Source organism: Nonomuraea sp. NPDC005730 (assembly GCF_040630865.1).
Taxonomy (GTDB): Bacteria; Actinomycetota; Actinomycetes; order Streptosporangiales; family Streptosporangiaceae; genus Nonomuraea.
In genome coordinates this window covers 1-55726 of record NZ_JBEXYK010000008.1, presented here as the reverse complement: position 1 = coordinate 55726, position 55726 = coordinate 1, and the positions used below count along the sequence as shown (strand labels likewise).

Sequence of the window (55726 nt, the reverse complement as noted above, 5' to 3'; positions counted from 1 at the left end):
CGGCGCCTGGAGCTCGCCGGAGGCCACCATGTCGTTGAACCGCTCGCCCGCGACGTTGCGCTCGCCGTAGCCGAGCCAGCAGATGCGCGCGGGCAGCCCCTGGAAGTGCACCTTCTCGCCGGCCTGCGCGATCCACCTGGCCAGCGGCTCGTTGTCGGGGAACAGCTCCAGGATCGCGCGGTCGGTCGCGGCGATGTCGGCCGGGTCGCCGCTCAGCGCGGCCCACCGGAACGGCCCCTTGCCCTCGCAGAACAGCGGCCTGATGTACGCCGGCACGAACCCGGGGAAGTCGAAGGCCCGCGTGTACCCGGCGAGCTGGGCCTCACCGCGGATGGAGTTGCCGTAGTCGAACACCTCGGACCCGGCGTCCTTGAAGCCGACCATGGCCTCGACGTGCCGGGCCATCGACGTGCGCGCCCGCTCGGTGAAGCCGGCCGGGTCCTTGTCGCGTTCGGCGCCCATGTCCTCGAAGGCGACGCCGACCGGCAGGTACATCAGCGGGTCGTGCGCGGAGGTCTGGTCGGTGACGATGTCGATCTCGGCGCCCCCGGCCAGCAGCTCGGGCAGGGCCTCGGCGGCGTTGGCCACGACGCCGATGGACAGCGGGCGGCGCGCGTCGCGGGCCTCGTAGGCCAGCCGCAGCGCCTCCTCCAGGGAGGCCGCCTGCACGTCGAGGTAGCGGTGCTCGATGCGGCGGGTGACCGAGCGGGGGTCGCAGTCGATGCAGATCGCGACGCCGCCGTTCATGGTGACGGCCAGCGGCTGGGCGCCGCCCATGCCGCCGAGGCCGGCCGTGAGGGTGATCGTGCCGGCCAGCGTGCCGCCGAACCGCTTCGCGGCCACCGCGGCGAACGTCTCGTACGTGCCCTGGAGGATGCCCTGGGTGCCGATGTAGATCCACGAACCGGCGGTCATCTGGCCGTACATGGTGAGGCCGGCCGCCTCCAGACGGCGGAACTCCTCCCAGTTGGCCCAGTCGGGGACCAGGTTGGAGTTGGCGATGAGCACCCGGGGGGCCCATTCGTGGGTGCGGAAGACGCCCACCGGGCGGCCCGACTGGACCAGCAGCGTCTCGTCGCCCTCCAGGGTGGTCAGGGTCCTGACCATGGCGTCGAAGGAGGGCCAGTCGCGGGCGGCCCTGCCGGAGCCGCCGTAGACGACCAGTTGCTCGGGGTGCTCGGCGACCTCGGGGTCCAGGTTGTTCTGGAGCATGCGGAGCGCCGCCTCCTGCGGCCACCCCTTCGCGGTGATCGTGGTGCCTCGCGGTGCGCGCACGCTGCGGCTCATGGTGACCCTCCTGAATGAACACATTCACCTTTGTCACCCGAAGACTACGGTGGACCGCGTCCAGCGGTCCACCGCAGGCAGCAGGCGAAGCCTGCGCCTACGGTCCCCGAGACGTCCAGCGGTCCACCGCAGGCAGCAGGCGAAGCCTGCGGCCAGCGGTCCACCTTGCGGCCTTCAGCTCACCAGGAACTGGGTGGCGGCCAGTTCGCGGTAGAGGTCGTCGCCCGCGACGAGTTCGGCGTGGGTGCCGACCGCCCGTACGCCGCCCGCCTCCATCACCACGATGCGGTCGGCGTTCGTCACGGTGGACAGCCGGTGGGCGATGACCAGCACCGTCGTCTCGGCCGCCACCTCGGCGATGACCTCGCGCAGCCGCAGCTCGTTGACCGCGTCGAGCTGGGACGTGGCCTCATCCAGCAGCAGCAGCCTGGGCCTGCGCAGCAGCGCCCTGGCGATGGCGACCCGCTGCCGCTCGCCGCCGGACAGCAGCACGCCGCGGTGCCCCACCGCCGTGTCGAGCCCTTCGGGCAGCCGGGCGACCAGGTCGTCGAGCCGGGTGCGGGTGACGGCACGGCGCAGCTCGTCCTCGGTGGCGTCCTGGGCGGCGAAGAGCAGGTTCTCGCGCAGCGTGCCGGCCAGGACGGGGGCGTCCTGCTCGACGTAGCCGAGCGCGCCCCGCAGCTCGCCGAGCGGCCAGTCGCGGATGTCCCGCCCGCCGATGGAGATCAGGCCGTCCTGATGCTCGTAGAAGCGTTCGAGCAGGGCGAACACCGTGGACTTGCCCGCGCCCGACGGCCCGACCAGCGCCGTGAGCCCGCCCGCGGGCACCTCGAAGGTGACGCCGTCGTGCACGGTGGGACGGTCGTCGCCGTACCGGAAGACGACGTCCTCGAACCGCAGGCCCACCGGCGTGCTCCCGGCCGGGACGGCGGCGCTGACCGGCTCGGCGGGCAGGTCCTCGATCTCCTTGATGCGCCGCATCGCGGCCAGCCCGTTCTGGAGCTGGACGGCGCCCTGGACGAGCTGCCCGATCGGCGGCACCAGGTAGAACAGGTAGAGCAGGAACGCGATCAGGGACGAGACCTCCAGCACGCCCGACGCGACCCGCGACCCGCCGACGGCCAGCACGCACAGGAAGGCGATCTGCACGGCCATCCACGTCGCCACGCCGGCCAGCGACGTCCAGCCGGCCACCTGCAGCCCGCGGTCGCGGGCGCGCTCGGCCGCCTCCCCGACGACCGCGATCTCCCGTTCCTCCGCGCCGCTGGCCTTGACCGTCCGGTACGCCTGCAGCGCCCGGTCCAGCACCGCCCCCATCTCGCCGACGGCCTCCTGGGCCTGCGTCTGCGCCCGCTGGATCCGCGGCATGATGAGCGCGACCAGGCCGCCGATCACCACCACCACGAGCAGCGTGACCAGCAGCAGCACGCCGTCCATGGTGGCCATCATGACGATCGCGCCGACCAGCATGAAGACCGCGCTGACCGACTCCACGATCCCGTTGGTCAGCACCGCGCGCAGCAGCGTCGTGTCGCTCGTCACCCGCGACATCAGGTCGCCGGGCTTGAGCCGGTCGACGTCGGCGACCCTGAGCCGGAGCATCCGGTCGACGAGCCTGCGCCGGGCGCCCAGCACGACGCCCTCGCCGGTGCGTTCCATCAGGTAGTTGCCCCCGGCCGAGACGACGGCTCCGACGAGCACCGCCACGGTCAGACCTAACAGCGGCGCGGCCAGCGACTGGTCCTCGCCGAAGGCGTCCACCACGTACTTGGCCAGCAGGGGCATCGCGAGCCCCGCCACCGAGCCGATCAACCCGAGCAGACCGCCCGCGATCAGGACCTTCCGGTGCGGCCGGATGTAGGCCAGCAGCTCTTTGAGCACCCCAACTCCCCTCACGACATTTCTCGAAATTTCCCAACGAACGGCGCAGCGCGATCCGCACCGCCGCGCCAGGGTCAACTTAGATTGACGACCAAAGTATGTCAACTTTCGTTGACGCCTCCTCCTTGAGAAGGAGGCGGACGGGCGATCGCCCCCTCTGGCACCGGGATCGGCGGCGGCCCTATAGTCATGTCCATGAGTAGTCATGTTCTTGAGCATCACTGATGGCGCTGCGGCATGCCGTGCTGGCGGCGCTGCTCGACGGCGAGTACAGCGGCTACCAGCTCACCAAGATCTTCGACGTGGGCGTCTCCAACTTCTGGTACGCCGCCCCCCAGCAGCTCTACGCCGAGCTGGCCAGGCTGGAGGCCGACGGCCTGGTCAGCGGCCGGGAGGTGGTCCAGCACGGCCGTCCGAACAAACGCCTGTTCTCGGTCACCCCGGCCGGCCTGGACGAGCTGGCCGCCTTCGCCGCGGCCCCGGCCAAACCGTTGCTGCTCCGCGACGACCTGGCCGTGAAGGTCCACGCCGCCGACCGGCTCGACCCGGCGCCGCTGATCGCCCAGCTCCTCGACCGCGCCGGGGAGGCCGCCGCCAAGCTCGCGTTCTTCGAGAAGACCCTGCTGCGCCTGCGCGGCGACCGTGACGAGGAGTCGTTCCTGCGCGAGGGCGAGCGGGTCGGCCCGTACCTGTCCTGCCTGGCGGGCCGCCGCCTGGAACGGGAGATGCGCGACTGGTGCCTGAGCACCGCCCGGACGCTCGGTGAGCGCGCCGCCCGTACCCCGCAGGAGAAGCCGTGACCTACACCCGTTACGTCGCGCTCGGCGACAGCCAGACCGAGGGCCTCGGCGACGGCGACGACGTCCTCGGCCACCGCGGCTGGGCCGACCGGCTCGCCGAGCACCTGGCCGGCGGCAATCCCGGGCTGCTCTACGCCAACCTCGCGGTGCGCGGCCGGGTGGCCGCCCAGATCCGCGCCGAGCAGCTTCCCGTCGCGCTGGAGCTCCGTCCCGACCTGGCCACGGTCATGGCGGGCATGAACGACGTCATCCGTCCCGGTTTCGACGCCGCCGCCGTCGCGGCCGACCTGGAGCACATGTTCGCGGCGCTGACCGGGGCGGGCGCGCGGGTGGTGACGGTCACGTTCCCCGACATCGGCAGGATCGCGCCGCTGGCCAGGCCGCTGCTGCCGCGCGTGCTCGACCTCAACGCCCGCGTCCGCGAGGCCGCCGCCCGGCACGGCGTGACGCTGGTGGACACCTTCCCCGACACGGCGGTGACGGACGCGCGGATGTGGAGCCCGGACCGGCTGCACGCCAGCCCGGCGGGGCACGCCAGGTTCGCCGCGTCGGTGGCGTACGCGCTGGAGCTGCCCGGCAGCGACGACAGCTGGACCCTGCCGCTCCCCGTGCTGCCCCCGCCCGGCCGCCTGCGTACGGCGGCGGCGGAGGCGCGCTGGCTGGGCTCGTTCGCCGGGCCGTGGATCGCCCGGCGCCTGCGGGGCCGCTCGTCGGGCGACGGCCGGGTGTGCAAGCGCCCGGCGCTCGCGCCGGTACCGGATCAGTCGACCTCGGGCAGGTCGGGGTCGTCGTAGTCGGCGTCGCCGTCGTCGGCCCTGCGCAGCTTGATGTCCTCGGTCCACTCCCGGGCGAAGGCGCGGATGTCCGCGATGTGCCGTTCGTCCAGGCCGTGGGCCTCGAAGCGTTCGTCGCTCATGAGCTCGACGAACTCCAGCCGCATGAGCAGCTCCTGCGGCGAGAAGTCGTCGAGGTGGACGGCGGCGAGGCGTTCGAGGTCGCGGAAGGAGAACGCGTGCGCCGCCGAGGCCGCGTCGGCCACGTCGGCGGGCAGACCTCTCTCGTGCAGGTCGCGCACCCGCAGCCCGATCACGTCCGCCGGGGCCGCCACCGGCAGGCCGTCGCACACGACCGGGGGCTCGCGCAGCGCCTCGCGGGTGAGGGCGATCTCGGCGTCGCGCCCGGTGGACGGGTCCGTGACGGTCAGGCGAGCCGCCCACGCGGTGCTCTCGGCGACCTCCGCGACCAGCCCGCCGGCGCGCAACGCGGCCACGACGTCGCCGGCGGCGGACGGCAGCGGCCGTTCGGCGGCGGTCACCAGGTCGAGGCCCTCGACCAGGCGGTCGGTGAAGCCGTGGACCCGCAGGGCGTGACCGCCCGCCAGCAGCAGCCCGTGCCGCTCGCCGGTCGGCGACAGGGCCCGCAGCAGGCGCTCGGGGAACGGCGGTAAGCGCATCAGAGCGCGGCGGGGGGCGCGAGCGGTGTCATGGGTCAAGTATGCCGACGGCCGCGCCGGCTGGAGGGCAGGTCGTGCCGCCCCGACAGGAACTCCTGGAACGCGATCTTGGCCCTGATGACCGGCCGCCGCCAGCGTTCCTCACGGTGGACGGCGGTGGCCAGCTTGCGGGGCGAGCGTCCGCCGCGGAAGAACCAGCGGGCCCACGGCGAGCCGGGACGGGCCAGGCGCACGGCGCCCACCAGGAGCAGTAAAGGCAGGAACAGCCCCGCCATCCCGGTCCAGATCTTGCCCTTGAGCAGCGTGATCACCGCCAGCGCGAGGTTGGCCACGATCAGCGCCGCCGGGTTGACGGGCGTGCCGTAGTCCCAGGTCAGGGGGCGCAGGCCGATGAGGAGCAGGCCGGTCACGGCGACGGCGATGAAGACCGCGTCCACCGAGGTGCGCCCCTCCTCCTCCCAGTAGACGTCGTGCAGGTGCAGGATCAGCGCGAACTCGTCCAGCACGAGCGCGGAGCCGACGCCGAACACGCAGGCGGCGACCACCTGCCCGGCCTGCCCGGCGCCGTTGACGATGAGCCCGGTCACGCCTCCGATGAGCATGAGCACGACGCCGAACACCACGTGGTGGATGTGCATCTCGCCCACGTTCACGTTGCGGAACCAGCCGACCTTGGCCCTGATCAGGCGGACGTTGATGCGGGTGGCGATGAACGCCACGATGAGCGTGACGAAGTAACAGAACAGCGGCAGCCGTCCCGTGGTGACGATGTTGCTCTGGAACCAGTTCCCCATGACCTTAGAAGTCGATGGTACGAGCCGGAACAGCCTTGTATGTCCGCCGTGGAAGCGCTCATGAGGCGGCTCTCGCCTGGAGGGCCCGTTCGTAGCCCTCGATGACGAGCTGCCGCCTGAGGTTGTCGCGTACCTGGTCGAAGGGGGGCGCGCCGGGGGCCGCGGTGCGGGCGTACCGGTCGCGCAGGCGGCGTTCGGACAGGTCGAGGGTGGCCGCGTGCAGCTTGCCGAGCGCCGAGTCCAGCTCGGCGGCCCGCACCTGCGCGTAGGTGTACTGGTCGTAGGAGGGCACGCCCGGGATCGGGCGGCCGGAGCGTGCGGCCTGCGCGCGGCGGGCGTTCTCGGCGGCCAGCTCGCGCTGGAACCCCTGCTCGCTGACGTCGGCGAGCAGGCCCGCCTCGCGGGCCCAGATCCGCCGCGCCTTGTCCAGCACGGCGGCCCGGACCGCCCGCTCCCTGAGCCGCCGCGCCGGGGTGACGCCGTCGCGGGGACGGTCCCAGAAACCCGGGCCGAGCCCCTGGGCGGCGAACTCGGAGATCACCTCGGCGCGCACGGTCTCGGCCGCCCTGAGCACCTCGGCCCCGCTCACCGGCTCCCCCTCGAACGTGACGACCGTGTCCCCGGGACGCATCCCGAGCACCTCCGCCACGCCCGCGGACGCCGCCCGCGCGGGAACGCCGGGCCCGGCCTCCTCCCCGGCCTCCACGATGCCGATGACGAGCACTCCGACAAGCACCCCGGCCAGCGCGAGAGCCACCCGAAGGACCCGCCCGCGCGCCGGGAACCTCGGACGCGGGCCAGGCGCCCGGCGCGGCCGGCCGGTGCCCGGGGTGCTCGTCATGGCGTCAGCTCGCGATCTTCATGTCGAAGACGTGGAACCCCGCGTTCGCCAGCGGGCTGCCCGCCGGGAAGGTCACCGTGGCGACCGTCCTGGACGCGTCGAGCGGCACCGCGTAGCCGAACACCGACACGCCCGACTCGCGCGTCTGCCCGGTGGCCGGGTTCTTGTAGCTGGTCTGGGTCATGTTGTGGTAGTCGGCGCGGGCCACGAGCACGCCCCCGGCGGGCGCGGTCGCGTCCCACTGGTCGCCGAACCTGACGGTCCTGTCCTCGGTCGTCCCGTCGGTGTAGGTGACCTTGAACACGCCCTCGCGCGCCTTCAGCCCACCGGCTCCGAGCAGGACCAGCCTGGCGCCCTGCCCGGACAGCGCGACCGTCTGCCCGGCGGCCTTGACGTTGTCCGTCGTGCCGTACGGGCGCGGGTGCCAGACGAAGTCGGCGCCGAGCACGTTCACGGTCCGGCCCGGCGTCAGGCCCGCCTTCTCCAGCGCCTGGCCGGAGTAGCTGCGGCCGCTGGTGGAGAAGCCGCCGACGTTGGGGTTGAGGTCGGAGCTGACCGCGACGTTGTTGTACGCCTCCTCGACCGAGCCGGACACGACCGGCGCGGTGGCGGGCCCGTTGTAGGCCCCGCGCGAGACCGTGCCGGCGACCTGGTTGCCGAAGTAGTCGCGGTCGCCGAGGCCGTCCACGACCGCGCCGGACGCGACTGCGGGCGAGCCTTCGAGCAGCTTGTAGCCGTCCACGTCGGCGGCGCCGTCGGCGGTGCCGGGGGCGGCGAGCCCGGGGTCGGCCGTCACCGCGCGGGCGTCGGCCGCCGGTACGGCCACGCCGCCGTGGTAGACGTTGGAGTCGTAGCCGATGCCCGGGGCCGAGGGCAGCGTGCCGGACGGCGCGTAGAAGATGTTGTTGACGATCTTCGAGTTTCCGGTGGGCACGGCCACGTCGAGCTTCTGCGACGGGCAGAAGAACGTGTTGTTGTACAGCCACAGCGGGCTCGTGTTGTCGCCGGAGGCGTTGCCCGCGATGCGGCAGTCGTCCTGGGCGATGTTGAACCGCAGGATGGCGGTGGCCTTGTAGTTGGGGAACTCGGTGCAGCTCTGGCAGCCGAGGTAGAAGCCGCCGGCGTTGTCGTGCGAGTAGTTGTACTGGTAGACGCACGAGCCCTTGATGCCGCCGTCGCAGTCCCAGGCGGTGGAGTCGAAGATGGTGGGCCGCTGCCGGGTCACCTCGTTGAACTGAAATACCGGGTCAACAGAGTTGATCGGCCACATTCCCGCGAAATTTCCGTCTACGTACGGGTATTTCCCGGCGCCGCCCTCGTCGAACAGGTTCTGCTCCACCAGCGGCCGGTCCGAGGCGTGCACCACGATGCCGTCGCCGCCGACGGCGCGGATGGTGTTGCGGGCGATGAGCACGTTCCGGTGGTAGTCGGTGCCCTTGCGGCTGATCTTGATGCCGCCGCCGCCGGTGTCGTGCACGTAGTTGCCGGTGATCGTGATGCCGTCGAGGTAGCCGACCCGGCCCTCGGGCAGCGCCTGGATGCTGATGCCCGCCGAGTAGGAGAACCAGGAGCCGTTGGCCCCGGTCTTGTTGCCCCAGCCGGCGACGTCGGAGATCTCCAGGTCCCGCAGGACCAGCCCGGCCTTCGGCTCGGGGGTGGTGGAGTTGTACTGCACGCCGGTCCGCTTGGCCGTGGTGGCCGCCGGGTTGGTGATGTGCAGCTTCTCCAGCGTCACGTAACTGTTGTCCACCAGGTGAACGGCCCACTCGCCGCCGTCGCCCTGGATGATCGGCTTGGGGCCCTCGCCGTAGGAGGTGAAGACGACGGGGTGCGCGGCCGTGCCGGAGCCGACGGGTTCGAGCCGGCCGGCGCAGACGGTCCCCGCCCTGAACTTGATCGTGTCCTTCTCGCGGAAGGTGACGGCGTTGACGGCGTCCAGGCTGTTCAGCGGCCCGGCGGCGGTACGCCCCGAGCCGCCGTCCGGCGCCTGGCAGTCGACGAAGAAGTTCCTGGCGGCGGCCGCTTCCGCGGGGGTGGCGACCAGTCCGGCCGCCACGACCAGGGCCGCGACTAACTGAAGGCGCATGTTTCCTCTCCGGGGGTGTTTCAGGCGAACTCTGAGCAGTTCAGAGCGGTTCAGAGGGGTTCAGGCGGACCGGGACAGCGTGGCGGGCTCGATCCCGTGCTCGAAGGGCAGCCCCCGGGCGTGCCGGGCCAGCTCGTCGAGCGCGAGGTCGGCCATCCTGGCCAGCTCGCCGCCCAGCGAGCCGGCGACGTGCGGCGTGACGAGCGCGTTCGGCAGGTCGTAGAGGGGGGACTCGGCGGGCAGGAACTCCGGCTCGGTGTGGTCGAGCACCGCGTACAGCCGTCCCGAGGTCAGCTCGGCGACGAGCGCGTCCTGGTCGACCAGGGCGGCCCTGGCCGTGTTGATCAGCGTGGCGCCGTCGCGCATGGCGGCCAGCCGGCCCGCGTCGATCAGGTGGCGGGTCTCGGGCAGGTCGGGCGCGTGCAGGCTGACCACGTCGGAGCGGGCGACCAGCTCCTCCAGCCCGACCCGGCGCGCCCCCAGGTCCTCCGCCAGGTACGGATCGCTGACCAGCACCTCGAAGTCGAACGGCCGCAGCAGCTCGATCACCCGCCGCCCGATCCTGGAGGCCCCCACGATGCCGACCACCCGCCGGTAGTTGCCGAAGCCGGGGAAGCGGGCGTCCCAGTCGTCGTTGGCCCGCCGCGCCCGGTAGGCGCGGGCGATGTCGATCACCCGCTTGTTCGCGAACAGGATCGCCGCGAGCGTGAACTCGGCCACCGGCTCGGCGTTGGCCGAAGCGGCCGAGGAGACCACGATGCCGCGCTCCCAGCAGGCGTCGGTGACGTGGTGCTTGACCGAGCCGGCCGCGTGCACGATCGCCCGCAGTCGGGGCGCGCGGGCCAGCACCTCGGCGGTCACCGGCGGGCACCCCCACGAGGTGAACAGCACCTCGGCCTGCGACAGGTCGGCGCCGTCGAACGCGGCGACCTCGGCCCGGACGTCGGCCACCCGGGCCAGCCGGGCCCGCACCTCGCCGGTGAGCATGCGCTCGGCGACCCCCGCGGCCATGGCGACGACCGTCACCGGCTTGTTCATGTTCTCCCCCGAGAGCTCGTTCACTTGACGCTGCCCGCCGTCATCCCGGCCTTCCAGAACCGCTGCAGGGACACGAACACCAGCAGCAGGGGCACCACGGACAGCAGGGACCCGGTGATCACCAGGCTGTGGAACTCGGGGAAGGCGTTGCCCTGTTTCTCCCAGCCGTACAGGCCGAGGCTGAGCGGGTAGAGCTGCTGGTCGCTCAGCATGACCAGGGGCAGGAAGAAGTTGTTCCAGATGGCGGTGAACTGGAACAGGAAGATCGTCACGTACGCGGGCAGCAGCATGGGCAGCGCCACGGACACGAACGTGCGCAGCTCGCCGGCCCCGTCGGACCTGGCCGCCTCCAGCACCTCGCCGGGCACGTACCCGGACGAGAGCACCCGCGCCAGGTAGACGCCGAACGGATGGACCAGCACCGGCACGAACACCGACCAGAACGTGTTCACCACGCCGACCTTGGAGGCCAGCAGGTACAGCGGCACGGCGGTGGCGGTAGTCGGCACCAGCACGCCGAGCAGCACCAGCCCGAACATCTTTTCCTTGGCGAACCAGGAGTACTTGTCGAAGGCGTAGCCGCACATCACGGTGACGAACGAGCTGACCGCCGCGCCGACGCCGGCGTACAGGACACTGTTGAGGTACCAGCGGAAGAAGACGCCGTCGCCCTCCCGCGCGACCGCCCTGATGTTCTCGAACAGGTTGAAGCCGGCGAAGGAGAAGCCGGGCGTCGAGTACAGGTCGGACAGCGACTTGGTGGAGGCGAACAGCAGCCACGTCAGCGGCAGCAGCGTGTAGAGCGCGGAGATGATCAGCAGCACGTTGACCGTGGCGCGGGACATCCACTTCACCGGCGGTTCCCCCACTTCGTGACGGCGTAGGACAGCACGGCGGCGAGCAGCGCGAGCAGGATGGAGGCCGCGCCGGCCTGGCCGTAGTCGTTGTTGCCGAACGCCTCGTTGTAGGCGTACATGTTGGGCGTCCAGGTGCTGACCACGCCGTCGCTGACGTTGTCGAGCACCATCGGCTCGGTGAACAGCTGCAGCGAGCCGATGATCGTGAACAGCACGGTGGTGACCACGGCGCCGCGGATCAGCGGCACCTTGACCTGGAGGGCGACGCGCAGCGGGCCCGCGCCGTCCATCCTGGCCGCCTCGACGACCTCGGCCGGGATGGCCTGGAGCGCCGCGAAGTAGATGATCATGTTGTAGCCCACCCACTCCCACAGCGCGATGTTGACCACCGAGCCGAGCACGTGGTCGCCGCCGAGGAAGTCGACGTCGCCGAGCAGGTCCACGATGGGGCTGATGCCGGGCAGGTACAGGTAGAGCCAGATCAGGCCGGCGATCACGCCCGGCACGATGTGCGGCATGAACAGCGCGAGCTGGAAGAACTTGCCCAGCCTGGCCAGCCCGGAGTCCAGCAGCAGCGCCAGCGTGAGCGCGCCGCCGATCATCAGCGGGATGTACAGCACGCAGTAGCCGAGGATGACCAGGAAACCGTCGGTGAAGGCGGAGTCCTTCAGCGTGTCCAGGTAGTTGCCGAGCCCGACGAACACAGTCTCCGCGCCGCCGAAGCCGAGCCCCGACGACTTCTCGCTGAACAGGCTGAGGTAGACCGCGTAGGCCAGCGGGGCCACGATCACGGCCGCGAACAGGGCGAAGAACGGCCCGACGAACAGCAGGATCGCCCCCCGCCGCCGCCACCCCTCGCCGCCGCGACCGCTTCCTACTGGAGGAGTCACAAGCTGCCTTTCGGTGGGTCGCGGCGGAGCCGGCGCTCCGCCGCGCGCGTCGTGCTACTGCTGGGCGACGTTGAGGCCGCGGCTCTTGATCTCGCCGACGGTGGCCGTCTGAGCGGTGTCCAGCACGCCGGGGATGGTGGTGCCGCCGCTGGACACCTTGCCGAGCGCGTCCTTGAACGTGGTCAGCGTCTGCACCATGCTCGGGCCCCACGTCCAGCCGGGCTGGACCGTCTTGTACGACTCCGCGAACAGCGCGTAGATGTCCTGGCCGCCGTAGAAGGAGGCGTCGAAGCTCTTGGCCGCGACCGGCACGAGGTCGGCGATGGCCGGGAAGCCGCTGGAGGTGCCCGAGGACAGGCGGGCGGTCCACGCCTCCTCCGAGCCGGTCAGCCACTTGACGACCTCGACGGCGGCCTTGGCGTTCTTCGACCCCTTGCTCACGCCGAACGTGGTGCCGCCGAGCATGCCGCTGGCCGGGGTGCCCCAGTTCGGGATCGGCGCGATGGCCCACTTGCCGGACTGGCCGGCGTGGTTGCCCTTCATGACGCCCGCACCCCAGTTGGCGCCGACGTAGCCCCAGAGGGTGTCGTCCTCGAAGGCGGCGTTCCACTCCTGGCTGAAGGACGGCTGGACCTTCAGCAGGTCGTCCTTGACCAGGCCCTGCCAGTACTCGGCGACCTTCTTGCTGGGCTCGTCGTTGATCGTCACCTTCCAGGCGTCGCCCTCGGTGCCGAACCACTTGCCGCCCGCCTGCCACGACAGCGCGGCCAGCACGCTCGGGTCGTCGGGGAAGAAGGTCGCGATGCGGGACCTGCCGTCGGCCTTCTTGACCTTCTCGGCGGCGGCGCGGAAGTCGTCCCAGGTCTTGGGGACCTCGATCTTGTTCTTCTCGAACAGGTCCTTGCGGTAGAAGAACACCTGCGGCGCGGCGTCCATGGGCAGCGCCCACGCCTTGCCGCCCAGCTCGACCAGACTGAAGACCTCGGCCGGGTACTTGGACTTGACGTCGGCCACGTCGGCCGAGATGTCCTGGAGGGCGCCCTGGTTCACGAAGTCGGGGAGCTGCGGGTACTCCACGGACATGACGTCGGGGGCGTTGCCGGCCTTGACGGCGTTGGAGAACTTGGCGTAGCCGCCCGCGTTGCCCGAGGGGATCTCCTCGTACTTGATCTGGACGTCCTTGTGTGACTTGTTGAAGGCGTCCACGACCTGCTGGGTGCCCTTCGCCCAACCCCAGAACGTCACCTGGGTGGGCTTGCCCGCCTCACCCGCGGGCTGCGCCGGCTCCGTGCTGCCGCACGCGGCGGCGAGCAGGCTCATACCGGCCAGCAGTCCGGCAATGCCGGCGCTCTTGCGTCCCATCGATGGCTCCTCATCGCTTTCGATCGATAAGGCATCATTCGCTCATACTCGATCGGTTGTCTAGAGAGAGGCCACAAATCGATCAATAACGAAATGGATGCGTAACTTCACGGACGCGGCGCGACCGTGGATTCCCGGACCCTCAGCTCGGGCAGCAGCGCCACGTGCTGGGCAGGGCGCCGCGGGCCCTCCTGGATCCGGCTCACCAGCAGGTCGACGGCACAGCGGCCGACCGCGGCCTTGGGGGGCGCGACGGCCGTGAGCGGGGGGTCGCTGAGCGCCGCCACCTCGTCATCGTAGGCGACCAGCGACACCTCTTCGGGAATGCGCACCCCGGCCGCCCGCAGGTGCTGGACCAGCAGCAACGCGTCCTCGTCGTTGTGCACGAGCATGGCCGTGACCCCGCCCCTGATCGCCGCGACCACGCCGGCCACCTGCTCGCGCGAGGGCCCCTCCTGCGCCACGTCGAGGTGGACGGGCTCGGCCAGCCCCAGGTCGCGGACGGCGGCGAGGAACCCGTGCCGCACCCGGGGGGCCGTCGGACTGTCCCGCGAGACCATGGCCAGGCGCCGGTGCCCGAGCTCGGCCAGGTGCCGCGCGCCCAGGAAGGCCCCGTGCGCGTGGTGGGAGGCCGCCGCGTCCAGCAGCGAGGCGGGCCCGCCCAGCTCGGCCCGCCGTTCGACGAGCACCGCCGGCACGCCCAGCTCGGCCAGCCAGCCCTCGTGCGAGGCGTCCGGCTGCCTGCTCGGGGTGAGCAGGAGGCCCTCGATGCCGCCGTCCACGAGCTGCCTGACCTGGGTGCGGTCCTCCTCGTCGTCGTAGCGCGAGACGCCGAGGACGAGCCGCGCGCCCAGCCGTTCGGCCTGCTCGCGGGCGCCCCTGATGACCGCCGGGTAGTAGTAGGTGGCCGAGGGCACCAGCATGCCGAGGGTCAGGGAGCGCTCCCTGGTGGGGGCGGGCACGGACTCGGGCCGGGTGATGCCGCCGTGCACGCGGTTGACCAGGCCCTGGCCGGCCAGGTGCTCGACGTCCCTGCGCAGGGTGACCATCGAGACGTTGAGCCGGTCGACCAGCTCGGCCAGGCGTACGGAACCGCGCTCGCGCACCTCGCGCAGGATCAGTTCATGACGTTGTTCGGCGAACACCGCGACTCCTTCTGACTCGACCCTACGATCCTAGCGGGAAGTGCTTTCGTTTTTGAACGGATGCTTTCGTTCGATCAGGATGCTAAGGTCCCGCCCGAGACCGGACGTCCCCTTGGAGTGCCGCATGTTCCCGCTTCCCCCGGAGGATCGAACGCTCAGCCCGTACACCGGCTGGACCCGCGCCCATTGGGAGGCGGTGGCCGACGGGCTGCTGGCCGCGGTGGAACCGTACCGCTCCGCGGACGGCGCCGTGATCACGCTGCCGGGACGCGAGAGCTGGTCGCGCTGCGACGGCCTGGAGGGGTACGCGCGCACCTTCCTGCTGGCCGCCTTCCGCGTGGCCGGTGGCGGCCCCGAGGAGCTGCTGGCCCCGTACGCGCGCGGCCTGGAGTCCGGCCCCGGCGTCTGGCAGCCGATCGAGGACCGCACCCAGCCCATGGTCGAGGCGGCCTCGATCGCCCTGTCACTCTGGCTGACCCGCGAGCGCCTGTGGGACCGCCTGTCCCCCGCCACCCGCGAACGCGTCGCCGCCTACCTGGCCGCGGCCCTGCGGCACGAGCCGGTGGACAACAACTGGTGGTTGTTCCCCGCCATGGTGGGCGGTTTCCTGTCGGCCGTCGGCCTGCACGCCGAGGAGGCCGGCGCGGCGGTGGCGCGCGGCCTGGCCCGCATCGAGCCCTGGTACGCCGGCGACGGCTGGTACGCCGACGGCGACAACCGCTCCTTCGACCACTACAACGGCTGGGCCATGCACCTCTACCCGGCCCTGCTGGCCCACCTTTCGGGCCAGGGCTCTCCCGGGCCCCGCCTGCGCCGCTTCCTGGAGAGCTACGCGCTCACCTTCGACCAGGACGGCCGCATGCTCCACCAGGGCCGCTCCCTCACCTACCGCTTCGCCTCGGCGACCTCGCTCTTCGCCGGAGCCCTGCTGGACGCCACCCCGCTCTCCCCCGGCCAGACCCGCCGCATCGCCTCCGGTGTCCTGCGCCGTTTCCTCGACGAGGGCGCGCTCTCCCCCGAGGGGCTGCTCACGCTGGGCTGGCACGGCCCCCACGAGCCCTCGTTGCAGTCCTACTCCGGCTCGGCGTCCCCGTACTGGGCGTCGAAGGCGTTCCTCGGGCTGCTGCTGCCGGCCGGCCACCCGGTGTGGACGGCGCCCGAGGAGCCCGGCCCCACCGGGCTCGCCGCGCTGCCCGGCCCCGGACTGGTCGTCCAGCACACCGGCGACGTCGCCCGCCTGCTCAACCACGGCAGCCAGCACCACCCCGGCGACCCCCTGTACGACCGCTACGCCTACTCCACCCGCACCGCGCCGACCACGGGCGTCCCCGACAACCACTTCGGCGTGGTCGGCCCGGACGGCACGGTCGCCGGGCGCGGCACGATCACCCCTCGGGGGACGGGCTCGGCGGGCGACCTGGCGTGGGCCGCGTCGGCGAGTGCCGGCGTGGAGAGCCTGAGCGTGGTCAGGGGGGCCGTCGAGGTGCGCGTCCATCGGGTCGCCCCCGGCTCGGCGGTCCGGCAGAGCGGCTGGGCGCTCGTCGCGGCCGCGGACCCGGCCGGCGGGCCCGGCGCCCGGGTCCGGGACGGCGACGGGCTGGTCTCCGAGCTGGTCGCGGTGCGCGGCTACAGCCGGGCGTACGTCGCCGACGACCCCGGGGGCAGCGCCTTCGGAGCTCCGGCGGCCGTGCCCGTGCTGGAGGGGGTGGCGGCGGACGGCTGGGCGGTCAGCGCGGCCGTCCTGGGCGGCGACCCCGCCGAGGTGCCGGCGGCGGCGGTGACGGCCGACGAGATCACGCTGACCTGGCCCGACGGCACCCGCCACACCTTCCGGGTCCGCGCCCCGGGCGGCGCCGCCGCCTGACGGCCCGCCCACGCGGCCTTCGCTTCAGGACGGTCCCACCCTCAGGACTGCTCTCCCGCGAAGGCGCTCAGGCCAGGAAGGCGCGCAGGAGGGCCGCCGTGCCCTCCAGGTGCTCGGCCATCGCCCGGCGCGCCGCGTCCGGGTCGCCGGCCAGGATGGCGTCCACGATGGCCCGGTGCTGGGCGGCCGCGTGCTCGATGTTCACCTGGAGCATCGGGATCGCGTTCAGCAGGTCGCTCACCCGGGAGCGGGCGTCGGCGCACGTCGCCGCGAGCAGCGTCGAGCCGGTCAGCTCGGCGATCGACAGGTGGAAGGCCGTGTCGAGGCGCCGGTAGTCCTCCAGGGGCGCCGCGTCCAGCTCGGCCAGCCGGCGCAGCAGCACCTCCCGCTGACCGGCGGCCAGGTCGGCCGCGGCCAGCACCTGCGCCGCCCCGCACTCGACCGCCAGCCGGAACGTCAGCGCGTCCGACAGCTCGGCCATGCCCATGTCGGCCACCGCCTGCCGCAGGTCGCCCGCGTCGGGCCGCGGCGGGACGTAGGTGACGAACGCGCCGCCGTACCGGCCGCGCCGCACGTCGAGGTAGCCCGCGTCCTGGAGGGCGCGGATCGCCTCGCGCAGGGTGACCCTGCTGATGCCCAGCCGCACGGCGAGCTCGCGCTCGGGCGGCAGCTTGTCGCCGTACGCCACCACGCCCAGTTTGATCGCCTGGAGCAGCCGTTCCACGGTCTCCTCGAAGGCGTTTCCCGCCTTCACCGGCCGCAGCACTGTCATCAAACGCGCCGAATCGTCCAAGGTGTCCTCAGGTCTTGACAAGCGATCCCGGCATGCACATCAATGGTCTGAGACTAGCCCAATCAACGGGAAAGCGCTTCAGAGCAGATCGGAGCGACCTAGGGTGAGCGAACCAGCGGGCAACGGATTCCTGTCCGTCGAGGAACTGCGGGGCGAGGTCGCGTCCGGCCGGATCGACACGGTGCTGCTCGCCGTCGCCGACATGCAGGGCAGGTTGCAGGGCAAACGGCTCTCCGCCCGCTACTTCCTGGACGAGGTGCTGCACCACGGCTCCGAGGGGTGCAACTACCTGCTCGCGGTCGACGTGGACATGAACACCGTCGCCGGCTACGACATGTCCTCCTGGGACCGGGGCTACGGCGACTTCGCGATGAAGCCCGACCTGTCCACCCTGCGCCGGGTCCCCTGGCAGGACGGCACCGCCCTGGTCATGGCCGACCTGGCCTGGGAGGAGGGCGGCGAGGTCACCGCCTCGCCGCGGCAGATCCTGCGCCGCCAGCTCGCCCGCCTGGCCGACCGGGGCCTGGCCGCGTACGTGGGCACCGAGCTGGAGTTCGTCGTCTACGACGACAGCTACGAGGACGCCTGGCGGCGCGCCTACCGCGACCTGACCCCCGCCAACCTCTACAACGTCGACTACTCCCTCCTCGGCACCGCCCGCGTCGAGCCGCTGCTCCGGCGCATCAGGCGCGACATGGAGGGCGCCGGCATGTACGTCGAGTCGGCCAAGGGCGAGTGCAACCTCGGCCAGCACGAGATCGCCTTCCGCTACGACGAGGCCCTGCGCACCTGCGACAACCACTCGATCTACAAGAACGGCGCCAAGGAGATCGCCGCCCAGGAGGGCCGCTCGATCACCTTCATGGCCAAGCCGAACCAGCGCGAGGGCAACTCCTGCCACATCCACATCTCGCTGCGCGGCCTCGACGGCGGGCTGGTGATGGCGGGCAAGGGACCGTACGGGCTCTCGCCGCTCGGCGCGCGGTTCATCGCCGGGCAGCTCGCCCGCATGCGCGAGCTCACCCTGCTGTACGCGCCCAACGTCAACTCCTACAAGCGTTACGTGCCCGGCAGCTTCGCGCCCACCGCCGTCAAGTGGGGCGTCGACAACCGCACCTGCTCCCTGCGGCTGGTGGGCCACGGCCCCTCGCTGCGGGTGGAGAACCGGGTGCCGGGCGGGGACGTCAACCCCTACCTGGCGGTGTCGGCGCTGATCGCGGCCGGGCTGGACGGCATCGACCGGGAGCTGCCGCTGGAGGACGCCTTCGGGGGCAACGCCTACGACTCCGGCGCCGAGACCGTGCCCCACACGCTGCGGGACGCGCTCGCCCTGTTCGAGGGGTCGAAGCTGGCCAGGGAGTCGTTCGGCGACGACGTGGTCGAGCACTACGCGAACAACGCGCGCGTGGAGCTGGCCGCCTTCGACGCGGCGGTGACGGACTGGGAGCTGTTCCGTGGTTTCGAGCGAATGTGACGGTAGGCATGAGGATCGTTAATCCGGCGACGGAAGAGGTCGTCGCCGAGGTCGAGATGGCCGACGCGGCCGAGGTCGACCGGGCGGTGGAGCGGGCCGCGAAGGCGTACCGGAGCTGGCGGGAGGTGGCGCCGGGCGACCGGGCGCGGCTGCTGCGCCGCTTCGCCGACCTGGTGGACGCCCACGGCGAGGAGCTGGCCCGGCTGGAGCTGGACAACGCCGGGCACCCGATCGGCAACGCGCGCTGGGCGGCCGGGGCCGTCCGCGACGTGCTGCACTTCTACGCCGCCGCCCCCGAGCGCAACCACGGCAAGCAGATCCCGGTGCCCGGCGGCGTGGACATCACGTTCCAGGAGCCGCTGGGCGTGGTCGGCGTCATCGTGCCGTGGAACTTCCCGATGCTGATCATGTCGTGGGGCGTCGCCCCGGCGCTGGCGGCGGGCAACACGGTGATCGTCAAGCCGGCGGAATGGACTCCGCTCACGGCGCTGAGGCTGGCCGAGCTGGCCCTGGCGGCGGGTCTCCCCGAGGGGGTGCTCCAGGTGCTGCCCGGGGCAGGGGAGGTCGCGGGGGCCCGGCTGGTCGAGCATCCCGGTGTGGCCAAGATCGTGTTCACCGGTTCGACCGAGGTGGGCAAGGAGATCGCCGCGAAGGCGGCGGCGCAGGTCAAGCGGGTGACGCTGGAGCTGGGCGGCAAGTCCGCGAACATCGTCTTCGCCGACTCGGATCTCGAAAAAGCGGCAAAAACCGCCCCTTATGCGGTCTTCGACAACTCCGGCCAGGACTGCTGTGCCCGCTCGCGCATCCTCGTCCAGGCCGAGGTGTACGACGAGTTCCTGGAGCGCCTGTCGGCGGCGGTGCGCGGCGTCAAGGTCGGCGACCCGCTCGACGAGTCCACCGAGATGGGCCCGCTGATCAGCGCCGAGCACCTGGAACGCGTCCGCGGCTTCGTCGAGGGCACGCCCTACCTCCAGGGCGACTGCCCCCAGGGCAAGGGCTACTGGTTCCCGCCAACCGTGCTCACCTCGAAGGTCACCGACCGCGCCTTCACCGAGGAGATCTTCGGCCCGGTCGTGTCGGTGGTGCCGTTCACCGACGAGGCCGAGGCCGTGCGCATCGCCAACGACACCCCGTACGGGCTGAGCGGGTCCATCTGGACGCGCGACGTCGGGCGGGCGCTGCGGGTGGCCCGCGCGGTGGAGTCGGGCGCCCTGTCGGTGAACTCGCACTCCTCGGTGCGCCACTGGACCCCGTTCGGCGGCTTCAAGCAGTCCGGCCTCGGCCGGGAGCTCGGCCCCGACGCCCTGACTGCCTTCACCGAGACCAAGAACGTCTTCATATCCTGGGAGTAGGGACAACAGTGCAGCGATTGCAGGACCGGGTGGCCGTGATCACGGGCGCGGGCAGCGGCATCGGGCTGGCCACGGCGCGCAGGTTCGCGCAGGAGGGCGCGAAGGTCGTCTGCGTCGACATCGACGAGGACGCCGGGGCCAAGGCCGCGGGCGAGGTCGGCGGCCTCTTCGTCAAGGCCGACGTGACCAGCGAGGACGACGTCGTCCGGATGTTCGCCACGGCCCACGAGACCTACGGCGGCGTGGACATCGCCTTCAACAACGCCGGCATCTCGCCGCCCGACGACGACTCGATCCTGGAGACCGGCCTCGACGCCTGGCGCCGCGTCCAGGAGGTGAACCTGACCAGCGTGTACCTGTGCTGCAAGCACGCCATCCCGTACATGCGGCGGCAGGGCAAGGGGTCGATCATCAACACCGCGTCGTTCGTGGCGGTGATGGGGTCGGCCACGTCGCAGATCTCGTACACGGCCTCCAAGGGCGGCGTGCTGGCGATGTCGCGCGAGCTGGGCGTGCAGTTCGCCCGCGAGGGCATCCGGGTCAACGCGCTGTGCCCGGGGCCGGTGAACACGCCGCTGCTGCAGGAGCTGTTCGCCAAGGACCCCGAGCGGGCCCAGCGGCGCCTGGTGCACATCCCGGTGGGCCGCTTCGCCGAGGCGTCGGAGATCGCCGCCGCCGTGGCGTTCCTGGCCAGCGACGACGCCTCCTTCATCACGGGGGCCGAGTTCCTGGTGGACGGCGGCATCTCCGGCGCGTACGTGACGCCGCTGTGACCCGTCCGGTCATCGGCGTCACGACGTACGTCGAGCCCGCCCGGTTCACCGTGTGGGACCTGCCCGTCGCGCTGCTGCCGTACATGTACGTCGAGAAGATCGTCCAGGCCGGCGGGCAGCCCGTGCTGCTGCCGCCGGCCGGCGATCCCGCCCAGGTCGTGGGGCGGCTCGACGGTCTCGTCCTGGCCGGCGGCGGCGACGTCGACCCGGCCAGGTACGGCCGGGCGGCGCACGAGCGCACCGGTTACGTCCGGGAGTTCCGGGACGAGGCCGAGTTCGCCCTGCTGGCGGCGGCCCTGGCGGCCGGGCTGCCGTTCCTGGGCATCTGCCGAGGGCTCCAGGTGCTCAACGTGCTGCTCGGCGGCACCCTGCACCAGCACCTGCCCGATGTGACCGGGCACACCGGCCACTCCCCCGCGCCCGGCGAGTTCGGCCACCTGCCGGTCACGCCCGTCCCCGGCAGCCGCCTGGCCAAGGCGCTCGGCACGCAACCGGTGGCGGTCCCGCACTACCACCACCAGGCCGTCGACCGGCTCGCCCCCGGCCTCACGGTCACCGCCACGGCAGGCGACGGGACGATCGAGGCGGTGGAGCTCGACTCCGGCGGGTTCGCGGTGGCGGTCCAGTGGCACCCGGAGGCGGGCGACGGACCGGCGCTCTTCGAGGCGTTCACGGCGGCCTGCTGAGACCGTTACTGGAAAGCTTCTTTACCTTTTCTGCGCCCTAAAATCGCGCGAAATCCCAGCTCAAAGGGCCATACCACCACGTTATAGGAAACTTGTTGGGTACCGGGTCGCGCCATCCCGGTGTCACCCTGTGTTCATCCCCAGCCGGCCGGGGCTCTTCCACTCCACACCCCCCTGAGGAGCCAGAGAGTGAACCCCAAACTCAGGTTGGGGGCTGCCGCAATGCTCGCGCTAGCCCTGACCACCAGCTCGCTGGTGGGCGCCACGAGCGCCACAGCCCAAGCGTCGCAGGTGGCCGATCCTCCCAGCCCCGACGAGCGCAGGAACGCGATCGCCACCGCACACAACGCGATCCTGGCCGACTCGGCGGCATTGCTGGCATCCGAGCAGGACACGTTCACGCTGACGTCGACCGTCGAAGGCGTCCGCGGCCTGCAGTACCTGACCTACGCCCGTAACCACGCGGGCCTGCCCGTCTACGGCGGCGACGTGGTCGTCGCCACGGACGCCTCCGGCGCGGTGGTCGACACGGTCGCCACCGGGCAGCGCACGAAGATCGGGATCGGCACGAAGGCGAAGGTGACCGCGGCCCAGGCCGCCGTGACGGCCAGGGCCAAGGTGGCCAGGGTCGAGACCGTCGCCACGCCCGTGCTGTCCGTGCACGCCGCCACGAAGACCCCGCGGCTGGCCTACGAGGTCCTGGTCACCGGCGCCAACGCCACCGGTCACGAGACCAAGCTCCATGTCTACGTGGACGCCCTCACCGGCAAGGTCATCGACGAGTGGGACGAGGTGCGCGACGGCACCGGCAACAGCTACTACGTCGGCACCGTCACCATCGACACCAGCCCCTCGTACACGATGCGCGACCCCCGCAGGAGCGGTGTCGCGTGCGGCGGCCAGAACGGCTCGCCGTACACGAAGACCACCGACACCTGGGGCAACGGCTCGGGCACGAACCTGGAGACCGCCTGCGTCGACGCGCTCTACGCCGCGCAGCGGGAATGGGACATGCTGAGCGCCTGGCTCGGCCGCAGCGGCATCAACGGCCAGGGCGGCGGCTACCCGGCCCGCGTCGGCCTGGCCGACGTCAACGCCTACTGGAACGGCCAGTACGGCTCCTTCGGCCACAACTCCGCCAACTCCCAGCAGCTCACGTCGATGGACGTGGTCGGCCACGAGTTCGGCCACGGCATCTTCCAGTTCACCAGCGGCGGCTCGGGCAGCGGCAACGAGGCCGGCGGCATGAACGAGTCCACCGGCGACATCTTCGGCGCGCTCACCGAGGCGTACGCCAACAACCCGAACGACCCGCCGGACTACCTGGTCGGCGAGGAGGTCAACCTCTCCGGGGCCGGGCCGATCCGCAACATGTACAACCCGTCGGCCCTCAGCCACCCGAGCTGCTACAGCGCCTCCATCCCGAACACCGAGGTGCACGCGGCGGCCGGCCCGCAGAACCACTGGTTCTACCTCGTGGCCGAGGGCACCAACCCCTCGGGCAAGCCCGCGAGCAGCCGCTGCGACAACGGCGCCGCGATCACCGGCATCGGCATCCGCAAGGCCGGTGAGGTGTTCATGTCCGCGCTGAACACGAAGACCCAGCCGTGGACGCACGCCAAGGCCAGGGTCGCCACCCTCCAGGCCGCCAAGACCCTGTACCCGGGCAGCTGCACCGAGTTCAACGTGGTCAAGAACGCCTGGGACGGCGTCAGCGTACGGGCCCAGTCCGGCGAGCCGAGCTGCACCCAGGGCAGCAACGACTTCTCGGTCAACCTGAACCCCGCCTCCGGCAGCGTCACTCCGGGTCAGAGCACCACGACCACGGTCAGCACCACCGTGACCGGCGGCTCGGCGCAGTCGATCACCCTGCGGGCCGGCACCCTGCCGACCGGCGTGACCGCCTCGTTCAGCCCGGCCACCATCACCGCGGGGCAGAGCTCCACGCTGACGATCACCACCTCGGCGAGCAGCCCGCAGGGCAACCACTCGATCGCGATCACGGCCGACGGCGCCGACGTCGACCGGCAGGCCACCTACAACCTGCAGATCGGGCAGAGCTCGCCGAACGACTACTCCTTCGGCGTGACCCCGTCGTCGGCCTCGGTGCAGGCCGGTCAGTCGGCCACCGCCACGGTCAGCACGCAGGTCACCGCCGGTCAGGCGCAGAGCATCGCGCTGTCGGCGAGCAACGTGCCCGCGGGCGTGACGGTCAGCTTCAGCCCGTCCACGATCACCGCCGGGCAGTCGTCCACGGTGACGTTCGCGACCACGAGCGGCGTGACGCCCAGCACGTACACGATCAGCCTGAACGCCGACGGCGCGAGCGCCGACCACTCGGCCTCCTTCAGCCTGACGGTGGGCGGCGGCCAGGGCACCACGTGGCAGACGTACACGGCCTACACGGCCGGACAGACCGTCACCTACCAGGGCACCAGCTACCGCTGCCTGCAGTCTCACACGAGCCTGCCGGGCTGGGAGCCGCCCAACACCCCTGCCCTCTGGCAGCCGGTCTAAGTCGCAATACCTGGGCGGCCACGCCGGGGTGGCCGCCCAACCCCCTTGAGGAGCCACAGATCGTGAACGCCATGCTCAGGCTGGGCGCCGCGGCCACCGCCGCGTTGGCCCTGACCCTCACCACGCCGGCCGGACCGGCCGGCGCCGCCGCCGACCCCGCGCCCGACATCCCCGTCGCGAACGTGACGGCGCATCTGAGCCAGTTGCAGTCCATCGCCACGAGCAACGGCGGCAACCGCGCCTCGGGCAGGCCGGGCTTCACCGCCTCGATGAACTACATCAAGGGCAAGCTCGACGCGGCCGGCTTCACCACCCGCGTGCAGAGCTTCAGCGGCGGCAGCAACCTGATCGCCGACTGGCCGGGCGGCCCCGCCAACCAGACCGTGATGCTCGGCGCCCACCTCGACAGCGTCGCGGCCGGCCCCGGGATCAACGACAACGGTTCCGGCTCGGCCGCGCTCCTGGAGAACGCCCTCACCCTGGCCGCCCGCAGGCCCACCCTCACCAAGCACGTGCGGTTCGGCTGGTGGGGCGCCGAAGAGGCGGGCATGGTCGGGTCCAGGTACTACGTGCAGAACGGCGGCGCGAGCGGCGTCGAGGTGTACCTGAACTTCGACATGATCGCCTCGACCAACGCCGGCTACTTCGTCTACGACGACGACGCGGCGATCCAGCGCACCTTCAACGACTACTTTGCCACCATCGGCCTGCAGACCGAGGGTGACAGGGAGGGCGACGGCCGCAGCGACCACGCCTCGTTCAAGAGCGCGGGCGTCCGGGTCGGCGGCCTGGCCACGGGGGCCGGGGCGGTCAAGAGCTCGGCCCAGGCCGCCAGGTGGGGCGGCTCGGCCGGGCAGCCGTTCGACCGCTGCTACCACAGCGCCTGCGACAGCTACCCGAGCGCCGTCAACACCACGGCGCTCGACCGCAACTCCGACGCCATCGCGTACGCCATATGGAAGCTCGCCGTGGGCACCAGCACGCCCACGGAGAACGACTACTCGATCTCGGTGGCCCCGTCGTCGGCATCGGTCCAGGCCGGTCAGTCGGCTACCGCGGCGGTCAGTACCCAGGTCACGTCCGGCCAGGCGCAGAGCATCGCGCTCTCCGCCGGGAACGTGCCGAGCGGGGTCACCGTCTCCTTCAGCCCGTCCACTGTGCAGGCGGGTCAGTCGTCCACCGTCACGATCGCCACCACCAGCGGCGTCGCGGCGGGGACGTACACCATAGGGATCAACGGCGACGGGGCGACGGCGGACCACTCCGCGTCCTTCACCCTGACCGTCGGAGGGGACGGCCAGGGCACCACCTGGACGGCCTACAAGTCGTACACGGCCGGAGACGTCGTCACCTATCAGGGGGTCAGCTACCGCTGCCTCCAGGCGCACACCAGCCTGCCGGGCTGGGAGCCGCCGAACGTGCCCGCCCTCTGGGCGCGGGCCTGATCCTCGGGCCTGACCTATAGGGCCTGATCCATGGGGCCTGATTCATAGGGCCTGATCCTCGCGCGGGCCGGTCGCCACCGGCCCGCCCCCGAGCTGCCGCGTGCGAGCTGACCTGCCATGACCGGCTCGCGCGCGGCCACCAACGCGGCCGCGACCCCGCCTCTCCGGGGCCGCGGCCGCTTTTCGCTGCGTGCGGGATGTCGCGGATGCTGCGGATGGCAGGGGGCGAAGCGCGACAACACCCCCATGACGGCACTAGGCTGACGGACATCACCGGCGAAACCGTGCGGGAGAGCACCCTGACAGCCGGTCAGGGTCCCTGAAGGAGCAAGCCCTCCCCGCGAACCTCTCAAGGCAAAGGACCGCGCGGCAGCCCTGTAAGGCGTTCTTACGGGGAGGTGACCTCTGGAAAGCAGGCCCTCGGGGCCTCGCCGAAGGTGAAAGTCCGGTAAAACTCGGGCGAAGCTCTCAGGCATCCATGACAGAGGGGGAGGATGCTGGCATCCAATCCTGTCCTGAGGTGCGACAAATGTCCCGACCTACGCCGCTACGAGACGTCCACGAGGCCCTAGGCGCCACGCTGACCGACTTCGCCGGATGGCTCATGCCGCTCCGGTACGGCAGCGAGTCGGCGGAGCACAAAGCCGTCCGCGAGGCGGCCGGGCTGTTCGACCTCTCGCACATGGGCGAGATCTTCCTGACCGGTCCGCAGGCCGCAGAGGCCCTCGACTACGCCCTGGTCGGCCACCTGTCGGCGCTCGCGCCCGGCCGGGCCAGGTACACGATGATCGTGGACGAGCGCGGCGGGGTGCTCGACGACCTCATCGTCTACCGGCTGGCGGACGAGGAGTTCATGGTGGTGGCCAACGCCTCGAACTCCGACAAGGTCGCGGATGAGCTGAAAAATCGTACTAAGTCGTATGACACGGCGGTCGATGACCGCTCCCAGCAGTACGCCCTCATCGCGATCCAGGGCCCGAAGGCCCAGGAGATCCTGGCCACGCTCACCGACGCCGACCTCGGCGGCCTCAAGTACTACGCGGGCCTGCCCGGCGTGGTCGACGGCCGCCAGGCGCTCATCGCCCGCACCGGCTACACCGGCGAGGACGGCTTCGAGCTGTTCGTCGCCAACCAGGACGCCGTGCCGCTCTGGCGCGCCCTGGAGGCGGCGGGCGAGCCGCACGGGCTCAGGGCCGCCGGTCTGTCCAGCCGCGACACCCTCAGGCTGGAGGCCGGCATGCCGCTCTACGGCAACGAGCTGAGCTCCGACCTGACCCCGTTCGACGCGGGGCTGGGCAGAGTGGTGAAATTCGACAAGCCCGGTGACTTCGTCGGCAGGGCGGCACTGGAGGCGGTCAAGGACGACCAGCCCCGCCGCCGCCTCGTCGGCCTGGTCGCCCAGGGCCGCCGGGTGCCGCGTCACGGCTACCCGGTCACCCGCGACGGCGCCGTCGTCGGCGAGGTCACCAGCGGTGCGCCCTCCCAGACCCTGGGCAAGCCCATCGCGATGGCCTACGTGGACGCCGGAGCCGACACAGGTCTGGCCGTGGACATCCGGGGCAGCCATGAACCTATGGACCTGGTCGAGCTGCCCTTCTACAGGAGGAACAAGTGAGCAACATCCCTGACGACCTGAACTACACCAAGGAGCACGAGTGGGTGTCGGGCGTGGACGACGGCATCACCGTGACCGTCGGCATCACGGCCTTCGCCGCCGAGGCTCTTGGTGACGTCGTCTTCGTGCAGCTCCCCGAGGTCGGTTCGACCGTCGAGGCGGGTGACTCGGTCGGCGAGGTGGAGTCCACCAAGTCGGTGAGCGAGATCTACGCGCCCGTCGGCGGCGAGATCGTCGAGGTGAACGCGGCCGTGTCCGACGACCCGTCGCTGGCCAACAGCGACCCGTACGGCGACGGCTGGATGTTCCGTGTCCGCATGGAGGGCGACGCGGAGGACCTGCTGTCCGCCGAGGAGTACACGGCGCTCACCTCAGGCGAGTCCTGACACCAACGCCGGGGCCCGCGGCGGGCCCCGGCACTTCCTGAACTGAAGGGCGCCATCAATGGCGATCAGCGTCTTCGACCTCTTCAAGATCGGCATCGGACCGTCCAGCTCCCACACCGGCGGCCCGATGGCCGCCGCGCACAAGTTCGCCCGCGGGCTGCACGACGACGGCCTGCTCCCCCGCGTGGCCCGCGTCGAGGTCATCCTGTACGGCTCGCTCGGCCTGACCGGCAAGGGCCACGGCAGCGACAAGGCGGTGCTGCTCGGCCTGTCCGGTGAGAAGCCGGAGCTGGTCGACGTCGACTCCGTCGACGCCCGCCTGGCCGAGATGCGCGCCTCGGGCACGGTCAACCTCTACGGCGAGCACGAGATCCCCTTCGTCGTGGGCCAGGACCTCGTCTTCGAACGCAAGATCTCCCTGCCCGAGCACCCCAACGGCATGCGCTTCACCGCCCGTGACGAGCAGGGCGAGACCGTGCGCGAGAAGGTCTACTTCTCCGTCGGCGGCGGCTTCGTCGTGGACGAGAAGGCCACCGGCGCCGACCGGATCAAGCCCGACGACACCGTCCTGCCCTACCCGTTCGCCTCGGGCGATGAGCTGCTCAAGCACTGCTCGAACACCGGCCTGTCGATCTCCGCCCTGATGCTGGAGAACGAGAAGGCGTTCGGGCGCACCGAGGAGGAGATCCGCGCGGGCATCCTCAACCTGTGGCGCGTGATGTCGGAGTGCGTGCGGCGCGGCATCTCCAAGGAGGGCGTGCTGCCCGGCGGGCTGAAGGTCAAGCGCCGGGCCAACCAGCTCCACCGGCGGCTGCAGGCCGAGTCTGCCGAGAAGGACCCGCTGCAGGCGATGGACTGGGTGGCGCTGTTCGCCCTGGCCGTCAACGAGGAGAACGCCGCCGGCGGCCGCATCGTCACCGCCCCCACCAACGGCGCCGCGGGCATCATCCCGGCCGTGCTGACGTACTACACCAGGTTCGTCCCGCGCGCCGACGACGACGGCGTGGTGCGCTTCCTGCTCACGGCGGCCGCGATCGGCGTGCTGTTCAAGGAGAACGCCTCGATCTCCGGCGCCGAGGTCGGCTGCCAGGGCGAGGTGGGCTCGGCCTGCTCGATGGCCTCGGCCGGGCTGACCGAGGTCATGGGCGGCACCCCCGAGCAGGTGGAGAACGCCGCCGAGATCGGCATCGAGCACAACCTGGGGCTGACCTGCGACCCGATCGGCGGGCTGGTGCAGATCCCGTGCATCGAGCGCAACGCGGTGGCCTCCAACAAAGCCATCACGGCCGCCAGGATCGCCCTGCGCGGCGACGGCCGCCACTACGTGGCCCTGGACAAGGCCATCAAGACCATGCGCGACACCGGCCGCGACATGCTCGACAAGTACAAGGAGACCTCACGCGGCGGCCTGGCCGTCAACGTCATCGAGTGCTGACCGACTCCGAGTGGTACCGTAGAGTTGTACCACTCGGAGGAGGCGATCATGTCCATCACCGCCAGCGAAGCTCGCCGTCGCCTGTTCCCTCTCATCGAAGAGGTCAACAACGACCACACCGCCGTAGAGATCGTGTCCAAGAGCGGCAGCGCCTACCTGGTGGCCGCCGAGGAGTACGAAGCGCTGCGGGAGACGGCCTATCTGCTACGTTCCCCGGCCAACGCCCGCCGGCTGATCGAGTCCTACCAGGAGGCGGTCCAAGGGCGTCATGAGCGTCACGCGCTGCTGGACGACGAGGCTGCTCGGTGAAGGTGGCGTTCACCAGCCAGGGCTGGGAGGACTACGTCCACTGGCAGACGGCCGACCGGCAGATGCTCAAGCGCATCAACCGGCTGGTCGAGGATGTCGTGCGCGATCCTTACGAGGGCATCGGCAAGCCCGAGCCCCTCAAGTACGCGTTGGCGGGCGCCTGGTCCCGGCGCATCACCGACGAGCATCGCCTGGTGTACCTGGTCGCCCACGACGAGGTCGTCGTCCTGCAGGCTCGCTACCACTACGAGTAGAGACGCGGCGGTCCGCCCGGCTCCTCCGTGCAGGAGGGGCCGGACGGGCCGGGTGTCAGGCGGACGAGCGGCAGATGACCGTGGTGGTGTGGCTGTTCACGCAGATCAGGCCGACCGCGGGGCTGAGCGCGTGGGCCAGCAGGCCGGGCAGGTGATCCCCGACGCATTGCATCTGGCCGTCTTCCCCGATCTTGCAGGGGATCAGCGGAAAGCCGTCGCCCGTCTCCGCGTGAGCGGCGGGCGCGGCGAGCGCCAGGGCGAGGGTTGCGGCGGCGAAAGCGCCGATGATGCGGTGAATGACGACCTCCCGATCGGATTCGACGACGAAGGCGCCGAGTCGCGCCTTCTTCCTTCAGCTACGAGCAGCCAGTTGACTGGTCAGCGGCGCTCGGCCGGTTGGCGGCGGACGTGGACGCGGACGACCGCAGGCGTCTCGTCGTCGCGCACCTCGCGGCGGATGCGGCCGACGATGTCCTGGTCGAGCTTGGTCACCACCGCGCCGACGTCCGCGTCGGAGGGGCAGGTCAGGGCGACGCGCAGGCCGTTGTCGGCGACCCGTACGCCCGCCCGGCCCAGGCCGTCCACGCCCTTGAGGCCCACGCACAGCATGGCCGTGCCGGTGCCGCTGGCCGCGCCCCGGCGGCCCCAGCCCAGGCTGAGCAGCAGCCAGCGCACGGCGAGCATGGCCAGGATCAGCATGGCGAAGGCCAGCAGCCACAACGTCCAGGGGTCCGCGGCCATCGTGCGGGCGATCTCGGCGGGCAGCACCTTGGCGTTGCGCGGCAGGTCGAAGAGCAGGCCCTGGCCGCGCAGCCAGCCGTAACCGCCCGCGCCGAGCAGGGCGAGCCCGACCAGGGCCAGGCCGACGCGGTTGCCCGTGTACTGCCGCATCACACGCCCTTCCTGCGCAGCCGGACGACGACCTCGCCGGTGCCGAGCGTGCCGACGCCGGCCAGCCGGTCGCCGACCGCCGTGCCGACCTGCCGGAGCATCGCGCCCGAGCTCTCCGGCCCGGTCACGACGGTGACCTCGATGGTGCGCCGGCGCAGCCGTACCCGGGCCCGGTCCACGCCGTTCACCTTCTGGGCGGCCGCGCGCAGGGTGCGGCGCAGCCCGGCGCGGGTGATGCCGATGACGATCAGCGGGTCGGACGTCTCGACCGGGACCGTCCTGTAACGTCCCGGCACGATCGCGAGCAGCAGCATCAACAGCCCGGCCCCGGCGGTGAGCAGCGCGGCCGAGGAGACCTGCGGCCACGTCCGCGCGCCGGCCAGCTCGATCGCCTCGTTCACCGGGACCCAGCCCAGTGGCTTGCCGAGCAGCGACGTCACCACCTCGGCGGTCGTCGCGCCGAGCACGGCGGCCAGGACGAGCGCGACGAGGGCGCCGGGCAGCGCACGCGCCGGTCTGAGCGCCCTTCTCGCCCTGCGCAGCCCGGTGTGGTGCTGGGCGGTGATGGCTGCGGGCACCATCTGCTGAAGCGTGGTCATCACAACGACAGACGTACATGGATCCGGAGGGGCTGCGACCGCGCCCTCGCCGCCCATTTGCCCGATCATTACGGCCGCACCAAGGAAAGTGAACCTCTCCCGCGTTCCAGGCATGAATATGAACCCCGCTCATATTCATTCGCCCGATATGCCGTTACCCTGCTGACATGGATGACCGCCGGCGCTACGACCGCGCCACCGCCGCGCTCGAACCGCCCTTCGCGATCCTCGACCTGGCGGCCATGCGGGCCAACGCGGCCGACCTGGTGCGCCGCGCCGCCGGCAAGCCGATCCGGGTGGCGAGCAAGTCCGTGCGCAGCCGCGCCGTCCTCGAACGCATCCTGGCCATGGACGGCTTCCGCGGCATCATGGCCTTCACCCTCCCCGAGGCCCTGTGGCTGGCCGGTCAGGGCTTCACCGACATCCTGGTCGCCTACCCCACGGCCGACCGGCAGGCGCTCGCCGCCCTGGCCGCCGACCCGCGGGCCGCCGCCGAGATCGCGATCACCGTCGACTCCCGCGAGCAGCTCGACTTCGTCGAGCAGGCCGTGTCAGGCGTGCATCCCAGGGCCGAGTTGCGGCTCTCCCTCGACCTGGACGCCGGCTACGTCACCCTCGGCGGCAAGTTCAGGGCCGGCGCACTCCGCTCGCCCGTGCGCGAGCCCCATGAGGCCGCCGACCTGGCCACGGCCATCGCCAAGCGTCCGGGGCTGCGCCTGGTGGGGCTCATGGCCTACGAGGCGCAGATCGCCGGCGTCGGCGACGCACCGCCGGGCAACGCCGCCTTCGCCCGGGTCGTCCGGGTCATGCAGGCCCGCTCGGCCCGCGAGCTGGTCGTCCGTCGCGGCCGCGTCGTGAACGCCGTGCGCCAGGTCGCCGACCTGGAGTTCGTCAACGGCGGCGGCACCGGCTCGATCGAGACGACCGTCAGGGAGAACGCGATCACGGAGGTCGCCGCCGGATCGGGCTTCTTCCACCCACGGCTGTTCGACTTCTACCGGCGTTTCACCGGGCGTCCGGCGGCCCTGTTCGCGCTGCCGGTCGTCCGGCGTCCCGGGCCGGACACGGTCACGGTGCTGGGCGGCGGCTACCTGGCCTCCGGCCCTCCCGGGCCGAGCCGGCTGCCGCAGCCGTACCTGCCCGCCGGCCTGCGGTACGCGCAGGACGAGGGCGCGGGCGAGGTGCAGACCCCGCTGCTGGGCCAGGCGGCCCAGGAGCTGCGGGTCGGGGACCGGGTGTGGTTCAGGCACGCCAAGGCGGGCGAGATGTGCGAGCGCTTCGACACCCTGCACCTCGTGGACGGCGACACCCTGGCCGAGTCGGTGCCGACGTACCGGGGCGAGGGCAGGACCTTCCTCTGACCCCGCCCCCGCCCCCGCCCCGGCCCCGGAACCCGCTCAGCGCCGGCGGCGCCTGCGCCGGAACAGCACGATCGCGGCGCCGACGACCAGCACCGCGCCGACGCCGATGAGCACCGGCGCCAGGTTGGGCTGCTCGTCCTCCCACACCCCTTCGGGCTTGTCGCCGTAGTCGACCGGGCGGGCGGTCACCCCGAGGGCGTCCCCCACGGACGCCACGAAGTGGCCCGCCCGGCTCCTGACATCGGCGACCGTACGCTCGGCGACCCGCTTGGGGCTCACCCGGTCGGCGATGGCGTCGACCGTCTGCGCCAACTCCGCGCGCGTGCGCGCGATCCGCCGCTCCAACTCGTCGGGATCGGTGTCAGCCATGGCTCTCCTTTCGACCGTACGCGTGGTCGCGCCCGCTACGTAGTCCGCCGCGAGCTCCGTCCGTTCTGGTCGTGATCAGTCTGTCAGGTCGGCGTGCCGTACGGCACAGCGGCCGGGCCGGTAGGTTTGCCGGAGGAACTCAGGAGGGCCCATGACAGAGACCAAGCTCGCGCCCGGCGACGCCGCGCCCGAGTTCACGCTACCCACCGCCGACGGCGGCACCGTCTCCCTCGACAGCCTTCGCGGCAAGAGGGTGATCCTCTATTTCTACCCCGCCGCCATGACGCCCGGCTGCACCAAACAGGCCTGCGACTTCCGCGACAACCTCGGCCAGTTGACCGGTGAGGGTTTCGTCGTCCTCGGCGTGTCGAAGGACAAGCCGGAGAAGCTGGCCAAGTTCGTCGCCCGCGACGCCCTGACCTTCCCCTTGTTGTCGGACCCGGAGCTCGCCGTCCACCAGGCCTACGGCGCGTACGGCCCGAAGAAGCTCTACGGCAAGGAGATGATCGGCGTGATCCGCTCGACGTTCGTCATCGACGCCGACGGCAAGATCGAGCAGGCGCTCTACAACGTGAAGGCCACCGGCCACGTGGCCTCGCTCAAGAAGAAGCTCGGCCTGGCCTGATCCCCGGCTCGCGGGCCCGCCGACAGGGGGCCCGCGGTCGTCGCGGAAGGCTGCCCGGCCACGGCCGGAGCGCTAAGCTGTTCCCAGCCCGCCTCGGCGGGATCGCGGGCGTGGCGAAATGGCATACGCGGCAGGTTTAGGTCCTGTTGGTGGAGACACTGTGGGGGTTCGAGTCCCCCCGCCCGCACACGCAGCGGCTGCGAGGGTCGTGCCGTCCGGGAGGCCGGGTCGCGCGGTGCTTCCTCTTCACCGCGCGACCCGCGTCTCGATCATGATCCGCCATCACGATCTCCCTTTACTCGCCCGCGAGGGGCGCTCCCATGTACCACCATGCCTGGTCCCTTGTAAGACCCATGTAAGACCTGGGTCGTACGCGGACTTCCCCCTCTAGGCGGACAAATCTCTGGCGTGGCTTACATATCGTGATGATGTGTTCGGCAGGGTACGGGCGTGGTCGAGGCGCCACGGCGGGCTGGTGAGCGTCCTGCGGGTCGCCCCCCTCGCCGTCTTCAGCTTGCTTCTGGCGATCCCCTACGCCTCGCTCACCCCGGCGGGGGGCAGCCGCTACCTGGGCGTGGCGGGCTACGTCGCGCTCTCGGTGCTGCTGATAGTGCCGCTGCTGTGGCGGCGCAGGCCGCTGGCGGCGTACGCGGTGATCTCGCTGGCCTCCTTCGGGCAGTGGCTGGCCCACGTCGACCCGCTGCCCGCCAACCTCGCGGTCATGGTGGCGCTGTGGACGGTCGCCTCCGAGTGCGCGTTCCGGTGGGCGCTGGCCGCCGGGCTGGTGGCCGAGCTGGGGATCTTCCTGGCGCTGGTGAACTGGTCCGTCGCCACCTTCGGCATGTTCTTCAGCGGCTCGATCTTCGTCGTCACCATCTGGCTCGCCGGCCTGTACGCCAACACCCGCCGGCGCTACCTCGAAGGGCTGGAGGAACGCGCCGAGCGGGCCGAGCGCGAACGCGACCAGCAGGCCAGGATGGCCGCGGCGGCCGAGCGCACCAGGATCGCCAGGGAGCTGCACGACGTGGTGGCCCACAATGTCAGTGTGATGGTGGTGCAGGCCGACGGGGCGGGCTTCGCCCTCGACAGCGACCCCGAGCAGGCCCGGCTGGCCGTACGGAACATCTCCAAGACCGGGCGGGCGGCCCTGGCCGAGATGCGCAGGATGGTCGGCGTGCTGCGCGAGAACGAGGACGACGGCACCGACTACACCCCGCAGCCCGGCCTGGGCCAGCTGGAAGAGCTGGTACGCGGCGCCGGCGTGCCCGCCAGCCTGCGCATCGGCGGCGTGCCCGGCGACCTTCCCGAAGGGCAGCAGCTCGCCGTGTACCGCATCGTCCAGGAGGCGCTGACGAACGCGCTCAAGCACGGCGGCCCGCACGTCCAGGCGCGGGTCGAGATCGACTACGGCGGGCCCGAGCTGGTCGTCCGGGTGACCGACGACGGCCGGGGCGCCGCCGCGCCGCGCAGCCCCGACGGGCACGGCCTGATCGGCATGCGCGAACGCGTCGGCATGTACGGCGGCGCGGTCTCGGCCGGTCCCCTGACCGGCGGCGGCTTCGAGGTGCTGGCCCGCCTCCCGGCGGCGAGGGCGGCGTGATGATCAGGGTGATGCTGGTCGACGACCAGGAGCTGCTGCGGGCCGGGTTCAAGATGGTGCTCGGCGCCCAGCCCGACATCGACGTGGTGGCCGAGGCCGCCGACGGCGTCACGGCCCTGGAGCTGCTGGACCGCGTCGAGGTGGACGTCGTGCTCATGGACGTCCGCATGCCGCGCATGGACGGCGTCGAGGCGACCAGGCACATCGACGGGCCGAAGGTGCTGATCCTGACCACGTTCGACCTCGACGAGTACGCCCTGGCCGCGATCAAGGCGGGCGCGGCCGGGTTCCTGCTGAAGGACGTGCCGCCCGCCGACCTGGTCAACGCCATCAGGCAGGTGCACGCGGGCGACGCCGTGGTCTCGCCGCGCACGCTGCGCCGGATGCTGGACCGCTTCGCCGCGCAGTTGCCGGTGGAGGAGCTGCCGGCGGCGACCGAGCTGACCCCGCGCGAGCGGGAGGTGCTGCTCATGGTGGCCCGCGGCCTGTCGAACATGGAGATCGCGGGCCGTCTGGAGGTCGCCGAGGCCACGGTGAAGACGCATCTCGGCCGGGTGCTGGCCAAGCTGGGGCTGCGGGACCGGGCCCAGGTGGTGGTGTACGCGTACGAGGCGGGGCTCGTCGTGCCCTCGCATCGGCCGAAAGGCTGACGGGGGTCGTCTGAGGTCCTACACGAAGTCCCTCCTCAGGGCCCACAATTCCTGAAATTTCCACTCCTAACGTTGGTCGCGACGAGAAATTGCGACAAGGAGTGAAAGTGACCCTCACCGAGTCCTGGCGCGCGGCACCGCCCGCGGTGGTGGCCAAGGCCCTGACCAAGGTGTACGGCCAGGGCGACGCCCAGGTCCACGCCCTTCGCGGCGTGGACGTGGCCTTCGCCACCGGCGCCTTCACGGCGATCATGGGCCCGTCCGGCTCCGGGAAGTCGACGCTCATGCACTGCCTGGCCGGCCTGGACACCGCCACCTCGGGCACGGTGCACATCGGCGACGTCGAGCTGACCGGCCTGGCCGACCGGCAGCTCACGCTGCTGCGCCGGGAGCGGATCGGCTTCATCTTCCAGGCGTTCAACCTGCTGCCCACGCTCACCGCCGAGCAGAACATCAGGCTGCCCCTGGACATCGCCGCCCGGCAGGCGGACGAGGAGCTGTTCTCCCGGGTCATCGACACCGTCGGGCTGCGGAACCGGCTCGGGCACCGGCCGACCGAGCTGTCCGGCGGCCAGCAGCAGCGCGTGGCCGTGGCCAGGGCCCTGATCAGCAAGCCGCAGGTGATCTTCGCCGACGAGCCCACGGGCAACCTGGACTCGCGCAGCGGCTCGGAGATCCTGTCCTTCCTGCGCACCTCGGTCCGTGAGCTCGGCCAGACCATCGTCATGGTCACCCACGACCCGGTCGCGGCGGCCTACGCCGACCGGGTGGTGTTCCTGCGCGACGGCGAGCTGGTCACCGAGATCACCTCGCCCTCGCCGCAGGCCGTCCTGGACACGCTCGTGAAGCTGGAGGGCTGAGGTGCTGAAGACGGCGCTGGCCGGGCTGCGCGCGCACAAGCTCAGGCTGCTGCTCACCTCGCTGGCGATCACGCTGGGGGTGGGCTTCATCGCGGGCACGTTCGTGCTGAACGACACCATCCAGGCGGGCTTCTCCCAGCGCGTCACCGCCGACGCCGACAAGGTGGACGTGGCCGTCCTGCCCAAGGAGCGCGACGGCGTGCTGCCGGAGAAGGCTCTGGAACGGGTGCGCGCCCTCGCCGGCGTGACCGAGGCGCAGGGCCTGATCCGCGACCCCGCGCCGCTGCTCGGCAAGGACGGCAGGGCGGTCGGCAGCAGCCCGACCACGGCCCTGTCCATCGTCCCCGGCCCGCTGGACCGCACCTCGATCGTCGCGGGCACCGCCCCGGGCACCGACGACCAGGCGGCCGTGCTGGACAAGAACACCGCGAAGTCGCAGGGCCTGCGGCTCGGCGACACGATCACCGTGCTCGACCCCAAGCAGGCCCGCCACCGGTTCCGGCTGGTCGGCCTGCTCGACCCCGGGGTGGACCAGGAGCTGTCCTTCACCGGCGCGGTCGGCTTCACCGCGGCCACCGCACAGCGCATGACCGGCGCCAAGGGTTACCGCGAGATCGACGTCGCCGGCTCGGCCCCCGGGCTGAAGCAGGCCGTGGCCGCGGCGCTCGGCGACGCCTACGAGGTCAAGTCCGGCACGGAGCTGGCCGACGACCTGGCGGCCTCGGCCGGGCTGTCGATGCGCACGCTGACCATCGGCCTGCTGCTGTTCGGGGCGGTGGCGATGATGGTGGCCGCGCTGGTCATCTACAACACCTTCACCATCCTGGTCGCGCAGCGCACCCGGGAGATGGCGCTGCTGCGCTGCATCGGCGCGACCCGCGGGCAGGTGTTCGGCTCGATCGTGCTGGAGTCGTTCGCGGTCGGGCTGCTCGCCTCCGCCCTCGGCCTGCTCACCGGGTACGGGCTGGCCGTGCTCGCGCTGACGCTGCTGTCCGCGTTCGACGCCCCCATGCCCACGGACGCGGCGGTCGCGCTGACGCCGGCCACCATCGGGATCGGCCTGGCCGTAGGCCTGGTGGTCACCCTGTTCGCGGCCCTGCTGCCCGCGCGGGCGGCCACCCGCGTGCCGCCGGTCGCGGCGCTGCGCGCCCAGCCGGAGGAGCAGGACTTCCGCACCGGCCTGCTGCGCTCGGTGTTCGCGGGGCTGTTCCTGCTGGCCGGGGCGGGCATGACCGCGTTCGGCGTGGCAGGGCTGCCGGCCGGCGAGACGAGCACGCTGTTCGTCGTGATGGCCGGCGGCGCGCTGGTCTTCCTGGCCGTGCTGATCCTCGGGCCGGTGCTGGTCAGGCCGCTGAGCGCGGTGGTGGGCTGGATCCCGGCCAAGCTGTTCGGCGTGCCCGGACGCCTGGCGCTGGACAACTCGGCCCGCAACCCCCGGCGCGCCGCGACCACCACGGTCGCGCTCACCATCGGCGTCACGCTGATGACGCTGATCTCGGTGCTCAGCGCCTCCACCCGGCTGACCGTGTGGAACAAGCTCGACGAGCAGTTCCCGGTCGACTACATGCTGGCCGGCCAGGTGCAGGACAGCGGGGTGCCCAGGTCGGTGGCCGAGAAGCTGCGCGGCCGTCCCGAGCTGGCCTCGGTGCTGCAGATCCGCGAGACTCCGGGCAAGGTGGGCGACCGGCGCTTCGACATCGGCACCTACCACGGGACCGTCGCCCCCGAGGTGCTGTCCGGCTCGATGGTGGGCCTGTCGGCCGGGCAGGTCGCGCTGCTCGACTACGCTGCCTCCGCCCTGGGCGTCAAGGTCGGCGACACGGTCACCGTCAAGACCGAGAAGGCCGGGTCCGTGCCGCTGAAGGTGGTCGCCGTCCTCGCCGGGACGAACTCCACCCTGCCGCCGCTCACCGTCGCCGAGCGGCCGTTCGACACCTACTACGACCGGGTGCCCGACTCCCGCGTGATGATCAACATCCGCGACGGCGTCGCGACCGACCAGGCCCGCCAGGTGGTCAGGGCCGCGATCGCGGCCCATCCCACCGTCCAGATGGCCAGCTCGACCGAGGTACGCGGACAGTTCGACGAGACCCTGGACATGCTGCTCATGATCGTGACCGGGCTGCTCGGGCTGGCGATCCTGATCTCGCTGCTCGGCATCGCCAACACCCTGTCGTTGTCGGTGCACGAGCGCACCAGGGAGTCGGCGCTGCTGCGGGCGCTCGGGCTGACCCGGCCGCAGCTGCGGCGCATGCTCTCGGTCGAGGCGCTGCTGCTCGGCCTGGTCGGGGCGCTGGTCGGCGTGGTGCTCGGCGGCGTGTTCGGCTGGGCCGCGGTACGGGCGATGTTGCCCGGGGCGGTCTTCTCCGCGCCGCTCGGGCAGATCGCGCTGTTCGTGGTGCTCTCGGGGCTGGCGGGCGTGCTGGCCGCCGTGGTGCCGGCCCGGCGGGCGGCCAGGGCGTCGATCGTCGGTTCGTTGGCTACGGGGTGATCCATGGCAAAAGCGAATAAAAGCGAAAAATCAGGATAGAGGGTACGCGCAGGGGCTGCGCGGCCTCATGGGACGGGTGTCGTGGGGGACGCCGAGGCCGCGCGGCCACGTACGTGCCGCCAGGTCGGACCCCCCATGGGGGCGCGGCCACGCACGTGACGACAGGTCGGGCGCCCGATGGGGGCGGCGCCCGGCCTCCCGTGCGTCACGCGGTCAGCGCGGGGTACGGCCGGGCCACAGCTCGGCGACGGTCTCCGGATCCAGCAGAGGCCGGACGACGACCTCCCCGGACGCCTTGTCGATCACCATGCACGCCCCGCCGACCGTGTCCGGCAGCGTGGTTGGGTCGTCGGGGTCGAGCTCGCGGATCCAGGCGACGTACCCGTCGTGGAAGCCGTACAGGCCCACCGACAGCGGCTCGTCCGGCGGGCGCGTCCCGTTGACGTACTCCTCCGCCAGCGCCCTGGCCTGGTCCATGTTCATCGCGGCCGCCCCTGCCGGTCGAGGATCATGCAGAACACCCCCGTCACCGTCGCGTACGGCGGCTCGACCGACATGTGCCCGCGCTGGGCGTCGATCCAGATCACCTCGCTGCCGGAGTTGACCGCGTTCCAGACGTGCGACCCGCCGCCCGGCCAGCGCACCACGATGACCGCGCTCGCGCCGTGCCCGGCCTCCAGCAGCCGCCGGGCGATCATGGGGTAGGCGTGCCGCCCCTGGCCCGCGTACTGGAACCGCCGGCCGGTCCAGCGCTCGATCCGGGCCGCTCCGCCCTTCTCGCCGGTGAGCAGCGGCCGGCCGATCCCGTCGTACTCGGGGAGCCGGGGGGCGGCGGTGGCGGGCTCGCCGTGCCAGGTGGACAACACGGCCAGGGCGCAGTCGGCGGCGTTGGAGGCCCGGAACGGGTCGTCCGCCGGGCCGCCGCCGTTGATCAGCCGGACCCAGGTGCCGCGCGGGTCGGGAAACCTGGTGCCGGGCTCCAGCGCCTGCCTCAGCTCCCGTTCCACCTGCGGGTCCGGCTGTGCCAGCCCGCCGGGCAGCCCGTACGGCCGGCAGTCGGCCAGCCTCGGCGGCCGCCGCTCGCCCTCGAACCAGTCGACGGCTGCGCGGTTCCTCGCCCGGTCGATCCGGGCCTCCAGCGGATGCCGTCCGTCCGCGCCGCGGGCCCCGTCCCTCTCTCCGAACTCCAGCCGCCGCATCCCGCTGACCGCCGCCCCGAAACCCCGCGTCACCGCGTCCCCGGGTCTCTCCGGCCCGCCGGTCCCGCTCCCCGGGAACTTCCCCGGCTCCCCCTCGTCCGGCCCGGCCCCACGCAGGCTGCCCTGGTCCGGACTGACCTCACGCGAATTCCCCTTGTCCGGACCGGCCGCGCGCAGGCTGCCCGCCTCCGGGGCTGCTTCCCGCGGGCCGCTCGCGCGTGCCGCCTCTGCCTGCGCGGCGGCTCCGTTCAGGCCGATCTCGCGTGGGGCGGCCGTCGTGGGTGTTGCTCCGCGCGGATCGCGGGCCGGGGCCGGGTGAGCCGTCGTGCGCGATGCCCACTCCTCCGGGTCGTCGGGCGCGTCAGGACGCCCCTCCGGGTGGCTGGACGTGCCGGTCCGCGCTTCCCCGGCGTTCGGCACGTCGGCGTTCGGCGCGTCCGGGTTCGGCACGTCGGTCGCGGCCCGCCCGCCGGTCGCCGCGCCGCCGTCGGCGCCGCGGCCGGTCGGCCCGGCGGAACGTGGCGCCGGGCCGTCCGGCACGCCCGCCGGCGCCTTCCGGTCGTCCGGCAGGCCGGGATGTGCGCCCTCCCGTTCTTCCGGGAGGGCGGTGGCGAGGCGGTTGAGGGTGTTCAGGCTGAACGTCAGGCCGTACGGCGTGTCGGTGCGGGCCGGCGCCGGGCGGGTGGCGAGACCGGTGAGCACGTCCAGGGCGGAGGCCACACCGGGAGCGGAGGCTGCGGCGGGCCGGGGGGATGGGTGGGAGGGAGCAGTGGGCTGCGTACGGAGGCCGGATGGCGGCGGCTCCTCGGCGGGGGCGCGGGAGGCGGCGGGCGTTAAGGGGGCCGAGCCCTCACGGGAGGAGGGCACCTCGGTCGTGGCGGGCGCCTCGCCGGGGACGTCCTCGGCGGCACGTTCGTAGTCGAGCCACCGGACCCCCTCTCCCACCACCGGGTTGTACTGCCCCTCCGGAAGGACCCCTCGGACGCTCGACTTGCGTTCGCGGACCACGTCCTGCCTCCTGTCCTGCTTGGACGACCGATCGTAGGGCCGCCGTCGCGTCCGAGAGGGGGAAGTGGGGAAGATTATCCGTCAGGGCCCACGGCTTTACCTGCGCAAACGTCCGCGAATCAGGCCACCTGGACCGTCAGGGCCGGCCACCCGCTGGCGCCGTCGGGCGCGGGCGGCGCCTGCCGTTCGGTCTGGGTACGCCCCGCCGCGTCCGTCGCCCGTGCCTCGATCGTGTGCTCCCCGGGCGTGGCGTCCCAGTCGAGCGCCCACTGCCGCCAGGTGTCGGGCCCCGGCACGGCGGCCAGCCGCGCCTGCCGCCACTCGCCGCGATCGACCCGCACCTCGACGGCGTCCACCCCGGTGTGCTGGGCCCACGCCACCCCGGCGATGGTCGTGCGCCCGGCCTTCAGCGAGTCGCCCCTCTTCGGCACGTCGATGCGCGACTCCGTCTTGATCGGCCCCTTCGCGGCCCACCCGCGTGGCGTCCAGTACGCCTGATCCCGGTCGAACCGGGTCACCTTCACGTCCACCACCCACTTGGTGGCCGACACGTACCCGTACAGGCCGGGCACGACCTGGCGCACGGGGAAACCGTGCTCGAACGGGAGCGCCTCGCCGTTCATGGCGATGGCGAAGAGGGCGTCGCGGCCGTCCATCACGACGTCCACGGGCGTGCCGCAGGTGAAGCCGTCGTCGGAGGTGGACAGCAGCATGTCGGCCCCCGGCTGGAGCCCGGCACGGCGCAGCAGGTCGGCCATGCGTACGCCCAGCCAGCGGGCGTTGCCGACGTACGGGCCGCCCACCTCGTTGGAGACGCAGGTCAGGGTGATGTCGGCCTCGGTGAGCGGCAGGTTCAGCAGCTCGGCGTAGGTGATCTCGAGTGGTCTGTCCACCATGCCGTGGATGCGAAGCTTCCAGGTGCGCGGGTCCACCTGGGGGACGACGAGCGCCGTATCAACCCTATAGAAGTCCTGATTTTTCGTGATGAAGGGTGACAGGCCGGGGATGCGGAAGTCCGTACCGGCGGGAAGGGGCCGGGCGGGCGTCGCGGGCCTGGGCAGCGCCAGGTTCACCCGCGTCACGTCCAGCTCCCGCCGCCCGCCGAGCTGCCGGCCCAGCACGGCCGACGCCCCGGCCACCACGATCCCGCCCGCCACACCGGTGATCAGCCGCCGCCGGTCGAAGCCGCGCTCCCCCGCCCCGGCCCGCATCACGGCAGGCCGCTCCACGGCCCCCTCGCCGCCCGCACCGGCACCGCCGACCTCGCCGACCGTGCCCTCACCACCGACCTCGGGGACCGTACCCTCACCACCGACCTCGGAGACCGCGCCCGCGCCGCCGACCCCAGCCGCAGCCTCGTCACCGGCCTCAGGGGCCGCCTCCCCGCCGGCCTCAGGGGTCGCGACCCCGCCACCCGCCTTCGAGGGGGCCGCCGCGACCGTGCCGCGACCACCGCCCGCGCGCCGGAGCAGCCACCCCAGCGCCAGCCCCCCGCACAGAACTCCGACCACCGTGGGCAGCACGTCCGCCGCCCCCGCCCCCGGACGGGTGAGCACCGCGGCCGCCCCCACCACCCCGAACACGGCCAGCCCCGCGTACCCGTACGCGAGCCGCCGCCGTGCCAGCACCCCGATGACGGCCGCGATCCCGGCGAGCACCACGAGCACGCCCCCGATGAGGACGGTCTTGTCGTTCTCCCCGAACGTGTTGATCGCGAAGTCCTTCACCGGCGCCGGTGTCAGGTCGACGGCGGTGTCCCCCACCGCCACCACCGGAAAGGTCTCAGGACCGGCGAACCCGGCGACAAGCTGCGCGATCCCCAGCGCCAGCGCGCCCGCCGTGAGCCCCGCCAGGGCGCCGGCCCAGGCGGGCACCGTCTCGTTCTTCTGCACGGTACGACGTTACGTCGCCCACGGTCAGCAGGTTCTTACGCGGTGGTTACGAGCCGACGATGTCACGCACGATCGGCGCCAGCGCGCGGAAGGCACGGCCCCGGTGGCTGATGGCGTCCTTCTCGTCGGGAGACAGCTCGGCGGTGGTGCGGTCGTGGCCGAGCGGCACCAGGATCGGGTCGTAGCCGAAGCCGTTGGTGCCCCGCGGGGTGGTGATCAGGTGGCCGGGCAGCGTGCCCTCCACCACCCGGTGCTCCCCGGACGGCAGCGCGAGCGCGGCGGCGCAGGCGAAGTGCGCCGACAGCTTCTCGGCGGGCACGTCGGAGAGCTGGGCGAGCAGCAGGTCGAGGTTGGCCTGGTCGTCGCCGTGGCGGCCGGACCAGCGGGCCGAGAAGACGCCGGGCATGCCGTTGAGCACGTCGACACAGAGCCCGGAGTCGTCGGCCACGGCCGGCAGCCCGGAGCCCTTGGCGACGGCGTGCGCCTTGAGCAGCGCGTTCTCCTCGAAGGTGACGCCGGTCTCGGCGACCTCGCCGATCTCGGGGAACTCCTCAAGCCCGACGATCTCGAACCCGGCGAGGATGCGCCGCAGCTCCGCGATCTTGCCCGGGTTGCGGGTGGCGAGCACGATCTTCATGCGCCCAGCGCCTCCTGCTGGATCAGGGTGAGCTCCTCGCACCCGGCGGCGGCCAGGTCGAGCAGCTGGTCGAGGGCCGCGCGGTCGAAGGGCACACCCTCGGCGGTGCCCTGCACCTCGACGAAGGCGCCCTCGCCAGTCATCACGACGTTCATGTCGGTCTCGGCGGCGACGTCTTCGGTGTAGCACAGGTCGAGCATGGGAACCGAGCCGACGACCCCGACGGACACGGCCGCGACCGAGCCGATCAGCGGGTCTCCCGGGCACATCTTGCGCGCCTTCATCCAGGCGACGGCGTCGGCGAGGGCGACGTACGCGCCGGTGATCGCGGCGGTCCTGGTGCCGCCGTCGGCCTGCAGGACGTCGCAGTCGAGCAGAATGGAGTTTTCGCCCAGAGCTTTGTAATCGACGCACGCGCGAAGTGATCTTCCGATCAACCGGGAGATCTCGTGGGTGCGCCCGCCGATTTTGCCGCGGACCGATTCCCGGTCATTACGGGTATTGGTCGCCCGCGGCAGCATCGCGTATTCGGCCGTGACCCAGCCCTGCCCGCTGCCCCTGCGCCAGCGCGGCACGCTGTCCTGCACCGACGCCGCGCACAACACCCTCGTGCCACCGAACTCGACGAGGACCGAACCCTCGGCGTGCGCCAGCCACTGCCGGGTGATGGTGATGGGGCGTAGCTGGTCGGGGTTGCGGCCATCCTGTCGGGACATGCAGATCACCCTATCTCCGCGGCACGACACTCTTGACCAAATGTGTCCGACACATGGATCCTTACGCAATGACAACGGGGGTGTTGCGAAACCCTGACTTCCTCCGGTTCCTGACATCGCACGTGGGGAACGAACTGGGAGCGAATATCTCGCGCGTGGCCCTCCCCCTGGTGGCGGTCGTCACGCTGCACGCGCAGCCGGCCCAGGTGGCCCTGCTGTCCGCGCTGCAGACCGCCGCGTTCCTCGTGCTCGGCCTGCCCGCGGGGGTGTGGGTCGACCGGATGCGCCGGCGCCGCGTGATGGTGGTCTCCGACCTGGTCAGGTTCGCGCTGCTGGCGAGCATTCCGCTGGCGGCCCAACTGGGCGTGCTGTCGATCGGCATGATGTTCGCGGTCGCCTTCCTCGCGGGTGTGGCGCAGGTGTTCAACGACGTCGCCGACCAGACGTACCTGCCCAGCCTGGTGAGCGCGCGGCAGCTGCGCGACGGCAACTCCAAGCTGGAGGTGGTGCGCTCCGGCGGCTTCCTGGGCGGGCCGGGCCTCGGCGGCCTGCTGGTGCAGCTCATCGGCGCGCCGTTCACGATGCTCGCCACCGCGCTGGGCTCGCTGACGTCGGCGCTGTTCCTCAGCGCCATCAAGACCCCGGACAAGCCGCCGGCCGCGAGCGAGCCCGAGCCGTTGCTGCGCGGCATCGGCGTGGGGCTGCGCTACGTGTGGCGCGATCACCTGCTGCGCATGTTCGCCGCGTCCTCGGTGGTGGCGAACCTGACGGTCGGCGCGGTGCTCGGCCTGTCGGTGTTGTTCCTGGCCGATGAGGTGGGGCTGGCGCCCGGTCTCATCGGCGTGCTGCTCATGTCCGGCGGGTTCGGCGGCGTGGCCGCGGGCCTGCTCGGCGCGGTGCTGGCCAGGAAGGTCGGCACGGCCAGGGTCACCTGGCTCTCCCTCACCGTGCCGGCGCCCTTCGCCCTGCTGCTGCCGATGACCCAGGCCGACTGGCGGGTGGCGTTCTTCGCCGTCACCTCGATCGCGTTGTCGTGGAGCTCGGCGCTGGGCGCGGTCGGCCAGATCACCTACCGGCAGACGACGGTCCCCGAGCGGCTGCTGGGCCGGGTCAACGCCTCGTTCCGGTCGTTGACGTGGGCCTCGGTCCCGCTGGGCGCGCTGCTCGGCGGGATCGTCGCCCAGCAGTTCGGCGTGCGGACGGCCTTATGGGTGTTCATGATCGGCCGGGTCATGTCGTTCGTGCCGCTGCTGTTCTCGCCGCTGCCCTGGTTACGTGACTTCGACGACGCTCAGGCCAGGTCGTAGACCGCGCCGCTGCGCGCCAGCTCGATCGGCCCGGCGTAGCCGCCCCTCGACGCGTCCTGCAGCACTCTTGCGTTGTCGTTCCACGGCACCAGGTGGGTGAGCACGAGCTTGCCCGCGTTGGCCTTGGCCGCGTGCTCGGCCGCCTGACGGCCGGTCAGGTGCAGGTCGGGCGGCAGGTCGGGCCCCTCGACGAACGATGCCTCGCACAACATGAGGTCGGCCCCCGCGGCCAGCCTGACCAGCTCCGCCGACTCCCCGGTGTCCCCCGAGTACGCCATGCACACGTCGTCGCTGGCCACCCGGAACCCGTACGCCTCGACCGGATGGTTCACCAGGCCGGCGGTGACGACGAACGGCCCCACCTCGAACGAGCCGGGCGACAGCGGCGTGAAGTCGAAGGCGGTCTCCAGGCCGGGCTCGTCCGGCATCCCGTACGCGGCCGCGAGCCGGGCCGGGGCACCCTCGGGCGCGTAGACCGGCACGGGCGGGTACGGCGCGTCGGGCCCGTACGTGCGGGCCACGTGGTAGCCGCAGACGTCGAGGCAGTGGTCGGCGTGCAGATGGGACAGGCAGATGGCGTCCACGTCGTAGAGGCCGATATGGCGCTGGAGCGCGCCGAGCGACCCGTTGCCGAGGTCGAGCAGCATCCTGAACCCCTCGGCCTCGACGAGATAGCAGGACGCGGGGCTGTCGGGGCCGGGGTAGCTGCCCGAGCATCCGACGATGGTCACCTTCATGTGGGCCTCCCGCTAAAGGTAGTACCCCCCACTGGCGCGACTTCGACCACGTCGATCTCCGGGCCCAGGAATCGCCTGCCGAGGCGGGCGAAGAGCTGGGAGTCGCCGGTGGCGCGGAAGCGGTGCCGGGGGGTGGCCTCGCCTCCCGCCGCCAGTCCGCGGTCGTGCAGGATCCGGTAGACGTCCTTGGCCGTCTCGTCGGCGCTGGAGACCAGCGTGACACCGTCGCCGACGACGTAGGAGATCGCGCCGGTGAGCAGCGGGTAGTGGGTGCAGCCGAGGATGAGCGTGTCGCAGCCGGCCGCCCTGATCGGCTCGAGGTACTCGGCCAGGACGTCGATGAGCTCCTTGCTCATCGTCTCCCCGCGCTCGACGTACTCCACCAGGCGGGGCGCGGCCACGCCGGTGAGCCGCACGTCGGGGGCCGCGGTGAAGGCGTCGTGGTAGGCCAGCGACGTGATGGTGGCCTGGGTGGCGATCACGCCGACCCGGCCGGTGCGGGTGGCGCGCACCGCGCGCCTGGTGGCGGGCTGGATCACCTCGACGACCGGGACGTCGTAGCGTTCGCGGGCGTCGCGCAGCACGGCGGCGCTGGCGCTGTTGCACGCGATGACGAGCATCTTGACGTCCTGCTCGACGAGGTGGTCCATCACCTCAAGGGCGTAGGCGCGCAGCTCCGCGATGGGTTTCGGCCCGTACGGCTGGCGGGCCGTGTCGGCCACGTAGGTGATCGACTCGTGGGGGAGCTGGTCGATGATCGCGCGCGCGACCGTCAGGCCGCCCACCCCGCTGTCGAAGATCCCAATACTCTCGTCCGGCACGTTCTAGAGGGTAGGCGACCTGCTCGATCAACACCGCGTAAGAATGCTCACACCTGATGAAGGCGCGACTGTCGTGTTGCTCACATCAGCCCCTTCCGACCCTGGCGAGCTGGCGCGACTGGGCGACGAGCCGGCCCGCGGAGTCCCGCACCTCGACCTCCTCGTCGAACCAGCCGTCCGAAATGAGCCGGCCGCTCCCGATCAGGGTGAGCCAGCCGGGGGCGGGCAGGGCGCGCAGGTGCCAGGTGAGCTCGACGGTGGGCGCCCAGCCGCGGGCGCCGGCGGAGAACACCACGGGCGGCAGCGCGTCCACGGCCAGGGCCAGCACGTACGGGTCGGCGTCCTGCGGCTCGGCCATCCTGAAGTAGGCCCGCGACTCCGGCCTGCCCGTCGGTTCGCCGGCCAGCCAGGCGATGGTGGGCGGGTCGAAGCGCATGTCCATCTGGGCGTTGAGGGTCATGTTGCTCTCGGGCTTGGGGTCGGGCAGCTTGACGCACTCCTCGACGGACGGCATGACGACCGAGGGCGCGTCGGTGTAGACGGGGTCGGCGCCGGCCAGGGTGGCGGTGGTGATCAGGCTCTCGATCTGCGGCACGCCGTCCTGGACGAGGGTGGCCCTGGCGAACGCGGCCGTGCGGCCCGACTTCAGCGGCTCGACCCGGACCTGGGCGGGGCCGGCGACCGGCGATCTGAGGAACTGCGAGGTGGTGCTCACCGGGTGCTCGAACGGCGAGGCGTCCACGGCGGCGCGCAGGACCACGGCGATCAGGTAGCCGCCGTTGAGCGGGCCGCCGATGGAGTATCCGGGGTCGAGGCACACGTCATAGGTGGTCTCGTCGACCCTGATCGCCTGTGTGGCCTCGTCGAACTTGGTCATCCCGCCCTGCCTTCACCGTACGGAACTATATTCTAGTAGTCCCCCCACTTTACGCGGGGCTGCGGCGTTCGCACCACGCCGTTCCGATATCAGCGCGCCTACCTGCGGAAACATCACCCGGATGGGACAGTTCGATCATGGCAACTGTCACCGAACTCATCGGTCAGTCGGTGTGGGACTCCAACGGGATCTGGGTCGGTCACGTGGTCGACATCCGCGCCCACAGGCACAGGGGCGAGATCCAGCAGAGCCAGACGGTCTACGGGCTGGTCGTCTCGGGGCGGCGGGCGCCCGTCCTGCTCGGGCTCACCCGTGACCGTCAGGGCCGCTCGCCCTGGCTGTCCAGGACGCTGGCGCGGACGGTGTACGCCGGGTGCACGTTCGTGCCCTGGGCCTGCGTGACGGACTGGACAGACGGCGAAGTCCACCTCGATGTGCTGAAAAAAGAGCTGAACCGGGCCTGAATCCCGACTTCAGCACATTGCAAGCGGCCATCTAGCAACATCAGCTACCTTCACTGTGGTCAAAAGTCCACATTGTGAGTTGAGTGATGTCTGCGAATAATCCCCCACCTGGCCAGGATCCTGAGCGCACCACGGCGTACCGAGGAGGCTGGGACCAGCCGCAGGAGCCGCAGCAGCAGCCGTACCAGCAGCCCTATGGTCAGCAGGCCCCTCAGCCGGGGCAGGGGGCTTCGTACGGGCAGCCGGCTTACAACCCCCAATCCGCCTACGGCCAGCAGCCCGCCTACGGCGCCCCGTACGGCGGCCAGGCGCAGCAGGGCCATCAACAGCAACAACAGCAAACCTGGCCGCAACAGGACCAGCACGCGCAGCACCAGGGTTGGCAGCAGCAGGACCCGTACGCCCAGCAGCCCCGTGACCCGTACGCCCAGCAGCCCCAGCAGGGTTGGCAGCAGCAGGACCAGTACGCGCAGCAAGGTTGGCAGCAGCAGGGCCCCGACGGCTTCGGCCCGCCCCAGCCGGCGAAGAAGGGCGGCCGCAAGGGCTGGCTGATCGCCGGCGCGGCGGCGCTCGCGGTGGTGCTGCTCGGCGGCGGCGCGGTATGGGCCGTGGGCGCGATCGGCGGCGGCGGCACGCAGCCGAACGAGGTCCTGCCCGCCAACGCGATCGCCTACGCCCGCCTCGACCTCGACCCGGCCGCGAACCAGAAGCTGGCGCTGTTCCAGCTCGCCAGGAAGTTCACGGTCACCAAGGGCTCCTTCACCGGCGAGGACCCGCGCCAGGCCCTGTTCAACCTGGTCAACGAGACCGGCGAGAAGAAGGTCGACTTCGCCAAGGACGTGGACCCGTGGCTGGGCAGCAGGGTCGGCTTCGCCGCCGTGCCCTCCGGCAAGTCCGAGCCCGACTTCGCGGTGGCCGTGCAGGTCAAGGACCAGGCGCAGGCCAAGGCGGGCATCGCCAAGCTCATGGACGGCGACAAGTACGGCATCGCCTTCCGCGACGACTACGCGCTGCTGTCCTCGACCCAGGCGCTGGCCGACAAGTACGCGAAGGGCGAGGCCACGCTCGCCGACAACAGCGAGTTCAACGACGACATGGGCGACGTCGGCGAGCAGGGCGTGTTGTCGTTCTGGGCGGACATGGGCGCGCTGGCCAAGCTCACCCCCATCCCCGCCGAGCAGGCCGCGAGCATCGAGCCCATCAAGGACGCCCGGTTCGCCGGCGCGCTGCGCTTCGACAGCGCCTACGTCGAGCTGGCCGGCCTGGTCAGGGGCGCCAAGGGCGTGACCTCGGACGACCTCCAGCCCGCCGCCCTGGGCACGCTGCCCGCCGGCACCGCGGGAGCCCTGTCGGTCTCCGGCCTGGACCAGATGATCACCAGCCAGTGGGCCCAGATCCAGAAGTCGGCCGCGGCCGGCGGCGGCGCCGAGGTCCGGCAGCTCCTCGACCAGGCCAAGACCAAGTTCGGCCTCGACCTGCCCGGCGACCTGGCCACGGTGCTCGGCAAGAACTTCACGGTCGCGGTGGACAGCCAGGGCCTGGACGGCGACCAGATCAAGGCGGGCGTCCGCGTGGTCACCGATCCGGCCAAGGCCCAGGCGGTCGTCGGCAAGATCGAGAAGGCGCTGGCGGCCAGTGGGCAGCCCGCTCCGCAGCTCGCCAAGGTGCCCGGTGACGGCGTCTTCACGGCGGCGACCAGCGAGGAGTACGCCAAGAAGCTGGCCGAGGAAGGCACGCTGGGCGACTCCGAGACGTTCCAGACCGCCATCCCCAATGCCGGCGAGGCGACCTTCGCGCTCTTCGTGGACCTCGACAAGGTCGAGCACCTGTACCTGCAGAGCATGGAGGGCGACGACAAGGCCAACGCGCAGGTCCTGCGGGCCGTCGGGCTGAGCGGCAAGCAGAGCGCCACCGAGGCGGACTTCTCGCTGCGGGTCCTGTTCAACTGACCATGGAAGAAGGGGCGGCCGGACCGGCCGCCCCCCTCTTCATGTCGTCAGGCCCAGAGCTGCCCTTCCAGGCGCTCCTCCGCCTCCTCCAGGGTGCCGTCGTAGGCGCCCGTGGACAGGTATTTCCAGCCGCCGTCGGCCACCACGAAGACGACGTCGGCCCGCTCGCCCGCCTTGACGGCCTTCCCTGCCACGCCCAGCGCGGCGTGCAGCGCGGCGCCGGTCGAGACGCCCGCGAAGATGCCCTCGGCGGCCAGCAGCTCGCGGGTGCGCCGCAGCGCGTCGGCCGAGCCGACGGAGAAGCGGGTGGTCAGCACGGACTCGTCGTACAGCTCGGGGATGAAGCCCTCGTCGACGTTGCGCAGGCCGTAGACCAGCTCGCCGTAGCGCGGCTCGGCGGCGACGATCTGCACGCCGGGCACCCGTTCCCGCAGGAACCGGCCGACGCCCATGAGCGTGCCGGTCGTGCCGAGCCCGGCCACGAAGTGGGTGACCGTGGGCAGGTCGGCCAGGATCTCCGGGCCGGTGGTCTCGTAGTGGGAGCGCCAGTTGGCCGGGTTTCCGTACTGGTAGAGCATCACCCAGGACGGGTTCTCCGCGGCCAGGCCCTTGGCCACGCGGACGGCCTCGTTGGAGCCGCCCGCGGCGGGCGAGGAGATGATCTCCGCGCCCCACATGCGCAGGAGCTGGCGGCGCTCCTCGGAGGTGTTCTCCGGCATCACGCAGATCAGCCGGTAGCCCTTGAGCTTGGCCGACATCGCGAGCGAGATGCCGGTGTTGCCGCTGGTGGGCTCCAGGATCGTGCAGCCGGGCGTGAGCAGGCCGTCCTTCTCGGCCTGCTCGATCATCCACAGCGCCGGCCGGTCCTTGATCGACCCGGTCGGGTTACGGTCTTCGAGCTTGGCCCAGACGCGCACCTCGGGCGAGGGCGACAGCCGGGGCAGCCCGACGAGCGGCGTGCGCCCGACCGAGTCGATCAGCGAGTCGAACCGCATGTCACCCGCCGGCGACGGCGGGCAGCACGGTCACCGTGTCGCCGTCGGACACCGGGGTGCCGAGGCCGCCGAGGAAACGCACGTCTTCGTCGTTGAGGTAGACGTTGACGAAGCGGCGCAGGCTGCCCTGGTCGACCAGGCGGTCCTTGATGCCGGGGTGGCGCGACTCAAGGTTGCTGATCAGCTCGTCGAGGGTGGCGCCCTCGGCGTCGACGGCCTTGGCGCCGTCGGTGTAGTTGCGCAGGATGGTGGGAATGCGAACCTCGATGGCCATCGCGGTCATTCTCCTCTTATCTGGTCGTCGTCCCATCGGCGGCAACGCCGATGGCTTGGTACGGATTCCAGATCAGCGACAGTCGTAGACGACGACGGCCGGGGTGTGCGCGAAGAGGTAGCTCTGCACCGGCCGGACCATCATGGGAGGAATCTTACCTCTTCCTCCTCGATCACTCCGTCGAGGATCCGGTAGGAGCGGAACTCGACCTCGTTCTCGTCCCTGGTCGAGACCAGGACGTAGTGGGCCTGCGGCTCGGAGGCGTAGGACACGTCGGTGCGCGACGGGTACGCCTCGGTGGCGGTGTGGGAGTGGTAGATCACGACGGGCTCCTCGTCGCGGTCGTCCATCTCCCGCCAGACGCGCAGTTGCTCCATGGAGTCGAACCGGTAGAAGGTGGGCGAACGCTCGGCGTTCTCCATCGGGACGAACCGCTCGGGCACACCGTTGCGGCCCGCGATCACCCCGCACGCCTCGTCGGGATGGTCGGCCCGCGCGTGCGCGACGATCTTGTCCACCAGTTCCTGCGAGATCGTGAGCATGCCCGGAAGCTACCAGAGGGCGCGGACCAGGCTGTCTTGAAGGTAGGTCAGCCAGTCGTAGGTGACGTAGGCCGGGTAGCGGGGGTCGTCCTCGGACATCATGGCGATCTCGTCGTGGATCTCCTCGGTCACGTCGAGCTTGGTGCCGAGCGTCAGGCGGACGTCGTTGAGCGAACGCAGCCACGCCTGGGCCTGCTCCGGCGTCAGCTCGGCGCCGCCCGGACGCGCGGTGTCCAGGACGGTCTGGGCGTCGGCGCGCTTGCCGTCGCGCAACGTGGCCTCGGTGTAGCGGCGGAACTCCGAGGCCTCCTGCTCGTCCTCGTACGCCGAGGGGAACAGCCGGGCCAGCACCGGATCGGTGGGCGCCTGGGCCGCCCCGATGCCGAGCGCCCGCTCCAGCGGATCGTCGCTCGTCTCCCCCGGCGTGACCAGGCCGAGCAGCATCGAGACGAGCGAGCGCAACAGCGAGACCTCCGCGGCCTCGAACTGCGCGATGACCGAACCGTTCCGCCCGGCCGAGAACCCCGAACTCACCGCCGCCGCCTCACTTGACCGAATCCGGCTGGACCGTCGCCCACAGGCCGTAGGAGTGGAGAATCTGCACATCGCGTTCCATCTCTTCGCGCGTGCCACTGGACACGACCGCCTTGCCCTTTTGGTGGACGTCCAGCATCAGTTTTTCCGCCTTCTCCTTGGTGTAGCCGAAGACGGTTTGGAAGACATAGGTCACGTAGGACATGAGGTTGACCGGGTCGTTCCAGACGATGGTCACCCATGGCAGATCGGGCCGGACGTCCGATGACGGACGCTCGACGGTGATTGGAGCGGTGCTACCCACATCCCCGAGTCTGCCCTATCTGGGTCGTAGTCTTCGAGTCGTGAGAATGACCATGAGCACTGCGTTGCTCACAGATCACTATGAGCTGACGATGCTCCAGGCGGCGCTGCGCAGCGGCGCGGCGCACCGGCGCGCGGTCTTCGAGGTGTTCGCCAGACACCTGCCGGGCGGCCGCCGGTACGGGGTCGTGGCCGGCACCGGACGCATCCTGGACGAGCTCGAACGCTTCCGTTTCGGTGATGAAGAACTCACCTTTCTCCGCGAGCAGGAGGTGGTCGACGAATCGACTCTGGCGTTTCTCGCCGATTACCGGTTTTCCGGGAACGTCTACGGCTACCGCGAGGGCGACCTCTACTTCCCCGCCTCCCCGATCATGATCGTCGAGGGCACCTTCGCCGAGGCCGTGCTGCTGGAGACGCTGACGCTGTCGATACTCAACCACGACTGCGCCATCGCCTCGGCCGCCTCCCGCATGACCAACGCCGCCGGCAAGCGCCCGCTCATCGAGATGGGCTCGCGCCGCACGCACGAGTACGCCGCCGTCGCCGCCGCCCGCGCCGCCTACATCTCCGGGTTCGCCTCAACCTCCAACCTCATGGCCGGCCACGTGTACGGCGTCCCCACGGCGGGCACGGCCGCGCACGCGTTCACCCTGCTGCACGACTCCGAGCGGGACGCGTTCGAGGCCCAGATCGCCTCCCTCGGCGTGGGCACGACGCTGCTGGTGGACACCTACGACGTGGAGCAGGCGGTGCGCACGGCGGTCGAGCTGGCCGGCAACAAGCTGGGCGCGGTCCGCATCGACTCCGGCGACCTGGCCGCCGCCGCGCAGGAGGTGCGCGAGCTGCTCGACTCGCTCGGCGCCTTCGACACCCGCATCGTGGTCACCTCCGACCTCGACGAGTACGCCATCGCCGCGCTCGCCGCCGCCCCGGTGGACGGCTACGGCGTGGGCACCTCCCTGGTGACCGGGTCCGGCGTCCCCACGGCGGCCCTGGTGTACAAGCTGGTGGCGCGGGAGACGGGGGCGGGCCGGCTGGAGGCCGTGGCCAAGCGGTCGGTGGGCAAGCCGTCGCGCGGCGGGCGCAAGGAGGCGTACCGGCTGCTCGACGCCGGCGGGCACGTCGAGACCGAGCTGATCACGACCGGCGGCGTCGTCCCCGACGGCGGCATTCCCCTGCTGCACGAGCTGGTGCGCGACGGCGAGGTCGTCGGCCGGGAGCCCCTCTCCGCCGCCCGGGACCGCCACGCGGCGGCCGTCGCGCTGCTCCCCCAGGAGGCGCTGCACCTCGGGAGGGGGTACGCGGCGATCCCCACGGAGTTCGTCTGACGTATCGTGCTCTTATGGGCACCGCGTTGATCATCGTAGATGTGCAGAACGACTTCTGCGAGGGTGGCAGCCTGGCCGTGGCAGGCGGCTCTGAGGTGGCCGCGGCGATCACCCGCCATCTGAGCGAGCACGGCTACGACCACGTCGTGGCCACCCGTGACCACCACGTCGACCCCGGCACCCACTTCTCGGACACCCCCGACTACGTCACGTCCTGGCCCGCCCACTGCGTGGCCGGCTCCCCCGGCGCCGACTTCCATCCCTCCTTCGACGTGTCGGAGGTGGAGGAGGTCTTCAGCAAGGGCTCCCACGCGGCGGCCTACAGCGGCTTCGAGGGCGCCTCGGGCGACGGCGCGCCGCTGGCCGACTGGCTGCGCGAGCGCGGGGTGACCGAGGTCGACGTGGTGGGCATCGCCACCGACCACTGCGTGCGCGCGACCGCGCTCGACGCGGCGGCCAACGGGCTGGCCGTGCGCGTGCTGCTCGACCTCACCGCGGGCGTCTCCCCGGCGACCACGCAGTCGGCCATGGCCCAGATGGAGGCCGCGGGCGTGACGCTGGAGGGCACGCCCAAGGAGGGCTGACCGGCCCCGCCCGGGACGACCCGGGAGTGCGCCACGGCCGTCCGTGATCACGGACGGTACGCAGTGCGCAACCCTGCGGTCATGTGATATTCAAGGATGACCTAACCTCTCCGCAGTCGAAGTAGTACGTAGAGTCATATCTCTTCATCCTGTGCGAGGTTCCTCATGCTTGCCATCTCCCTGGGCGTGGCCTGGCTGCTGCTCGCCCCTCTCGCCCTCTGGGTGCTCGTCAAGGGCCGTCCGGGGGCGCGGGTGGGGGCCGTCGTGACGCTGGCGCTGCTGGAGGCCGCGACGGTCGCCATGGGTGACGTGCCCGCCGGTCGCGGTCCCGCCGTCGTGGCCCACGACATGCCGCCGGCGCCCGCGCTGCCCGCCTGTGACGAGCGCACGCCGATCCCCCAGTGGGCCAAGGTCGGCCGGCAGCTCGTGCTGTCGTGGTCGGCCGCGCCCCGTGAGTGCGCGACGGCCAAGGTGATCGCCCGTCCCGAGGGGCGCCGGCTGCTGGTGTGGGTGCACGAGGGCCCGCTGAGCGGCGACCATCAGGGCGTACGCACCCTGCCCGTCCGCGTCAAGGACGGCCGGGCCGCGCTGACCGTCCCGCTGCCGGGCGACGAGCGCTACATCCCGGTGGACGGCCGCTCCGGGAAGAGGATCCCGGCCCCCGCCGGCCTCTAGAGCCAACGCCGTTCAGTTAGCGTCCGGGCGGTGGTGTCAAGGGCTGGCCGGGATCATGTTGATGCTGATGGCAGCCTTGTAGGTGGTCCGGTCGATTA

At 71.5% G+C, this 55726-nt stretch carries 54 protein-coding genes, 1 tRNA gene and 2 riboswitches (1 of these 57 cut by a window edge); of the genes, 27 read left to right on the top strand and 28 right to left on the bottom strand.

The features are described from left to right. Together hutU and ABZ444_RS13415 are read right to left on the bottom strand one after the other, a co-directional pair. Positions 1-1287 carry the 5' portion of a urocanate hydratase gene (gene hutU, locus ABZ444_RS13420; protein WP_357995342.1) on the bottom strand. 363 nt of this gene lie to the left of the window's left edge, so the window shows 1287 of its 1650 coding nt (coding positions 1-1287); it begins with the start codon at positions 1285-1287; the stop codon falls past the left edge of the window. Between the two features lie 174 nt (positions 1288-1461). Then, positions 1462-3168, bottom strand: a complete 1707-nt coding sequence (locus tag ABZ444_RS13415; RefSeq protein WP_357995340.1) for an ABC transporter ATP-binding protein — start codon at positions 3166-3168, stop codon at positions 1462-1464. 224 nt (positions 3169-3392) lie between these two features. On the opposite strand from ABZ444_RS13415, the gene ABZ444_RS13410 reads away from it, so the two are divergent. Continuing rightward, the gene (locus tag ABZ444_RS13410; RefSeq protein WP_357995338.1) at positions 3393-3968 is read left to right on the top strand and encodes a PadR family transcriptional regulator; all 576 of its coding nucleotides are present in this window, start codon (positions 3393-3395) and stop codon (positions 3966-3968) included. After that, complete coding sequence (locus ABZ444_RS13405) at positions 3965-4762, top strand: SGNH/GDSL hydrolase family protein (RefSeq protein WP_357995336.1); 798 nt, start codon at positions 3965-3967, stop codon at positions 4760-4762. The genes ABZ444_RS13410 and ABZ444_RS13405 overlap by 4 nt, the downstream gene beginning before the upstream one ends. Here the strand turns inward: ABZ444_RS13405 and ABZ444_RS13400 are convergent. From ABZ444_RS13400 to ABZ444_RS13360, 9 genes are all read right to left on the bottom strand, one after another. Further along, entirely contained in the window at positions 4729-5421 is a 693-nt protein-coding gene (locus ABZ444_RS13400) for a hypothetical protein (protein WP_357995334.1), read from the bottom strand. The genes ABZ444_RS13405 and ABZ444_RS13400 overlap by 34 nt on opposite strands. 35 nt (positions 5422-5456) lie before the next feature. After that, positions 5457-6215 (bottom strand): hypothetical protein, encoded by a 759-nt coding sequence (locus ABZ444_RS13395; RefSeq protein ID WP_357995333.1) that lies wholly within the window; start codon positions 6213-6215, stop codon positions 5457-5459. Between the two features lie 58 nt (positions 6216-6273). Continuing rightward, the gene (locus ABZ444_RS13390; protein WP_357995331.1) at positions 6274-6972 is read right to left on the bottom strand and encodes a hypothetical protein; all 699 of its coding nucleotides are present in this window, start codon (positions 6970-6972) and stop codon (positions 6274-6276) included. An 88-nt stretch (positions 6973-7060) separates the two neighbouring features. Continuing rightward, positions 7061-9142, bottom strand: a complete 2082-nt coding sequence (locus ABZ444_RS13385) for a right-handed parallel beta-helix repeat-containing protein (RefSeq protein WP_357995329.1) — start codon at positions 9140-9142, stop codon at positions 7061-7063. A gap of 60 nt (positions 9143-9202) precedes the next feature. Further along, positions 9203-10204, bottom strand: coding sequence for a hydroxyacid dehydrogenase (locus ABZ444_RS13380; protein ID WP_357995327.1), 1002 nt, complete (start codon positions 10202-10204; stop codon positions 9203-9205). Continuing rightward, the gene (locus ABZ444_RS13375) at positions 10201-11025 is read right to left on the bottom strand and encodes a carbohydrate ABC transporter permease (protein WP_357971216.1); all 825 of its coding nucleotides are present in this window, start codon (positions 11023-11025) and stop codon (positions 10201-10203) included. The genes ABZ444_RS13380 and ABZ444_RS13375 overlap by 4 nt, the downstream gene beginning before the upstream one ends. Before the next feature lie 5 nt (positions 11026-11030). Further along, positions 11031-11927, bottom strand: a complete 897-nt coding sequence (locus ABZ444_RS13370) for a sugar ABC transporter permease (RefSeq protein WP_352324984.1) — start codon at positions 11925-11927, stop codon at positions 11031-11033. A gap of 54 nt (positions 11928-11981) precedes the next feature. After that, on the bottom strand, positions 11982-13289 hold the full coding sequence (locus ABZ444_RS13365; RefSeq protein ID WP_357995325.1) for an extracellular solute-binding protein: 1308 nt from the start codon (positions 13287-13289) through the stop codon (positions 11982-11984). A gap of 107 nt (positions 13290-13396) precedes the next feature. Beyond that, positions 13397-14434 carry a substrate-binding domain-containing protein gene (locus ABZ444_RS13360; RefSeq protein WP_357971141.1) on the bottom strand — a complete coding sequence of 346 codons (1038 nt, stop codon included), beginning with the start codon at positions 14432-14434 and terminating at the stop codon, positions 13397-13399. Positions 14435-14558: 124 nt separating this feature from the next. On the opposite strand from ABZ444_RS13360, the gene ABZ444_RS13355 reads away from it, so the two are divergent. Continuing rightward, complete coding sequence (locus ABZ444_RS13355) at positions 14559-16298, top strand: DUF2264 domain-containing protein (protein ID WP_357995323.1); 1740 nt, start codon at positions 14559-14561, stop codon at positions 16296-16298. Positions 16299-16365: 67 nt separating this feature from the next. Here ABZ444_RS13355 and ABZ444_RS13350 read toward each other — a convergent pair whose 3' ends face one another. Beyond that, the gene (locus ABZ444_RS13350; protein ID WP_357995321.1) at positions 16366-17070 is read right to left on the bottom strand and encodes an FCD domain-containing protein; all 705 of its coding nucleotides are present in this window, start codon (positions 17068-17070) and stop codon (positions 16366-16368) included. A gap of 124 nt (positions 17071-17194) precedes the next feature. Here ABZ444_RS13350 and ABZ444_RS13345 point away from each other — a divergent pair, with 124 nt between their 5' ends. From ABZ444_RS13345 to ABZ444_RS13295, 11 genes are all read left to right on the top strand, one after another. Next, positions 17195-18565, top strand: coding sequence for a glutamine synthetase family protein (locus tag ABZ444_RS13345; RefSeq protein ID WP_357995319.1), 1371 nt, complete (start codon positions 17195-17197; stop codon positions 18563-18565). Positions 18566-18573: 8 nt separating this feature from the next. Continuing rightward, positions 18574-19917: an aldehyde dehydrogenase family protein gene (locus ABZ444_RS13340; RefSeq protein ID WP_357995317.1), complete on the top strand. Its 1344-nt coding sequence runs from the start codon at positions 18574-18576 to the stop codon at positions 19915-19917. A gap of 8 nt (positions 19918-19925) precedes the next feature. Continuing rightward, positions 19926-20690 carry a 3-oxoacyl-ACP reductase gene (locus ABZ444_RS13335; protein ID WP_357995315.1) on the top strand — a complete coding sequence of 255 codons (765 nt, stop codon included), beginning with the start codon at positions 19926-19928 and terminating at the stop codon, positions 20688-20690. Beyond that, positions 20687-21376 carry a gamma-glutamyl-gamma-aminobutyrate hydrolase family protein gene (locus ABZ444_RS13330; protein WP_357995313.1) on the top strand — a complete coding sequence of 230 codons (690 nt, stop codon included), beginning with the start codon at positions 20687-20689 and terminating at the stop codon, positions 21374-21376. Before ABZ444_RS13335 ends, ABZ444_RS13330 begins: the two co-directional genes overlap by 4 nt. 222 nt (positions 21377-21598) lie before the next feature. Continuing rightward, complete coding sequence (locus ABZ444_RS13325) at positions 21599-23893, top strand: M4 family metallopeptidase (RefSeq protein WP_357995311.1); 2295 nt, start codon at positions 21599-21601, stop codon at positions 23891-23893. Positions 23894-23964: 71 nt separating this feature from the next. Beyond that, complete coding sequence (locus tag ABZ444_RS13320) at positions 23965-25338, top strand: M28 family peptidase (protein WP_357995596.1); 1374 nt, start codon at positions 23965-23967, stop codon at positions 25336-25338. Positions 25339-25615: 277 nt separating this feature from the next. Beyond that, positions 25616-25713, top strand: a riboswitch (glycine riboswitch). Positions 25714-25733: 20 nt separating this feature from the next. Next, positions 25734-25833, top strand: a riboswitch (glycine riboswitch). A 34-nt stretch (positions 25834-25867) separates the two neighbouring features. Further along, positions 25868-26953 (top strand): glycine cleavage system aminomethyltransferase GcvT, encoded by a 1086-nt coding sequence (gene gcvT, locus ABZ444_RS13315; protein WP_357995309.1) that lies wholly within the window; start codon positions 25868-25870, stop codon positions 26951-26953. Further along, positions 26950-27339 carry a glycine cleavage system protein GcvH gene (gcvH, locus tag ABZ444_RS13310; protein ID WP_357995307.1) on the top strand — a complete coding sequence of 130 codons (390 nt, stop codon included), beginning with the start codon at positions 26950-26952 and terminating at the stop codon, positions 27337-27339. The genes gcvT and gcvH overlap by 4 nt, the downstream gene beginning before the upstream one ends. 58 nt (positions 27340-27397) lie before the next feature. Next, positions 27398-28774 carry an L-serine ammonia-lyase gene (locus tag ABZ444_RS13305; RefSeq protein WP_357995305.1) on the top strand — a complete coding sequence of 459 codons (1377 nt, stop codon included), beginning with the start codon at positions 27398-27400 and terminating at the stop codon, positions 28772-28774. Between the two features lie 48 nt (positions 28775-28822). Then, positions 28823-29083 carry a type II toxin-antitoxin system prevent-host-death family antitoxin gene (locus ABZ444_RS13300; protein ID WP_357995303.1) on the top strand — a complete coding sequence of 87 codons (261 nt, stop codon included), beginning with the start codon at positions 28823-28825 and terminating at the stop codon, positions 29081-29083. Then, complete coding sequence (locus tag ABZ444_RS13295; protein WP_357995301.1) at positions 29080-29337, top strand: Txe/YoeB family addiction module toxin; 258 nt, start codon at positions 29080-29082, stop codon at positions 29335-29337. The genes ABZ444_RS13300 and ABZ444_RS13295 overlap by 4 nt, the downstream gene beginning before the upstream one ends. A 378-nt stretch (positions 29338-29715) precedes the next feature. On the opposite strand, the gene ABZ444_RS13290 is transcribed toward ABZ444_RS13295, so the two are convergent. Beyond that, positions 29716-30228 (bottom strand): hypothetical protein, encoded by a 513-nt coding sequence (locus tag ABZ444_RS13290; protein ID WP_357971128.1) that lies wholly within the window; start codon positions 30226-30228, stop codon positions 29716-29718. Continuing rightward, positions 30228-30809: a DUF6286 domain-containing protein gene (locus ABZ444_RS13285; protein ID WP_357995299.1), complete on the bottom strand. Its 582-nt coding sequence runs from the start codon at positions 30807-30809 to the stop codon at positions 30228-30230. Before ABZ444_RS13285 ends, ABZ444_RS13290 begins: the two co-directional genes overlap by 1 nt. A gap of 185 nt (positions 30810-30994) precedes the next feature. Here ABZ444_RS13285 and ABZ444_RS13280 point away from each other — a divergent pair, with 185 nt between their 5' ends. After that, positions 30995-32188, top strand: coding sequence for an amino acid deaminase/aldolase (locus ABZ444_RS13280; RefSeq protein WP_357995297.1), 1194 nt, complete (start codon positions 30995-30997; stop codon positions 32186-32188). A gap of 36 nt (positions 32189-32224) precedes the next feature. Here ABZ444_RS13280 and ABZ444_RS13275 read toward each other — a convergent pair whose 3' ends face one another. After that, positions 32225-32557, bottom strand: coding sequence for a DUF3618 domain-containing protein (locus tag ABZ444_RS13275; protein WP_357971125.1), 333 nt, complete (start codon positions 32555-32557; stop codon positions 32225-32227). Between the two features lie 151 nt (positions 32558-32708). Here ABZ444_RS13275 and bcp point away from each other — a divergent pair, with 151 nt between their 5' ends. The 6 genes from bcp (at position 32709) to ABZ444_RS13245 (ending at position 38783) form a co-directional block, all read left to right on the top strand. Beyond that, on the top strand, positions 32709-33182 hold the full coding sequence (bcp, locus tag ABZ444_RS13270; protein ID WP_357995295.1) for a thioredoxin-dependent thiol peroxidase: 474 nt from the start codon (positions 32709-32711) through the stop codon (positions 33180-33182). 104 nt (positions 33183-33286) lie between these two features. After that, a tRNA-Leu gene (locus ABZ444_RS13265) sits at positions 33287-33369 on the top strand. Positions 33370-33612: 243 nt separating this feature from the next. Then, on the top strand, positions 33613-34782 hold the full coding sequence (locus ABZ444_RS13260) for a sensor histidine kinase (protein WP_357995293.1): 1170 nt from the start codon (positions 33613-33615) through the stop codon (positions 34780-34782). Next, a complete protein-coding gene (locus tag ABZ444_RS13255; protein WP_357995291.1) occupies positions 34782-35432 on the top strand; it encodes a response regulator transcription factor in 651 nt (216 codons plus the stop codon). Before ABZ444_RS13260 ends, ABZ444_RS13255 begins: the two co-directional genes overlap by 1 nt. A 107-nt stretch (positions 35433-35539) precedes the next feature. Continuing rightward, positions 35540-36292 (top strand): ABC transporter ATP-binding protein, encoded by a 753-nt coding sequence (locus ABZ444_RS13250; RefSeq protein ID WP_357995289.1) that lies wholly within the window; start codon positions 35540-35542, stop codon positions 36290-36292. Between the two features lies 1 nt (position 36293). After that, a complete protein-coding gene (locus ABZ444_RS13245) occupies positions 36294-38783 on the top strand; it encodes an FtsX-like permease family protein (RefSeq protein ID WP_357995287.1) in 2490 nt (829 codons plus the stop codon). Positions 38784-38996: 213 nt separating this feature from the next. Here ABZ444_RS13245 and ABZ444_RS13240 read toward each other — a convergent pair whose 3' ends face one another. From ABZ444_RS13240 to rph, 5 genes are all read right to left on the bottom strand, one after another. Then, positions 38997-39266: a hypothetical protein gene (locus ABZ444_RS13240; protein WP_357995285.1), complete on the bottom strand. Its 270-nt coding sequence runs from the start codon at positions 39264-39266 to the stop codon at positions 38997-38999. Further along, positions 39263-40990, bottom strand: coding sequence for a toxin glutamine deamidase domain-containing protein (locus ABZ444_RS13235; protein WP_357995283.1), 1728 nt, complete (start codon positions 40988-40990; stop codon positions 39263-39265). The genes ABZ444_RS13240 and ABZ444_RS13235 overlap by 4 nt, the downstream gene beginning before the upstream one ends. A 119-nt stretch (positions 40991-41109) precedes the next feature. Further along, positions 41110-42882, bottom strand: coding sequence for a molybdopterin-dependent oxidoreductase (locus ABZ444_RS13230; RefSeq protein WP_357995281.1), 1773 nt, complete (start codon positions 42880-42882; stop codon positions 41110-41112). Between the two features lie 46 nt (positions 42883-42928). Further along, the gene (rdgB, locus tag ABZ444_RS13225) at positions 42929-43519 is read right to left on the bottom strand and encodes an RdgB/HAM1 family non-canonical purine NTP pyrophosphatase (RefSeq protein WP_352326185.1); all 591 of its coding nucleotides are present in this window, start codon (positions 43517-43519) and stop codon (positions 42929-42931) included. After that, the gene (rph, locus tag ABZ444_RS13220) at positions 43516-44235 is read right to left on the bottom strand and encodes a ribonuclease PH (RefSeq protein WP_357995279.1); all 720 of its coding nucleotides are present in this window, start codon (positions 44233-44235) and stop codon (positions 43516-43518) included. Before rph ends, rdgB begins: the two co-directional genes overlap by 4 nt. A gap of 53 nt (positions 44236-44288) precedes the next feature. On the opposite strand from rph, the gene ABZ444_RS13215 reads away from it, so the two are divergent. After that, entirely contained in the window at positions 44289-45542 is a 1254-nt protein-coding gene (locus ABZ444_RS13215) for an MFS transporter (RefSeq protein ID WP_357995277.1), read from the top strand. Here the strand turns inward: ABZ444_RS13215 and ABZ444_RS13210 are convergent. The 3 genes from ABZ444_RS13210 to ABZ444_RS13200 all read right to left on the bottom strand — a co-directional run bounded on the left by ABZ444_RS13210 (position 45527) and on the right by ABZ444_RS13200 (position 47977). Beyond that, positions 45527-46279, bottom strand: coding sequence for an MBL fold metallo-hydrolase (locus tag ABZ444_RS13210; RefSeq protein ID WP_357995275.1), 753 nt, complete (start codon positions 46277-46279; stop codon positions 45527-45529). The genes ABZ444_RS13215 and ABZ444_RS13210 overlap by 16 nt on opposite strands. Next, complete coding sequence (gene murI / locus ABZ444_RS13205; protein WP_357995273.1) at positions 46276-47100, bottom strand: glutamate racemase; 825 nt, start codon at positions 47098-47100, stop codon at positions 46276-46278. Before murI ends, ABZ444_RS13210 begins: the two co-directional genes overlap by 4 nt. Before the next feature lie 85 nt (positions 47101-47185). Continuing rightward, the gene (locus ABZ444_RS13200; RefSeq protein ID WP_357995271.1) at positions 47186-47977 is read right to left on the bottom strand and encodes a thioesterase family protein; all 792 of its coding nucleotides are present in this window, start codon (positions 47975-47977) and stop codon (positions 47186-47188) included. A 137-nt stretch (positions 47978-48114) separates the two neighbouring features. Here ABZ444_RS13200 and ABZ444_RS13195 point away from each other — a divergent pair, with 137 nt between their 5' ends. Continuing rightward, a complete protein-coding gene (locus ABZ444_RS13195) occupies positions 48115-48441 on the top strand; it encodes a hypothetical protein (protein WP_357995269.1) in 327 nt (108 codons plus the stop codon). A gap of 86 nt (positions 48442-48527) precedes the next feature. Next, entirely contained in the window at positions 48528-50390 is a 1863-nt protein-coding gene (locus ABZ444_RS13190) for a DUF3352 domain-containing protein (protein WP_357995267.1), read from the top strand. Between the two features lie 47 nt (positions 50391-50437). Here the strand turns inward: ABZ444_RS13190 and ABZ444_RS13185 are convergent, their stop codons facing one another. The 5 genes from ABZ444_RS13185 to clpS form a co-directional block, all read right to left on the bottom strand. Next, positions 50438-51385, bottom strand: a complete 948-nt coding sequence (locus ABZ444_RS13185; RefSeq protein WP_357971112.1) for a cysteine synthase — start codon at positions 51383-51385, stop codon at positions 50438-50440. 1 nt (position 51386) lies between these two features. Then, positions 51387-51659, bottom strand: coding sequence for a MoaD/ThiS family protein (locus ABZ444_RS13180; RefSeq protein WP_352327705.1), 273 nt, complete (start codon positions 51657-51659; stop codon positions 51387-51389). 140 nt (positions 51660-51799) lie between these two features. Continuing rightward, the gene (locus tag ABZ444_RS13175) at positions 51800-52201 is read right to left on the bottom strand and encodes a M67 family metallopeptidase (protein WP_357995265.1); all 402 of its coding nucleotides are present in this window, start codon (positions 52199-52201) and stop codon (positions 51800-51802) included. A gap of 9 nt (positions 52202-52210) precedes the next feature. Beyond that, positions 52211-52735, bottom strand: a complete 525-nt coding sequence (locus tag ABZ444_RS13170) for a DUF2017 domain-containing protein (protein ID WP_357971110.1) — start codon at positions 52733-52735, stop codon at positions 52211-52213. 10 nt (positions 52736-52745) lie between these two features. After that, positions 52746-53039 carry an ATP-dependent Clp protease adapter ClpS gene (gene clpS / locus ABZ444_RS13165; protein ID WP_352350112.1) on the bottom strand — a complete coding sequence of 98 codons (294 nt, stop codon included), beginning with the start codon at positions 53037-53039 and terminating at the stop codon, positions 52746-52748. Between the two features lie 46 nt (positions 53040-53085). Between clpS and ABZ444_RS13160 the strand changes: the two genes are divergently transcribed. The 3 genes from ABZ444_RS13160 to ABZ444_RS13150 all read left to right on the top strand — a co-directional run bounded on the left by ABZ444_RS13160 (position 53086) and on the right by ABZ444_RS13150 (position 55628). Continuing rightward, complete coding sequence (locus tag ABZ444_RS13160) at positions 53086-54369, top strand: nicotinate phosphoribosyltransferase (protein WP_357995263.1); 1284 nt, start codon at positions 53086-53088, stop codon at positions 54367-54369. A 14-nt stretch (positions 54370-54383) separates the two neighbouring features. Beyond that, on the top strand, positions 54384-54953 hold the full coding sequence (locus ABZ444_RS13155; RefSeq protein WP_357995261.1) for a nicotinamidase: 570 nt from the start codon (positions 54384-54386) through the stop codon (positions 54951-54953). A 165-nt stretch (positions 54954-55118) separates the two neighbouring features. Then, the gene (locus ABZ444_RS13150; protein ID WP_357995259.1) at positions 55119-55628 is read left to right on the top strand and encodes a hypothetical protein; all 510 of its coding nucleotides are present in this window, start codon (positions 55119-55121) and stop codon (positions 55626-55628) included. Positions 55629-55726 lie beyond the last annotated feature (98 nt).

Excerpts from the sequence above, each read along its gene's own strand:
- ABZ444_RS13410 (WP_357995338.1), top strand. The coding sequence starts at position 3,393 with ATGGCGCTGCGGCATGCCGTGCTGGCGGCGCTGCTCGACGGCGAGTAC.
- ABZ444_RS13400 (WP_357995334.1), bottom strand. The coding sequence starts at position 5,421 with ATGCGCTTACCGCCGTTCCCCGAGCGCCTGCTGCGGGCCCTGTCGCCG.
- ABZ444_RS13395 (WP_357995333.1), bottom strand. The coding sequence starts at position 6,215 with ATGGGGAACTGGTTCCAGAGCAACATCGTCACCACGGGACGGCTGCCG.
- ABZ444_RS13385 (WP_357995329.1), bottom strand. The coding sequence starts at position 9,142 with ATGCGCCTTCAGTTAGTCGCGGCCCTGGTCGTGGCGGCCGGACTGGTC.
- ABZ444_RS13375 (WP_357971216.1), bottom strand. The coding sequence starts at position 11,025 with ATGTCCCGCGCCACGGTCAACGTGCTGCTGATCATCTCCGCGCTCTAC.
- ABZ444_RS13365 (WP_357995325.1), bottom strand. The coding sequence starts at position 13,289 with ATGGGACGCAAGAGCGCCGGCATTGCCGGACTGCTGGCCGGTATGAGC.
- ABZ444_RS13355 (WP_357995323.1), top strand. The coding sequence starts at position 14,559 with ATGTTCCCGCTTCCCCCGGAGGATCGAACGCTCAGCCCGTACACCGGC.
- ABZ444_RS13350 (WP_357995321.1), bottom strand. The coding sequence starts at position 17,070 with ATGACAGTGCTGCGGCCGGTGAAGGCGGGAAACGCCTTCGAGGAGACC.
- ABZ444_RS13340 (WP_357995317.1), top strand. The coding sequence starts at position 18,574 with ATGAGGATCGTTAATCCGGCGACGGAAGAGGTCGTCGCCGAGGTCGAG.
- ABZ444_RS13325 (WP_357995311.1), top strand. The coding sequence starts at position 21,599 with ATGCTCGCGCTAGCCCTGACCACCAGCTCGCTGGTGGGCGCCACGAGC.
- ABZ444_RS13320 (WP_357995596.1), top strand. The coding sequence starts at position 23,965 with ATGCTCAGGCTGGGCGCCGCGGCCACCGCCGCGTTGGCCCTGACCCTC.
- gcvT (WP_357995309.1), top strand. The coding sequence starts at position 25,868 with ATGTCCCGACCTACGCCGCTACGAGACGTCCACGAGGCCCTAGGCGCC.
- ABZ444_RS13305 (WP_357995305.1), top strand. The coding sequence starts at position 27,398 with ATGGCGATCAGCGTCTTCGACCTCTTCAAGATCGGCATCGGACCGTCC.
- ABZ444_RS13300 (WP_357995303.1), top strand. The coding sequence starts at position 28,823 with ATGTCCATCACCGCCAGCGAAGCTCGCCGTCGCCTGTTCCCTCTCATC.
- ABZ444_RS13290 (WP_357971128.1), bottom strand. The coding sequence starts at position 30,228 with ATGCGGCAGTACACGGGCAACCGCGTCGGCCTGGCCCTGGTCGGGCTC.
- ABZ444_RS13285 (WP_357995299.1), bottom strand. The coding sequence starts at position 30,809 with ATGGTGCCCGCAGCCATCACCGCCCAGCACCACACCGGGCTGCGCAGG.
- ABZ444_RS13280 (WP_357995297.1), top strand. The coding sequence starts at position 30,995 with ATGGATGACCGCCGGCGCTACGACCGCGCCACCGCCGCGCTCGAACCG.
- ABZ444_RS13275 (WP_357971125.1), bottom strand. The coding sequence starts at position 32,557 with ATGGCTGACACCGATCCCGACGAGTTGGAGCGGCGGATCGCGCGCACG.
- bcp (WP_357995295.1), top strand. The coding sequence starts at position 32,709 with ATGACAGAGACCAAGCTCGCGCCCGGCGACGCCGCGCCCGAGTTCACG.
- ABZ444_RS13255 (WP_357995291.1), top strand. The coding sequence starts at position 34,782 with ATGATCAGGGTGATGCTGGTCGACGACCAGGAGCTGCTGCGGGCCGGG.
- ABZ444_RS13240 (WP_357995285.1), bottom strand. The coding sequence starts at position 39,266 with ATGAACATGGACCAGGCCAGGGCGCTGGCGGAGGAGTACGTCAACGGG.
- rdgB (WP_352326185.1), bottom strand. The coding sequence starts at position 43,519 with ATGAAGATCGTGCTCGCCACCCGCAACCCGGGCAAGATCGCGGAGCTG.
- rph (WP_357995279.1), bottom strand. The coding sequence starts at position 44,235 with ATGTCCCGACAGGATGGCCGCAACCCCGACCAGCTACGCCCCATCACC.
- ABZ444_RS13215 (WP_357995277.1), top strand. The coding sequence starts at position 44,289 with ATGGATCCTTACGCAATGACAACGGGGGTGTTGCGAAACCCTGACTTC.
- ABZ444_RS13210 (WP_357995275.1), bottom strand. The coding sequence starts at position 46,279 with ATGAAGGTGACCATCGTCGGATGCTCGGGCAGCTACCCCGGCCCCGAC.
- ABZ444_RS13200 (WP_357995271.1), bottom strand. The coding sequence starts at position 47,977 with ATGACCAAGTTCGACGAGGCCACACAGGCGATCAGGGTCGACGAGACC.
- ABZ444_RS13195 (WP_357995269.1), top strand. The coding sequence starts at position 48,115 with ATGGCAACTGTCACCGAACTCATCGGTCAGTCGGTGTGGGACTCCAAC.
- ABZ444_RS13190 (WP_357995267.1), top strand. The coding sequence starts at position 48,528 with ATGTCTGCGAATAATCCCCCACCTGGCCAGGATCCTGAGCGCACCACG.
- ABZ444_RS13185 (WP_357971112.1), bottom strand. The coding sequence starts at position 51,385 with ATGCGGTTCGACTCGCTGATCGACTCGGTCGGGCGCACGCCGCTCGTC.
- ABZ444_RS13180 (WP_352327705.1), bottom strand. The coding sequence starts at position 51,659 with ATGGCCATCGAGGTTCGCATTCCCACCATCCTGCGCAACTACACCGAC.
- ABZ444_RS13175 (WP_357995265.1), bottom strand. The coding sequence starts at position 52,201 with ATGCTCACGATCTCGCAGGAACTGGTGGACAAGATCGTCGCGCACGCG.
- ABZ444_RS13160 (WP_357995263.1), top strand. The coding sequence starts at position 53,086 with ATGACCATGAGCACTGCGTTGCTCACAGATCACTATGAGCTGACGATG.
- ABZ444_RS13155 (WP_357995261.1), top strand. The coding sequence starts at position 54,384 with ATGGGCACCGCGTTGATCATCGTAGATGTGCAGAACGACTTCTGCGAG.
- ABZ444_RS13150 (WP_357995259.1), top strand. The coding sequence starts at position 55,119 with ATGCTTGCCATCTCCCTGGGCGTGGCCTGGCTGCTGCTCGCCCCTCTC.